Here is a 57,671-nt window from a genome sequence, read left to right as displayed (position 1 = left end):
ATAAAAAAGCGCTTGGCTCATCAGAGCGAAGCGCTTATTGTTTCGTCGCGTAATATGCGCTTATAAAACAGACTGTGCGTCTTTCATAATTTTATTTAATAGCGCTTCAGATTGTTTGTCTTGCTGTAGTCGATCTTCATCGCTTCTTTGATTGGTGTGTATTTTTTCATACAAATTTAAGCAGCACAGTACTAAGATACTTTCTTGACTGAGGCTTGGCGCATCTCGTTTGAGATCTAGTGCATGGTTATTGATATACGAGACAGCTGAGAGCAGCTCTTCTTGTTCGTGTACTGGGCAATATATAGGATAGGTGACACCCGCAATTGCAATATCAACCTTTTTGATTTGTGGTTCAGGGATAGTGGTTTTCACAGTAGCACTCGACGTATTTGAACCAGTTGCAGCGACTGGTTGTGGTTTAGAAGGAATATTCTGCTGTTGGCCATTTTGTGGCTTTTTTTCTATAGAGTTTTTGTGGTCATCGGTCATGATAAATCCTACAATGTCTGGTCAGTAAAATGAGTAATATAAGATATTACCGTTTTGATTTTGTCGGTTTCATTAGCAAGTAGTGGTGATCGGTCATCGTTTATTGCTATCACTGATCAGCCTTCTACTTGATCGATGTGGGTTAAGCGTTTTAATACAACTTGTGTACGCTCTGCTGCCAATTGATTCTTTTTCTGCAGCTCACTGTTTTGCTGTTTAATATCGCTATATTGCTGCTTTAATTCATTATTTTGTTGCTGTAACTGGCTGTTTTGTTGTTGCAATTGGCTGACCTGTTTTTGCAATTTATCTTGTTCTTCGCCTATCATATGATGCGCTTCAGCCAAGCTTTGGTAGCGCTTGTCGAGATCGTTCAATTGTTTTTTGGCACTATCGCGTTCGCTATGACTAGTATTGAGCTTGGTCGTTAATGCTGCAAGCTCTTGAGGGTCGCTAACAGGATGCTGTTTGAGGCTGCTAAGTTCAGCACTGACAAGCTGATACTGTTTTTTTATGTCGAGTATCATTTTTTCTAATATTCTAAGTTGATCATACATAGTCAGTTTTTATCCTTAACAAGTAAGCGTGAATGAATTTTGTTCTCTGCGTTTAATAATGCCATAGGTGACCGCATAATATCTATATCAACAAAGTAATTACCTATATTAGACGTTGTTTGTTTATTTTTATTAGCCATGGTTTGATTGATAATATCAAGCGATGTCTCACACCTATTTTATCCGTCTGTTTTTATTTTTTAAGCAATATTTTTTAAGCAATAATCAATCACTAGGACCTCTATTATGAATGACAATATATCTGGCTGGAATACATGGCTGACTGCTTTTGATGACTGGACTGACGTCTCCATCAGCGAAGTGCATGGCTTGATGACAGGGCTGATGACTGCCTGTAATGCGCCTGATGAGCAAGTATGGGCTAAGGTCTTTGAGGAGCTCAGTTTTGCGCCTTTACCTGACGAGGCATTGACACTATTAACAGAAGAAGCGGAAGACACGGTTTTTCAGCTTAAAGACAAAGACGATGCTTATTCTTATACGCCATTAGTGCCAGATGATGAACATGATTTGTACGAGCGCGTGATGGCATTGAAACAGTGGGCAAATGGTTTTATGACCGGTTTTGGGATTACCGACTGTGGTCTCAGTGGTGACGAAAATGAGATGCTGTCTGATTTGGCTAAAATCGGTGGTATTCGCTTAGAAGATGATGAAAAATTTGAAGGTGGCGAAGAGTCTTATCTGCATATTTATGAGTTTGCGCGCATGGTGCCAGTGAGCTTTGCCACCCGCACGCGTAAACCTGTCAAAGATATTGCCCTGATTGCTGGACTGGCTATCGATGCAAAAACCACCAAAGAGCTGCAGGCAGAAGGCAAGTTACCAAAGCCAATGCCGCCAGTCGTTGATGCGATGAATCAAAACCGTCCTTCATAATAAAGACGCTATCGTAAATGCTTTGATATGAGTTGATATTCAACACGTCCTAGTATGAAGTGATAAAAGGAGATGGAGATGATAACTGACAATGATATGATTCATTTACGCCGCTCTATTGAGCTTGCTACTGAAGCTTTAGAGGCGGGCGATGAGCCATTTGGTAGCGTATTGGTCGACGGCGATGGTCATGTGCTGCATGAAGATCGTAACCGAGCCAATTCTGTCGATGCTACTTATCATCCTGAAATTGCCGTTGCTAAATGGGCAGCAGCAAATATGACAGCGGAGGCGCGCGATAACGCTGTGGTTTATACCTCAGGCGAGCATTGTGCCATGTGTTCGGCCGCGCATGCGTGGGCAGGGCTTGGTCGTATCGTTTATGTCAGCTCATCAAAACAGTTGGATGAATGGATGGAGGAGATGGGCGTAAAATCCTCATCACCGATCAATTCATTAAGTATTCAAGAAGTAGCACCAAATGTATTAGTACAAGGTCCGATTACTGAATTAGATGCAGAAGTAAAGGCGCTGCAACAGTGCGCATTTCAAAGACGCTAACGCTTTATATTTTTACTATTCCAGAAATTATAGTAGCGAAAAACGAGTGCGAGTACTACATCTAGTAGGCTTGGAAAATTTAACATCGCTAACCGTATTTCTAAAATCGGTATCATATCGTGATAAGGATATTTCATGACTTCGAACAATAATAATCAGCTCAAAAATATATCTTACCCTGCGCATAGTATCGATTGGCTAACGCGTCTGATTGCTTTCGATACGGTCAGTCGCCATTCAAATTTAGCTTTGATTGAAGATGTGCAAGCGTACTGTGAACAATTAGGTTTGATAGTAGACTTGACTTTTAATGAAGCCAAAAACAAAGCCAATCTATTCGTTACTGTGCCAGCAGGGGCAAACGCTGACGAAGTCAATCACGGTCTGGTGCTGTCTGGTCATACGGATGTGGTGCCAGTTGATGGTCAAGATTGGACGTCAGATCCATTCACTGCGACGATACGTGGCGATAAGCTATATGGACGCGGTGCATGTGATATGAAAGGCTTTATCGCTTGTGCATTGACGTTATTACCACGCGCTGTGCAGTTATCCAATGAAGGTCAGTTGCGTCGCCCGCTGCACTTGGCGCTGTCATTCGATGAAGAAGTGGGCTGCTTGGGTGCGCCATTGATACTGGCAGATTTGAAAGCGCGTGGTATCACCCCTGATTATTGTATCGTTGGTGAGCCAACCAATATGACGATGGTTGTGGCACATAAAGGCATTGCCGTTTATCGTTGCCGCGTCCATGGTAAGTCTGCGCATTCGTCATTGACCGCCCAAGGTGTCAATGCTATCAGCTATGCCAGTCGTTTGATTGGTTATGTCGATGATTTAGCAGAAGAATTGAGCCATCGTGACGATAATGATACGTTGTTTGATGTACCTTATTCGACACTTTCAGTGGGCACGATAAAGGGTGGGACGGCGACCAATATTGTTCCCAATCTATGTGAGTTTACCTTTGACTATCGCAATCTGCCGCATATGACGCAAGACGATATCCTCGCGCCGATTCAGGCGAAGGTTGCAGAGCTTAGCGCACAAATGCAAGCACGCGCTGCCGATACTGGCATTGAGCTGCTGCAAGAAGAAAGCGTACCGGCAATGACCGATAGCGACAGCGCTGAGCTACAAGCGTTGATAGCTGCTTTGACGGGCGATGAAAAACGTCATAAAGTCGCTTATGCCACTGAAGGCGGGCAATTTACTAATGCTGGCATCCCAACGATTATCTGCGGTCCCGGTAGTATTGAGCAGGCGCATAAAGCTGATGAATACGTTAAGCTGAGTGAAATTGAGCGATGTGATGGTTTTTTACAGAAGTTATTAGACAGCTGTGCGATCAATTGATGGATTAAATCAGCAAGTGTTCCTTTCTGTTATCAGCAAGTGACGAGTTAGCAGAAAAGACACCGTCTTTATGGCGGTGTTTATTTTTTAGCAGTTTGGCAGTATTACGATAAATTTTTATAAATAATAAAGTAGGGGTTGGTCGATGTCTTGGCATCTGTTTGCAGTATTCTTTGCAAGTACGTTTTTTATTTCAGCCACCCCAGGTCCCAATATGCTGCTCGCGTTTCAGTATGGCATGAACTATGGCGTAAAGCGCACATTGTGGACGCTGGCAGGACTGAGCCTCGGGTTATTTATATTACTGCTTTCGACCCTACTTGGACTCGATGTGATCAGTCGCCAGTCGCCTTGGTTGTTGACAGTCATTAAAGCAGTGGGTGCGGCTTATTTAATCTATCTGGGTATTAGCTCTTGGCGCGATGCAGGCGATGGCAGCTTGATGAGTGATGCTCGTGAAATGAGCGAAGAAGTCGCGGCTGAATATTCTATTTCTGGCAGTGAAGATACAGCTGGTACACCGCAGCCGCGTTCGCTCTCAAGCGCAGCGGTGAGAATCTCGCCAAGCAATGTGACCTTGTTTCGTACAGGTGTATGGGTATCGCTATCTAACCCCAAAGCCATCTTATTTTTTGCCGCTTTCTTTCCTAAATTTATCAATTTTAGTGCGCCGTTATGGCCACAATATGTTTTATTAACGATAGGGTTGTTCTTAAGTGAAACAATTTGGCAAATCGTTTATACCTTGGGTGGTACAAAACTGGCAAGTTGGCTCGATGTTGGCAATCGTTTAGCGTGGCTCAATCGTGGTTGCGGCGTCATATTTATCATCATTGCAGCCGCTTTATTGGTTGAAGTCATAAATGGTTTTGTGGTTTAAAAAACGAATCTAATGGGTTACGTTTTATCGCCGCTTTCTACGTGAGCTTGACAAAAGTAATTCACCCTGCACACTGAGACAGGTAGCTTAGTTTGATCTATTAGGTATTTTATGATTGGGCAGATGATCGTATGTTAAATATTGAGATAAAAATTTTAAGTGTTAATGAGCTTAACGATTTCAGAACTATCAGACTTTCAGCTCTAGAAAAATCTCCAAGAATGTTTGGATCTACATATGTAGCAGAAGTAGCAAAACCTCCAATTTTTTTTGAAAATTGCTTATCAAGTTCAACTGTATTTGGCGCCTATCATAAAAATAAAATCATAGGTTTAGCCACCTTCACACAAGAGACTGGAATAAAGTTTTCTCATAAAGCGTATCTATCCAGTGTATTCATTGAACCTGAATTCCGAGAAAAAGGCATAGCAAGTCAATTGCTTAGGGAAGTTGTGGAGTATAGTAAAAAATATGTGGAACAAATTTTACTTACTGTAGCTGATGATAATAAGCCTGCTATTAATTTCTATAAAAATTTTGGTTTTCAAACTTATGGAATAGAACCAATGGCATTGAAAGATAATGAGGAATATATTGATGAGATCTTAATGAAGTGTTTTGTGTTATAGCACTTTTACTGTGTTCAAAAGTCAATATCTCAATATCTCTTTACAGCAATCATTTAGAAAGTTAAGTATCGTTTGCACTCTCTTTGAGAGCTTGATAAAACTAACCCACTTTATGAATTAAAAAGCCGTTCGCTATTATAGTAAACGGCTTTTTTATTTTTACTCAAGCTTGTAACTTAACGGTTACGCCAATATTTCGATTAGCTCACCTTTTACCATGTGTGGACTGACAAAATCAGTAATACGTACGCTCACGAGTTTACCCAACATCTCCTCCATTTTCTCAACATCATGAGGGAACATGACCGTACGTGTATTATCCGCAGTGCCAATTAAGCAATCAGGATGGCGGTTGGCAACTTGTTCAACCAATACGCGAGTCGTAGTACCGACCATCTCATGCGTTTTCGCAAGCGTTGAGTCAATGATGACTTTTTGAAATTCAGCCAAGCGCTCTTTTTTAGTTTTGAAGCTCACATCATCTGGCAACTCAGCGGCTGGCGTGCCTGGGCGCTTCGAGTAGATAAAGCTGTAAGAGTGATCGAAGTTCAATTCTTTGGCTAGATTTAAAGTATCTTGGAAATCTTGATCCGTCTCGCCAGGGAAGCCAATGATAAAGTCACTCGACAAGTGAATATCAGGGCGAATGGCTTTAAGCTTATTAATCTGATTGATATAAACGTCAATCGTATGGTTGCGTTTCATCGCTGCCAAGATAGCGTTTGAGCCACTTTGTACAGGTAGATGCAAGTGTGACACCAGCTCTGGCAGTTGTGCATAGGCATCAATAATGTCATCAGTGAATTCTAGCGGATGGCTGGTCGTATAACGAATACGCTCGACACCATCGACATGCGAGACATAGTGCAACAGCTCAGCGAAACGGCAAATGCTGCCATCGTCTTTTTCACCGCGATAGCCGTTGACATTTTGGCCCAACAGATTGATTTCACGCACGCCTTGCGCTGCTAAGCTATCAATCTCTGCCAAGACATCATCGAGTGGACGCGACAATTCTTCACCGCGGGTATAAGGCACCACGCAAAATGAGCAATATTTTGAGCAACCTTCCATGATAGAGACAAAGGCTTTAAAGCCTTCTACTCTTGGCTCAGGTAAAAAGTCGAATTTTTCAATACTTGGGAAGGATACGTCAACTGTGCCGATGCGATTTTTTGGTGCGATTTCACGCTGCTCATGTGATTGATCATACAGCTCTGGCAAACGGTGTAATGTCTGCGGGCCAAATACCATATCGACATAAGGCGCGCGTTTTTGAATGTTATCGCCTTCTTGAGAGGCTACGCAACCACCGACACCAATGACGAGATCAGGGCGCTTTTCTTTTAGCTTGCGCCAGCGACCCAATTCTGAAAACACCTTTTCTTGCGCTTTTTCGCGGATAGAGCAAGTATTCATCAGCAATACATCGGCTTCATCAATATCGTGTGTGACTTCCATACCGTGTGAATCACCGAGCACATCCAGCATTTTGCCAGAATCATAGACATTCATCTGACAGCCCTGCGTGGTGACAAAAACTTTCTTAGTCGCTGATTTGACAGGTGCTTGGGCTGAACTTGATTCTTTGAGTGCAGTGACAGCAGGCGCAGTAGCGGTTGTTTCAGCGACAGCAGTGTCATCGATGCGGGGATTAAATACAGTAACACTCATAAGGATAAGTCCATGATTGACTAAAAATATAGCGTGATAGGTGATTAACAGGTGGCGTATTTTATCACAACCCTATGACAATGTGAAAAATTAGCAGGGTCAATTGTTGGTCGTTATGATAAATTATTTATAACAGTATCAATTGTTTACTGCTGCTAATAACGCGTTTGGCAAAAATTATAGCTTGCTATCACTTCTATGTTACACCGTGCTATCGTATTTATTAACAAAAGGTAAAGGTGATGGTTGAAAGTGCAACGAGTATAGTATGATGAATGCGACCATATTAGCGCGATTGATTAAATCGCGATTGATTAAATCGCGATTTACGCCGTTTTGGCATTGTTATTTTAAACATATTATTTAGCCAAATCATTTGGACACATTACAAAGAGAGTCAGTATGACAAAGCCGCAGGTTGCTCATAGCATCAAGGATAGAGAATCTATTAAGCAAAATGAAGATGCAAAACGAATGAAAGCAAGGACGCTACGAGTAAGTGCGTTAAGTTTGGCGACAGCAGTGAGTGCGCTAGGATTGTCACAAGTGGCTTGTGCTGAGCTGACGTGGGGCGAAGAGGACAGTTATCAGCAAGAAGGCAGCTATCAACAAAACAGTGGCTATCAGTCAGACAATGGTGTGAGCTCATTTACAGCAGCGGCAATTGCGGCAGAACGCGGTGATGTCAGTGCCTTATACAATTATGAGCAAGCAATGAGCGGCGGTTTGTTTGCCATGTATCCCACTTATTGGCGGATGAATTTAGATCTTAATTCGCAAAGTTCGGCGGCGGTATCACAGTTTGTGCGTCAATATCCAAATACGGTGATGGCAGAAAAGCTGGTGGCGGATTTTGCTGAGACTAAAGCAGGCTCCAATGATTACGCCTCAGTACGCCAAGTTGCGAATTTGATTACCAATGCGGATGCCAGTGAGCGCTGTGCGGTTGCGCTTGGGTTCAATAATGGCGGCGATACTATGCGGGCTATGGCAGCCAAGTCTGAAGTTTGGTTGACGACCAAAAAGCAGCCAGCCTTGTGTGACCAGCTCGCGATGGAGATGAATAATAACGCGCTGATTAGCAATCAGGATCGCGCGGCGCGGCTCAAGCGTATGCTACGCAAAGGCAAAACGGGTGACATTATGGCATTGTCATCACGTTTAGGAACGCCCATTGCTTATTCAGCATTGAGTGAGATTCAACTGAATCCGTCTACTTTTTTTAGCCGTTTTAGTCGAGAACCTGCCAGTCAAAACAATCAATACCTATATCTATATGCTATGGGACGCGTTGCTGATAAGTCTTACCGTGAAGCTGCATTACAGTTAGATTTTGATGTTAAGCAAGACAATCAGCGTTCAGTTAAATTGTTGAATGCGGAGACTCGTCGCTATGCGTATCGCATCCTTGGGGTGCAACGTATGAATCATAATACGGATGATGGTTTTAATGCTGAGGCGGTTGACTGGTTTCGCAATAGCTTAGACGAAGATTTTAATTTTGAAGAAGCTGAAGATTATGCCATGGCAGCGATTCGCTTTAGCCGCTGGGATGATGTGGTCGAAGCCATCTCAAAAATGGAGGCTGAAACCCAAAAAAGTGATCAGTGGCAATATTGGCTGGCTCGCGCTTATGAGCAATCAAGTGATGCTAACAAGCGTAATACTGCTAAAAAAATGTATCAAAACTTGGCAAAAAATAATGACTATTATGGCTTAATGGCAAAGGACAAAGTGGGTCAGCGTTTTGATGCCAGTCGTTTGGGTGGTAATAACTTACCAAATGTCAGTACCGCTGATCGCGCACGTGTCATGCAAGATGCCAACTTTGCGCGTGCTTTTGCTCTATATAATGCTGACGCCAGCCGTGCCTATGCCAATCGTGAATGGAACTGGGCGGTAAAGCAGGCGCGCGACAAGCGTGATGATAACTTGATTATTGCCGCTGCTCGTCAAGCCTATGATATGGGCTGGCTCGACCGAGCAATTTATGCCGTTGATAATACTGATAGAGTAGACAGCTTAGCGTTATCACATCCGATGCCGCATCAAGATGCAGTCGTACGTTATAGTCAGTCTGCTGGTATCGATCCTGCTTGGGCTTATGGCATCATGCGTCAAGAAAGTCGTTTTGTTGCATCAGCACGCTCAAACGTTGGTGCCAGTGGTTTGATGCAGGTGATGCCTGACACAGCAAAATATATTGCTCGAAATTTAGGTGAGACCTATAGCGCCAGCCGTGCCAATAGTGGCGATACCAATATTCGTTATGGCACGTGGTATATGGGTGATATTTTCGGTAAGCTAAACCGTCAACCTGTGTTGGCAACGGCTGGCTATAATGCGGGTCCGAACAATGCCAAGCGTTGGCAACCAGTATATGGTTCGCTCGCAGCCGACCAGTACGTCGAGTCGATTGCCTTTCCTGAAACCCGTAATTACGTTAAACACGTTATGGAAAACGCCACCATTTATAGCAGTCTATTAGGTCGTAGTCAGCCTATTAGCCAGCGCATGGGCACGATACCTGCCGCGCTCTAAAATGCTAATGTATAAACCAAAAAAACCATTCGTGAGCAATCATTAATGGTTTTTTTATGTCACTTTTTATCGTGCAATCAACGCTAGCTTTGTCTTGACGCGATGCCTAATTCGACGCCCAAACTCGCTGATGATGACATGCTAACGTTGCGATATTTTTGTACTATTGATGCTATCATTAGCTTATGTTTACGTTTCTGCTATAGATTAAAAAAAACGTTTTGCTACCATTGCATCAATTAGTGTCTTTTATACGTGCTTATAATAAGTGCTTATCAATCGACGCACACATTTTTGTTAGCTCTATTCTTAGTTTTATCAGTGTTCATACGTCGAACGCTATGAGCTAAACGATAGCCCATGTTTTTATCATTGCTAGATGCCTTCAGCCCCTATGATCAAAAAATATTTCAATCTGTCCCTGTTATCCAAAGTTCGGCATCAGTCATCTATTCAGCAGATGCAGGTACGCTCGCTATCTACTCTGACGCCAGATTTAAACCAATCAAGCTCGATAACCAATACATCTATGGATAAACTAAATACGACGCTAAGTATCGGTGCATTAGTGATGTTGCAAGGCATTATGATGATGCCAGTACATGCCGCGAGCGCTGTTAAGAGCGGACAGCGTGTGTTGATGATTGAGATGACGCCAGCATTGTGTAGCATACAGCCGACACGTGCCCGCATGCGTCAATGCTTGGAGGGTTATTCGTTGACAGTATCAGGTTTAGATATGGGCTATGGTGAGCGCTGTGGACGCGGTAGTGAGCCACGTCTGACACCGTTACAGTTAAAAGTCGTCAACCGCATTATGCCTGATACGACAGTACGTAGCCAAGCTTGGCAGCGTTATGGGGCGTGTAGTCCGCTTAGTGCCAGTAGTTATTTCCGCCAGATTACCAATTATGCTGGCGCATTAAAGCTGCCTAACGAGCTTAATACGGGTAATAGCTATACGGTTTCTAAATCTCGATTTATCAGTCAAATGACCCAGCTTAATAGTGGTATGTCCTCAAACAGTATTGATTTGATTTGCCAAGCGGGCAGTCGTCGTCAATCAACATTGACGGATATCCATATTTGTTATGAAGGGAGCGAATTTGGCACATGTCATAATGTTGTGAATAATTGTGGCAGTAAGTTCGTCATTTCGGGTGGAAAATAGTTTTTTTAGCCTATTTAAATGCTTATTGTTTGAATTGAGGACACGCCCTAATAATATTCGCTTATCTTAAGTGTTATATCACTGTATGTAACGCTTCTCAATGCTGTTATCAGCTGCCTTTTATCGCTTTCTAGCGCTGTATCCATATAGGTTTACAGTAGGTATAAAAATCCTCCCGTATAAAATGTAACAATATAATCGGTGGTCGGCGTCTTATTGTCTCTAGACGATTTGCTGAACGAAGTGCTACACTAGCTCTCGGTTTATGACTGCTATATTCAGTAGGCAAGTCGCTATTTACAACGATAGTCATCCATTAGAACCATCAATCAGAATCATGAATTATCTAATCTATAATTAGGGAGTATTCAATGTCAATGAAACAGCCTTTACGTGTTGCCGTCACTGGTGCCGCTGGTAATATCAGCTATGCTATGTTATTTCGTATTGCATCTGGCGAGATGCTAGGTAAAGATCAGCCAGTTATTTTGCAATTGCTTGAAATCGCTCCAGCACTTGACGCCCTAAAGGGTGTGGTCATGGAATTGGAAGATTGTGCATTCCCTTTATTAGCAGGTATTGTGCAGACTGATGATGCGACCGTTGCATTCAAAGATGTTGACTATGCTCTGCTAGTCGGTTCACGTCCGCGTGGTCCAGGTATGGAACGTAAAGATTTGCTAGAAGCCAACGCTGCGATTTTCTCAGCACAAGGTAAAGCATTGAATGACGTTGCAAGCCGTGACGTAAAAGTATTGGTAGTGGGTAACCCTGCCAACACCAACGCCCTTATCGCTCAGCGTAATGCACCAGATCTTGATCCACGTAACTTCACTGCGATGACTCGTTTAGATCACAACCGTGCCATGGCACAGTTGGCTGGCAAAACTGACAGCACAGTAAATGACGTGAAAAAAATGATCATCTGGGGCAACCATTCATCAACGCAGTATCCTGATCTGACTGCTGCTACTGTCAACGGTAAGCCTGCATTAGATTTGGTTGATCGCGAATGGTACGAAGCGACTTATATCCCAGAAGTACAACAACGCGGTGCTGCAATCATTAAAGCACGCGGTGCATCATCTGCCGCTTCTGCTGCCAATGCTGCTATTGCACACGTACGTACATGGGCATTGGGTACTGATGAGAACGATTGGGTATCAATGGGCGTTTATTCAAACGGCGAATACGGTATCGCAAAAGGCTTAATCTACTCATTCCCATGCACATGTACTAACGGCGATTGGTCTATCGTAGATGGCGTTGATGTGTCATCAGATTTCTCTAAAGAGAAAATGGCAGCGACTGAGCAAGAGCTTAGCGAAGAACGTGATGCAGTAGCACACCTGCTTCCATAAGCCGCCAATGTCACGATATTATCATGTCATCAGGTCATAAAGCTGTTATATAGAAATTGATCTAAAAAAGCCCTCTACATTAGAGGGCTTTTTTGTGTCTTGTCTGCCTATCAAAATACAATTGATAACGTTAGATACACGTTGATTAACAGCTATTAAAATAAAGCTTGCTACAATAAATGTGTCAATTTAGATAATAAACACAAAGACACTCGTACCATTTAAGGAGAAAAGTATGTTGGGTGAACCAGAATACAATATGAATGAATTGTTTGCACAGTTGGGACTTGATAGCTCAGATGCAGCGATTGATAGTTTTATTGAAAATAATCAGTTGGATAAAGAAGAGAAGTTGATAGAAGCGAGCATTTGGACAGACAATCAACGTGCTTTTCTACAAGAAGAATGGGAAAAAGATGCGGAATGGGTAGAGGTCATCGATGACTTAAACGTACGTATGCATCCAGATGCTTAGAAAAAAGAACTATTAAAAAACGAATTATTAAATAAAAACCCACTAACGTTATAAACGCTGTGGGTTTTTTTATAAATTATAGATATCGAGGGTCGCATTTAAGCTTAATAGCAACCTAAATGGGCTGCTGCTCTCGCCACTCAATTAATGCTTTGACATCATTATGGATGCCTGTTTTTAATGCTTCTAAGCCATCATAATGTCGTTCACCATGTAAATAATGCAAAAATCGAACCTGTAAAGTTAAGCCGTATAAATCGGCATTTAATTCTGGGAAATGAACTTCCAAACGCCAATCATGTTGTTTATCGACAGAGGGTCTGGTGCCAATATTGGCTGTCCCAAAGAGGCTGTTGGAACGTAATCCTGAGATACCTGATTTGCCATCTATAGCAAGTGCCGATAAGCCATCAGCAATCACTTGCCCATCCTCGTCGAGGCTGACGACATCAACAGCAAAGATACCATGCAGGGCAGGTTTTAAACGCTGTAGGTCAACATTCGCAGTAGGGAAGTCCATGGTACGACCTATTTTATCGCCACCAACGACCATTCCTGTAATCGCATAATCGCGACCAAGTAGCGCATTAGCAGCGTCAATATCACCAGCCAATAGTAAGTCTCGAACGCGAGTAGAGCTGATACGTGCCGCTTTACCACTATCATCGATGACGGTATGTAGGTTGGTAACATCTAAGCCATAATTCCGTAAAAACTGACTGTCACCAGTACGGTCATGACCAAATTTGAAGTCATCACCCAACACCAACGCCTTGACATTTAAGCGCAAGGCTAAAATATCCGCAAATGCTTGGGCGGATAGCGAGCGAAACTCTGCATCAAATCCTGCCACAATCAAGGTCTCAACGCCATATTCTGCTAACAAAGCTTGTTTTTCAGCGAGATTGGTGAGGCGAGCAGGCGCGGTGGCTGGCGCAAAAAATTCACGAGGCTGTGGCTCAAATATCATGACAGCAGAACCAAGATTTTGTGCATGCGCAATATCACGGACTTGTTCAAGCATTGCTTGATGACCAAGATGGACACCATCGAAGTTACCGATAGTGAGCACACAGGGCGCTAAATCTACTGGACTAGTATTTGCAGTCAAATTACTTGGCGAGGCAATCAGTTGCTCAAGAAAATAGGTGTTCATAAATTTTCAGCTATGATAGATAAAACCAGATAAAAAACACACCCGTACCAAAATCAATGTGTTTAAAATCAGCCATTATAAAGTAAAATGACCACACTAACATCCTATAGTCTACTGACAATAAAAGTATGGCGCTATCCGCTCTGTCATCTTAAAATACCGTGATGTTTGTCCACATGCTTTTGTAATGACCCTCTGTATAGATGGATCATCTTGCAACAATTATCACCCATAGACTATTAATTAATAATTACGGAGACCTTATGCCCGTTGCTGCCTTGAATGCTGTGCCAGCTGTTTTGTTAGAACACTATCTCACTGATGAGTTTGTCGTGCAGCGTGCAAGTAGAGACGACTTGTCAGAGATTTTGGCGATTTATAATCAGACTATTGCAGGTAAGCAAGCCACTGCCAATCTTACTCCAGTGAGTTGTGAAGAGCGTGCAGATTGGTTTGATGAGCATATAAATAGTCCGACGCGTCCTATTTATGTCGTAAAAGCGATGCATAAGACCACGCAAAATTCAGCAGAAGCAGGGACAGCAACAATCGTTGCATGGGGCAGCTTTAGCGATTTATATGCACGACCGGCTTATCATATCAGCACTGAGATTAGTATCTACTTGCATCAGGATTATCACGGTCAAGGGTTGGGCAGCTTATTGACATGCTGGATGTTGACACAAGCGCCAAGCCTAGGCATTCATAATGTGATCGCGCTTATTTTTGCGCACAATCAGCCAAGCTTAGGATTGTTCCGTAAGCTTGGTTTTGAGCAATGGGGATATATGCCAAAAGTGTGTGATATGCAAGGCTTTATCGCTGATGTCGTGATGCTGGGTAAAGCGGTGACATCGGATGATGCTTCAGATAAGTAAGCTAAAATAGCTTAACCCAAGATCTTCCATTGACCTTCTATCTTCTGTAGCTGATAGCTCAACGGTGCAGGCGCACTTTGTCCTTTTAACATCAGCTCCCCAATGATGGTGGCACGGGTTTTATCATCACTGTATTTAGTATCGGTAATAGTGACGCCATCAACCGTTTGCTGAAAGGCATACTGGGTTTTAGCCAGTTCTTCTTCGAAGTTTGCCATATCTACTTTATAATATTTAGCGGCTTCTTTTACCTCGCCATAATACAAGCTATCTAGTGCTTGCTTGACAGTATCTTCTGGTGTGCCAGCTTCGGTGGGATTGGTTACGAGGCTCTTTTGCTTGGTTGCAGAGGTGACTGGATTGATATCATCACTATCAATAGCCGTTTCATCTTTACTATTGTCAGTCATCTGCTTGCTGTCAACTGTGCTATTCGCATCCACTGCTGACGTTTGATTAGCAGCGCTATTTTCAGCATCAATGCTTTCATCAGCACTTCCTTTAGCGATGGCTGCCGTATCTTCGGCACTATTAGCTGTCTTATCGTTATCGCTACAAGCACTTAAAAGCAGTCCAGTGCTAAGGACACCAGCAGTCAGGATAGTTGGTAAGCGTAGCAAGGTTACTCGTTTGGTTATCATTATTAGCCCTCAGATTTCATTTATTCGTTAATGGTTAATTATGGCAACTATCTGCATCATTCACTATCCATTCTCTTACTAAGCTTGTTTTGGTTTCGTAAGTGAAGCTGCTTAACCATGCTTTAGCTGGCGCGGACGGAAACCAGTGGCTAGTAATACCACGCCATAAACCAGTGCTCCCACGGCACACATGATGAGCAAAGCGGCGATACGTCGCCACTGCGCATCATCGCTAGGGAAGTAAGGCAGCATGACATAAAGTACGCCAATCATAGCGCTGGTCGCAATCGCAAACTGGGTGAATAGTTTCTTCCAATGGCTGCCAAAGCGGAAAATATCACGTTTATGTAAGAAGTAATATAATAAGCCTGCGTTGACAAAGGCCGCGCCCGTGGTCGCTAATGCCAAGCCGCCATGTAGCGGAATCTCTAAGAAATAAAATATACCGATGAAAATGACACTAAAAACCATGTTGGCAAAGACAGAAATGATACCGATTTTTACGGGTGTTCTGGTATCTTGACGGGCAAAAAAAGCAGGGGCAAAGATTTTAATAAGCATAAAGCCTAAAATACCACCAGCCATACTACGTAATGCGAGCGAACTCATCTGCGCATCGCGTAAGGTAAATTCACCGCGCAAAAACAGCGCTTGCATCAGTACATCGGCAAGTATAAACAACGCTGCTGATGCAGGAACACCGACTAAAATGATTAAGCGTGCCGCCCAATCGATGGTCTTTTTAAAGCTAACATCGTCTTTTTGCGCCTCGCTTTTTGATAGGCTTGGCAAAATGACTGTACCGATTGCCACGCCAATCAAGCCTAATGGCAGCTCACTCATACGCTCTGCGGCATACAGCCAAGAAACCGAGCCGCCAATCATCAATGACGCAAAAATGGTATTGAGCAGCAGATTAATCTGAGTGACAGAGACACCAAAGATAGCAGGCAGCATGAGTTTTAAAATACGGCGAACGCCTTCATGCTGAAAGTCGATTTTGGGTGCGACCAGCAGCTTTTGTTGCCATAGCTGCGGTAGCTGCAGTAAGAATTGCAACAATCCTGCGATAGCGACTGCATAGCCTAGCGCCATGATAGGAACATCGAACATAGGAGCAAAAATTAGCGCACCACCAATCATACATAGGTTCAATAACACGGGTGCAAAAGCAGGCGCAGCAAAGCGTCCGTAGCTTTGTAAAATGCCACTGGCAAAGGCGGTCATAGAAATAAATAGCAAATAAGGAAAGGTCAGACGCAGTAATTCAGCGGTAATAGCAAACTTACCTGGTTGATCCGCAAAACCAGGCGCGAATAAAGTCACGACCCACGGTGCCATTAAAATAACAACGACGGTAAGCATCGACAAAATTAACAACAGAGCGCCTGAAGTACGACTGACTAAGATTTGTACCTGCTGCAAACTATATTTTTCTTTGTATTCAGATAGCACAGGGACAAAAGCTTGACTAAAGGCACCTTCTGCAAATAAACGCCGCAAAAAGTTTGGGATTTTGAAGGCGACTAAAAAGGCATCCATCAGACCACCAGCGCCAAAGACGCCTAACAATACGACATCGCGTACCAGACCTAAGATACGAGACAGCATGGTCATACTACTGACCACCATGGTTGAACGAAATAACCGACTTTTTGCCATGAGAACCTATTGTGCTAATTTGTTTAATGAAGGTTGTTTACTAAGTTGCTGCTATCAAAAAGCTGACGGATTATAGCATTTTCATAATCGAGATAAATGGATTGGATGTGGAATATAATGCATACAGTTAACTGTTAATAGAGCTTGTAACAGGACTGACAAAATAATTATCCATATGACTTAACCCTCAAGAATGTTGGCGACCATCTCACGCAATTTTGCCCATTCAAAATAATCACCGGGATCCGTTTTGCGACCAGGGGCAATATCGCTATGACCTGTTAGATGACGACGAGTTTTGGGGTAGGTGGCATAAATGGCACAGACCACTTTTGCAAGTACCTCATATTGTGCGGCGGTGAAGGACACAAAATCAGACCCTTCAAGCTCAATACCGATGCTATAATCATTACATTCAGGGCGACCCAAGTAGCTAGAGCGTCCAGCATGCCACGCGCGCTCATTAAAATTAACAAACTGAGTTATCGCGCCATCACGCTCGATAAATAAGTGAGCCGAAACCTCCGCGCCTTTAATCGTTTGAAAATAGGGATGCGCCGCCCAGTCTAGCTGATTGGTAAATAATGCTTTAACGTAATGGATGCCGTCAGCATCAGACGCTCCGAACTCGTTCGGCGGTAGGCTGATATTATGAATAACAATAGTATCAATACTCATATCTGTTGGTCGCAGATTGCAGTTTGGTGATGCAAGGTATGTGGCTGCAGATAATCTGCCATCGTTAATCGTTATTGGTGTTATGGACATAATATTCTCTTTTATCCTGATATTAATAAGTAGGCATTGACCGCTGGTTGCTAGCCATTTCTATCAATTAATAGCCATTCTGACAGTAACTACCTTGATAACAGTAGTTTTGATAGTAACAACTTTGATAACAGCCACTTTAACTAAGATATTTCAATGATCTAGCTCGTATATGGTTTTTGAGATTATTTCAGTGGACGATCCAATCGGCATTATCAACCAGCCATCAATCACGCTATCGGTGTATGAATAATAACGTGCGAGGTTTACCCCATGTCTCTAAAGCCTAATTTTTTATCTGTAGATTGTACCCTAACTACTATGAGTCAACGAGCGCGTTTACCACTTGCTATTGCAGGATTGCTACTCTCTGCACAAACGCAAGCTTTTTTGCCAACCCCAGCATCATTAGTAACGACAGGGGCATTAGCGCCTACGCCGCAAGCTGCTGCAATCGCTAATAATACGCCAAATAATGACGCTCCAGAAGATACCCAAGGGTTAGAAAAAAGCAACGCTGAGCAATTATTAGCCAAGTGGCGTGAGCAAGCAGCAACACAAAATTTAGCCCAAGATACGACATGGCGACGTTTATTATATTTCTTTGATGATCAAAAGAATTTGATTGGTAAGAAAAAAGACACCAGCATGGTTGATGAGGCTGACTTTTTTTTGAGTGAGCATGGTCGGCAAGACTCGAATGCCGAGCTTGATGCATTACTCGTCGCCCTCGCTAATGAGGTAGCGACAACGAATAACCGTACTGTCAAAAAAAATACTGCCAACAGCTCGGTATTATGTCGTTTTCCCGCGCGTGTACAATGGTTGTCCGATACATTAAACATTGATAAAACGACGCTACAAGTTGACTGTCCCGAATTGAACGAATGGATGCAGAAGATTGCCCCTGAGCAGCTATCTATCATGTTTGCCCAAGAGTATTTAGACAACCCTTTATCGGCCTTTGCTCATACGTTATTACGTATCGACTCAAAAGCGAGCGTGGCTGATCCGAGCCAGATTCATTATGCGGTTGCGCTGAATTATACGGTTGGTGGTAATCCAAAAGACAATTTTGTGGTGTATGCCATCAAATCAATGACCGGCGGTTATGACAATCTCATTGAAATTGACCCTTATCCAGAGAAGCTGGCGAAATATCTGCAAGAAGACGAGCGTGATGCATGGACGTATCAATTGGATTTGACTCCAGCGGAAGTACAGCAGATTATGTTGCACGTTTGGGAAACTAAAGATTTAAAATTGCCGTATTACTTCACCACAGATAACTGTGCGTCTGAGATTTTACGCTTAATTGATGTGGTGCGTCCGCAGCAGCATTTATTGAGTCAGCTGCCTTATGCGGTTATTCCCTCAGATGTCGTGCAGTTGCTTGATGATGAAGGCTTACTTGCCAGCACCAACTATACCCCTGCTGATAGCACTTTACGCCAAGCGCAGTTAAACAAGGTTAAAGAGCAGCGCGAGCAATTCGGCTATCACAACAGCGCAAAACAGACGATCAATGAGATTAAATCTGCCCAACTCAATACGGTTTCAAGCATGTCAGCTGATGGACAGACGTTATTGCAGCCTAATATAGCAGTATCAGATAACAATCCAATAGACAGACATCCGCTGCAACTGGCTCATATGGGACTAGGGCAGCGCGGTGATAATAACTATATCGATTTGGGCTTACGAGCGGGCTATCATGATATTCTCGATCGTCCCTCAGGATTCCCACAGTTTTTTGACTTAGAAGGCGCATCTGCGACTTTGCGCCTGTACGACACCGATAATGACAAAGCCAATCAGCCAAACAGTGTGGTTTTGCAAAATGTGACATTGATTCGTGGGCGCTCATTTAATCCGGTCAATTCTGCCAAAAAAGGCAAAACGTGGGGCGCTAGCATCGAGGCGACGCGTGTGAATGATGGCTCCCAGCAAGACGGTCGCGATCATTTAGTTGGGAGCTTGGGCTATGAATCAGGTTGGTCATGGGCATTTGGTACGCCTCGCACAGGTACAGGCGAGATGCCGCCGCAGCTATGTTATACCTTTTTGTCCGGCACAGCGCAAGCAGGGCGCGGTATCAATAAAGGCTTTCGCGTTGGTGCTGGCGTGAATGCAGGCTGTCGTTATCAGATTAACAATCAGTTACGCGCGCAGGCTGAATTGCAACTGCCATATTGGTATCATGGCAGCAGCGATGAGTCTAATGCCCGTGGTCATTATTGGCAGCCGATATCGACATTAGGGTTACAATATGATATCGATAAAAAACAAGCGTTACGTATCAATGCCAACTACGAATGGCAAGATCGTGTTGATGCCAATGAAGACGTACAGCTGTCGTACAGACGCTATTTTTAACAATTATTACTGAAAAAATGTATAGATTATTGAAAAGATGTATGGTCAGTCATTAGAAATGGCGTTCGAATAAAGGATAAATGATGAGTACGCAAAATTTATTGATTATCGGTCAAGGTGATATTGGTTTGCCAGTCAGCAACCAGCTGGCACAGAACGGCTTGAATGTCACAGGTTTGGCTCGTGGTGAGCGCCATCATTACTCTTTGGATGATAACGCTGAATTTATGCAAGCCGATGCATTGACTCTGACGGCTGAGCAGCTGCAAGATTTTACGGCGATAGCAATTATCGTTACCCCCGATGATTATTCGACCAGTGGCTATCATAATAGCTACTTAGCAATTAGCCAGCATTTGGCAACGCTTGCGGACAAACTCACCAACCTTTTACGCATTGTTTTTATTTCATCAACGGGTGTTTATGGGCAAGATAATGGCGAATGGATTGATGACAATACTGCACCTGTGCCGCCAAAACGCGAAGCATCGCAGGTGATATTGCAATCAGAACAAGTCCTGCAACAAGGCTTTGGTGATAAAGCCATTATCATTCGTCCAAGCGGTATTTATGGACGCGTGCGTCTCATGCGTTTGCGTAAAGCCCGCGAGCCACAAAAGGAAGCAGTGGCAGCCGCGCATTGGAGCAATCGGATTATGGATCGCGATTTGGTCGCTATCATCGCTAACGTACTGACTATCGATGCGCCCAAGCCCCTTTATATTGCTACTGATTATGCGCCAGTCACGACTTTTGAGTTGGGCGTTTGGTTAAGTCAGCAGATAAATGAAACGCCTCCTGCTCTTGACAATGAAAAAGCAGCGGTTACGGGAAAACGCTTGCACAGTAATATTCCATTAGCTTGGTTGGCATATCCTGATTGGCAAGTCGGTTACCGTGATATTTTGCGTCATCAAGAACAATATCAAGAACAACATTAAGAGTAATATGCCAGTTTGATTTAATTAGAATTATTTTTATATTTTATAGCCTATGGAGATTTCATGACCCAGCCTTCTACTTCTGACACTCATTTACCCAGTGCTGATCTTACAGCAGCAGGCGGTACAATTTCAGAAGGCAATGCTGAGCAGTCGTCTATTTTGCCAGATAGTACCCAACCTGCGATTGTACATCCTAATTTTGACCCGAGTCGCTTGGCACTTGATCCTGCCAGACCCTTGAGCGATATTCCAGAGCCTGCTAGGCGCCTAAATGGTCAGTTGCAACGACTTTATGGTCGCTCTGCGCGTTTTTATCAGCCTAAAGAACACAGCTTGTCAAAATGGTCGCTGATTGCTTCAGAAGTATTGGGCGAGCATCTGTCATTGCTGCGGGCAGCAGAGCTTGTCGAGTTTCCAGACAGCTTTTATCACAATCACAGCGCGCAACCATTATTATCATCATTACATGGTATGACTTTGCTCGACATGGCTGATATTCAGCAGGCGCTTCGTGCTTATCCAAAACTGCATCGTTACGGTTTTGCACTGAATGGCTCTTCTGTAAGTACCGATACGAGCGTTAGTAGTAATGCTAAAAACACACAGGCTTCTTTACGTGCATTGACCAAACGGTATAACCCAGATGAGTTGCTCAATAGTGTTTACGCCGAAGATTGGCAGGTGGTGTTGCAGCCGCAGCAATTTGAGACAGGCGAGGGCAGTTTGGCTACTGACATTATGGCATGTAGCGTCGCTGTCCATGCATTGAGGCAGTGCGAGACACGCAAAAGTATCAATCACCGCTACAGCGCCGCGCAAATCTGTCAGCACATACGCAGTTATCTGCTGAGTCAAATCATTTGTGAGCCATCGCAGCGTCATGCCTACCGTCAAATACGCATTTTCACAGGACATGTTATTGTTGCCGCGTATCATTTAGGTTGGGAGATACAAGTGAGCGATGACGGTCAGTGTTATTTTAATCTCTCATCGCGCAGTGGCCTATTGACTCGTTATCCTAACATGCAGGATTACGACATCAATGGTTGGTCAAGCTGATCAATAATGCGTACAATAACGCCAATTTTTTGCTCTTCTTTTTGTCAATAGGAACGCTTCCATGCTTAATGCTTCAATGCCTAATGCGCAACACCCTTCTTTTTCCTCACATCAATTTATCCAACTGGCTTTAGACAATCAAGTTCTCAAATTTGGCGAGTTTGTCCTCAAGTCTGGTCGCATCAGTCCGTATTTTTTTAATGCAGGCTTGCTGGCGTCGGGTGAGATGTTGTCGTTGCTCGCGTGTGGTTATGCTGATGCCTTGGCTGAGCAAATGGCTGCTAGTCATAACGGTACAGATGAGCAGGAGCTGGTGATATTTGGGGCAGCGTATAAAGGTATTCCTTTTGTGGCAGCAACCGCGCAAGCTTTATGGATTCATCATGGTATCAATGCCAAGTGGGGCTATAATCGTAAAGAAGCCAAAACTCATGGCGAAGGTGGCAACTTAGTAGGCGCTGACGTTAGTGGTAAAGCAGTCTGGGTACTCGATGATGTCATTACCGCTGGTACGGCGATGCGCGAAGTGGTTGAGATTTTAGAGCAAGCAGGCGCTAGCGTTGCTGGTATTATCGTTGCACTTGACCGTAAAGAAAAGGGTCAGGCTGAGCATTCTGCTATTCAAGAGTTGGCGTCGACATTAGAGGTACCAGTGCGCGCACTCGTCGATATCGATGATTTAATCAGTTATTTGGCAGATGACCATGGCGTACAAAGCGATCAGCATAAAGATGCAACCCAACTTGCCAAGATGCAACATTATCGCGCGCAGTACGGCGTATAGTTGGGCACAGAGTTCGAAGCTGTTCTATATTAATAATATAAAGTAAGTGAGCCTTATCATGAGCCAAGAAAATCAAAAAAAATCGTTAAACATACTCGTTATTATGGATCCTATCGAGCAGGTTAATTATAAAAAAGACACGACCCTTGCGATGATGTGGTCGGCACAAGACCGTGGGCACAGCCTTGGCTATTGTCAGATTCATGATTTATGGTTGAATCGTGGGCAACTGATGGTTGATACGCAGTCAGTGACCGTCAAGCGTGATGCTAAAGATTTTTATACATTAGGCGATAAAGCGACAGCGCCAATCAGCGACTATGACGTGGTGTTGATGCGTAAAGATCCGCCGTTTGACATGCGTTTTATTTATGCCACTTATATGCTTGATCATGCCAAAGCGGCAGGCGTGCTAGTGGTCAATGATCCACAAGCGATACGTGATTGTAATGAAAAGCTATTTGCCACGTGGTTTAGCGATTATATGAGCCCAACGATTGTGACCAGTAAACAGGCGCATATTCGCAAGTTTATCGCTGAGCAGCAAGACGTCATTGTTAAGCCATTAGATGGTATGGGCGGTACGGGGATTTTCCGTTTGACCGCAGATAGTCCAAATATCGGCGTCACGCTTGAGATTTTAACTGAGCTTGAAACCTTGCCGATTATGGCACAGCGTTATTTACCAGAGATCAAAGAAGGCGATAAGCGCGTGTTGATCGTTGATGGTGAAGTGGTCGATTATAGCTTGGCGCGTATTCCTACCAAAGGCGAGACCCGTGGTAATCTTGCGGCGGGTGGTAGCGGTGTTGCGATGCCGCTCACCGATGTCGAACGTCAAGTGGCAGAAGTCGTGGCACCTATTGTTAAAGAAAAAGGTCTCATGTTCGTCGGGCTCGATTTAATCGGCGGTCGTATTACCGAGATTAATGTCACCAGCCCAACGTGTGTACGTGAGATTGATGATCAATGCGGTACAGATATTGCGACCGATTTTATCATCGCCATTGAGAATAAATTAGCAGTTTGCGCAACACTGTAAGGATAGAGTGATTTATCACTAAGCTATGCGCACAATACTTAAAAAACACTGTGCTAAGATAGATTGATAAACAGCATCTTTTCATAGCAGATAAAAAGGCGATAAAACGTCATTTATAAACGATGCTTTTATGATTTTTCGATAGTATTTATAAAAGCCAAGTCGTGATTGCTCGCGGCTTGGATTTTTGTTATTGACAGTGCATAAAGTGCTATATATCAGCCAACGATTTACACTATACTATGCGAGATTTTATAGGGTCATTATTGGCTGATGATTAAGATGATTAAGATGATTATAGGATAATAAGTCCTTCATATAAATAAAGAAAAGATAGGCAGGCGTTCATGAAAGCACCGCATATATTAATGATGGCCGCCGGTACTGGCGGGCACGTGTTCCCAGCACTGGCAGTGGCTGAGGAATTGACTCAGCGTGGTGCGGTTATTCATTGGCTAGGAACGCCAAATGGTATGGAAAATGGCTTGGTTGCACCGACTGGTTATCCTTTTCATGCGATTGAGATGCAGGGTTTACGCGGTAAAGGAATCGGGCGTTTATTGAAGTTGCCAGTGACTTTATTGTCAGCGACGATGGCAGTTATAAAGGTGATTCGTAGTAATCAAATTGACATAGTTGTCGGTTTTGGTGGTTATGTGACTGCGCCTGGCGGTATCGCCGCACGTCTGACCAATACGCCTCTGATTATCCATGAACAAAATGCCATTGCAGGCATGAGTAATCGCTACCTATCCAAGATTGCAACCAAGGTGCTGCAAGCATTTGAGGATACCTTTGCCAATAGTGTACAGGATGCTAAGCTTGAAACGGTGGGTAACCCAGTACGCAATGCTATCACTGGTGTCTCTGAACCAACGGTGCGTTATGATGTTAATGACAACTCACCGCTCAAATTGTTGGTGGTGGGTGGCTCACTTGGTGCACAAGCCTTAAACGACACTGTGCCAAAAGCGCTGGTATTGCTCAATCAGCCTTTTGAAGTGCGTCACCAATGCGGGCGTAACAATGAGGCTGCCACACAAGCGGCTTACGATGAGCAAGACTTGAGTATGCACAAGTTTGTGGTACAGTCTTTTATCGACGATATGGCCGCCGCTTATAATTGGGCAGATGTTATTGTTTGCCGAGCAGGCGCATTGACGGTTACGGAAATCCAAAACGTCGGTATTGCCGCAATTTTTGTACCGCTGCCGCACGCGGTAGATGACCATCAGACTGCTAATGCCCGCACTTTAACCTCACACGATGCGGCGATTTTGTTACCGCAGTCTGAGTTGACAGCGCAGCGTTTGAGCAATGAGCTTGCTGCACTTAATCGAGAGAAGTGCCTAGCGATGGCCAAAAAAGGCCATGCCCTTGCCAATCGAAGTGCGAGCAAGCAAGTTGCTGATATTATTTGGCAAACGCTGTAGCCTATATTCTTATAACTGACTGTTTTTATTACCAATTATTTTGATACACTAAATTTTATTAGCCTTTGATAAAGAGAAGCCCTATGTCTAACCCTGCGAAAGCTCTACCTAAGCGTTTGATTGAAATACCAGAAATGCGTCGTATTCAGCATTTGCATTTTGTCGGTATTGGTGGCTCGGGGATGTGCGGTATCGCGGAGGTGATGAACAATCAAGGTTATCAAGTAAGTGGTTCTGATATCGCTGAGAGCTTAGTGACCAAACGTTTGGCAAAGATTGGTATTGATATTGCGATCGGTCATGATTCTAAGAACATCGCTAATGCTGATGTCATCGTTGTATCGTCAGCGATTGATCGCAGCAACCCTGAAGTAAAAGCGGCACTAGAAGCGCGTTTGCCAGTGGTACGCCGTGCCGATATGCTGGGCGAGTTGATGCGTTATCGTCACGGTATCGCTGTTGCTGGCGCTCATGGCAAAACCACGACGACCAGTTTGTTGACTACCATGATGGCAGAAGGGCAACTCGATCCTACCTACGTGATCGGCGGTAAGCTGAATGCATCTGGTAAAAATGCTGCGCTGGGTAGCAGTCGTTTCTTGGTGGCAGAAGCCGATGAGTCTGATGCGTCGTTTTTATCGTTACATCCGATGGCCGCGATTGTCACCAATATCGATCAAGACCATATGGAAACGTATGAGAATAGTTTTGATAAATTAAAAGCTGCTTATATTCAGTTTTTACAAAACATGCCATTCTATGGTTTGGCGGTGGTCTGCGGTGACGACCCAGAATTGTATGCCATGATTGATGATATTGGTCGTCCCGTACTGACCTTTGGACTTGAGCCTTTTAACGACGTTCAAGCCATCGACTTAGTGACGGAAGGCACGAAAACTCACTTCACGGTACTGCGCCGTGACCGTGAACCTTTACGTTTGACCCTCAACATTCCTGGTACTCACAACGTTTACAATGCGCTTGCTGCTATCACGATGGCGACTGATGAAGGTGTGGATGACGAAGCGATCAAACGCGCTCTGCAAAAATTTGAAGGCGTTGGTCGCCGTTTTGAGCAGCATGCTTCTGTCAGTCTTAATGATGGTAATGTTTTATTGATTGACGATTATGGTCATCACCCAAAAGAAGTCGATGCCACCATTAAAGCGGCGCGTCAAAGTTTCCCTGAACGTCGTTTGGTAATGATGTTTCAGCCGCACCGTTATAGTCGTACCCGCGATTGCTTTGATGATTTTGTTGAAGTACTCTCCAGCGTTGATGAATTATTATTATTAGACGTATATTCAGCAGGTGAAAGCCCAATTACTGGCGCTGATACCAAATCATTGGCACGTAGTATTCGGTTGCGCGGTGAAGTTGAACCGACGATTATTGACAAGGACAATTTAGCTCCTGTCATGCAGCGTTTATTAAAAGCCAATGACATGCTCATTACTCAAGGTGCAGGTAATGTAGGGCAGATCGCTGTCGACTTGGCTGCCAATAACCTTTACATTAAGTAAGCTAAAAAATTCTAGGAACGATCTTCATGACGACTGATACCAAAGAAAATACCAGCACTCAAAATTCAGATAATTTAGAGAGCAATGATGCCACTCTAAACACGACGACCAGTGATGCAAAAGATGCCAGACAATTTGGTAAAGTGGCGGTTGTCTACGGCGGCAGTAGCAATGAACGCAGCGTGTCGTTAGACAGTGGTGCCGCTGTATTGCAGGCGCTACAAAACCAAGGCGTTGATGCCACTCATTTCGACCCTAAGCATCAAGACATCACAGAGCTACGTGAGTATGACCGCGTGTTTAACGTGTTGCATGGTCGCGGCGGCGAAGATGGTTTGTTGCAAGGTGTGCTGCAATGGTTTGATATTCCGCAGACGGGTTCAGGCATTCTGGCATCAGCGCTGGGTATGGATAAGGTTCGTACCAAGCAATTGTGGCAGGGTTGTGGGTTAGCAACCGCGCCATTTTCATTGTTAACAGCTGAGACTGACTGGCAGCAAGTGGTCAACATGCTAGGTCTACCACTTATTATTAAGCCCGTTCATGAAGGCTCGAGTATTGGAATGACTAAGGTCAACAATCTGGACGAGTTGCCAGCGGCTTATGCAACGGCGGTACAGTGCGGTGATGCAGTTATGGCTGAGCGCTGGATTACCGGTCGCGAGTTCACAATCGTCATTATCGATGATGAAGCCTATCCAGTCATTCGTCTTGAACCTGCTGATATTACCAACTTCTACGATTTTGAAGCCAAATACAATCGTAATGATACCAGTTACTACATTCCCTGTGGTCTGAGCGCTGCTGACGAAAAGCATTTACAAGATCTGAGCCTTGCAGCGTTCCGTGCCGTTGATGCCAAAGGCTGGGGACGCATCGATGCTATGCAAGATGAAGCAGGTCACTTCTGGTTGCTTGAAATCAATACGGTACCAGGCATGACCAGCCATAGCTTGGTTCCGATGGCAGCCAAGGCTCGAGGCATGGACTTTGATGCATTGTGCTGGCATATTTTAGCGCAGACATTAGAGTGACTGGTATAGCAGTCATTGCTTAAACAGTGATTTAGCAATGCTACTTTTTAATATTGCTCATTTTTTGGCATTGTTCATAATGTTATTGATATTTATTGAGACAGTTGTCATTGATAGGCTGTCTTAATAAACCAGTGATAAAACTTATGAATCATTAGGTTTGAATTTTTCTTATAGCCTGAGAATACTACTAGACGAGAACGGGTTAATGTATCACTAGAGCTGCTATACCACAGCGTCATGTAAACTTGTGTAAATTCGTTGTCACTAGTAGGGGTTAAGCTATTGTTTAACCATAAAATACGTTAATATTGTAATTATAGGTCTGTTTTAGTGATATTTCTGTTTTCTATGAATTTAGCCCATAAGTTATTCATAAATTAAGAAAAATGTTACGTTTAAATGAGCATAATGTCATCCTATAAATCGTTTTAGTAAAATATTTTGATAATATGTCAACTTAATAGGCCTCTGCAAAAATATGCAGATTTACATTTATAAATAGCATGATCAGTTTTATGCAAATATAGGGACAAAGGTCGTTATGGCTCAAACTGTCAACGAGGTAACTGACTTGATGAGTGATAAAACCCGTCGCCCAAACTCTAAGTTCCAAGTACCAACTTCGCTCAAATATTTTTTTATGGTATTGGTACTAGGGTTGCTCGTACTGATATTGATAATGGGTGGAAAAGCGTTGCGTGATGCACCGCCAGCTTCTATCCATGTGAATAATCAGGGTTTGACAGTTACCCAGTATCGCGCATTGCAACAGGTTATGAATCAACAAAAGGTAAGCAGCTTTTTTACCTCTGATTTGCAAGCGTTAAGAGATATTACGACGGGTATGGCTTGGGTTGATCAGGTCAGTATTTCTCGTGATTGGCAACGGGGCATAGTCGTTACTGCATTACCTAAGCAAGCGGTTGCTAATTTTGGTACAGAGCGTTTGGTGGATGCAAAAGGTGCGGTTTTTGTCCCTGCTGATAGTAAAGATCTGACGCAAGAACGCTTCGCCACCTTACAAGGTGAGATAACGCAAGCCCCAGTTATCATGCAGCAGATGCAGCAAGTTAACGACTGGTATGCGCCACTTGGTATGCAAGTCGAAGATATTATCCTGTCACCAAGAATGACTTGGCTGATTCGTTTTGACAATGGACTGCGTGTGATTGTTGATAATGAGAATACTGCGCAAAAGCTGCTGAGTTTGAGTCAGCTGCTCGGCAATCAGTTAAGTGAGCGTCGAGGCGAAATACAGTCTGTAGATTTGCGCTATAAAAATGGTTTTACCATTGCTTGGGATATGGCACAGCCAAAAATCGATGAAGCAGAATAACGATAGATAGATAGCACAAGCAAAAACTGGTTAGCATTTTAGTTTGAGCTATTTTGATAGTTTGTAGCACAGAATATACAACATCATAGCGTGTTGATAACGCCTTTTTTAATGATCTAATGGAGACGTCATTTGGTCTCCTGTTTAGCGATAATTTGTCTGGTACCATGAAAAATACTGAAAATCTGGTTGTTGTCCATCTAAGTGCCACGGCAGTCTATGTCGTTATTGGTAACGTTGTCTCTGCAAAAGACATCCGTATTCTGGGCGTGGGACAAGTCAAAAATAGCGATTTTTACCAAGGTCAAATAAAACACCGTGAACGTCTACAAGGTGCTATTAAACAAGCCATTCAAGAAGCAGAAGATACTGCCAATTGCCGCGTGCACAGTGTGTGGTTGACCTTAGCGACCCCGGAATTATCGAGCAAAAATAGTGCAGGCGAGGTACGTGTAGAAGATGAGGCGGTACGTGCCAAAGATATGGTGCAGGCGTTGTCTAATGCCAAGTCACGCGATCTATCATCAGACTATTATCTAATGCATTGCTGTCAGCAGGGTATCTATGTTGATGATCAAGATTTCATGGTGGATGATGCAATCGAAATGATGGCGCATAATATTACTGTGATGTATCACATGATGATGATGCCCGTTGCTAGTCGTCAGAATATCCAAAAATTATTGCAAAGCTGTGATGTTGGTATTGACCACATTGTATTTGATGCAGTGACGAGTGCTGAATATAGTTTGATGAGTGACGAGCGCCAGCAAGGGGTTTGTTTGGTAGATATTGGTGCTAGTACGACTAGTATTTGCGTTTATAAAGAAAACAAGCTCATATTTACCCATTGTATCGCGACAGGCAGCCACGAAGTGACGATGGATATCTCAGCTGATTTTGGTATCTCCATGATTGAAGCTGAAAAGCTGAAAAAAACCCATGGTACTGTCGATGTCAATAGTGTGGATCCTAGCTCATTCTTTATCTTTAAATCACAAGGAACAGGTGACGAGATTAATATTGGTATCTATAATCTAGCCCGCATTATTGAAGCGCGCTATGTGCAGATATTTACGGAAGTTGCTCGTCAATTGCATGAGGCTGATCTCATCGGCTATATCGACAAAGGTATCGTACTCACAGGTGGCGGTACGGCGATTAAAGGTATGATACCCTTTACCAAAAAATTGCTCAAAATGCCCGTAGTATTAACCAACACTCATCCTGCTATTAGTGCTCATAATCATTTTGATAATGATGAGTCATTTAAGCAGCTAAACAGTCAAGTGAATGATCGTGCTTATCAAACGGCATTTGGTACACTATTATATAGTCAAAGCGAGCAGTTTCGCCGTAGTGAAAAAAGCGAGCCTGAAGCGATTCAAAAAAATCGAGTCACTGGTGTTTTTCAAAGTGCAGGGCAGCGTTTTGCTAGTGTACTCAAAAAGATATTATAATCTGTTAGCAAAACATACTTATATTAAGCAGCATAAGAGTATGCAGCTATATAATAGGCAAGAATACGAAAAGTAACACCCTGTACCATACTGGCATATTTTGGCTAGCACAATTATCTAAGCCATTGCCCTGTTTTATTTAAATACAATTATATATAGTAAGTCGATAGCGCGCCATATAAGTGTGTTACCAAGTATCGACCATCACGCTATCTGCAACTGGAGAAACCTTTTTATGTCAAAATACACCATGCCAGATGATAACCAGCCTCAAAATAACGGCCAAGCAAGCTTCACTGTATTCGGTGTTGGTGGTGGTGGCGGTAATGCGGTTGAACATATGGTACAACAAGGGATTAGAGGTGTAACGTTCGTCTGTGCTAATACGGATAAACAAGCGCTTGATCGTTTAACTGCACCGCATAAATTGCAACTTGGCGCAAAAACGAATCGCGGTTTGGGCGCAGGGGCGAACCCAGAAGTTGGGCGGGAAGCAGCAGAGAGCGAAGAAGAAGCCATCCGTGCATTACTCGAACATTCAGACATGGTGTTCATTACTGCTGGTATGGGCGGTGGTACGGGTACGGGTGCAGCGCCTGTGGTTGCTCGTATTGCTAAAGAAATGGAAGTGTTGACAGTTGCCGTCGTCACTACGCCATTTAAGTTTGAAGGTGGCAAACGTATCAAGGCTGCTAAAGCTGGTATTGAGCAATTGACTAATTTCGTTGATTCTATCATTACGATTCCGAATGATAAGTTGATGAGTGTCTACGGCAATATCTCTATGCAAGATGCCTTCAAAAAAGCGGATGATGTGTTATTACATGCGGTTCAAGGTATTGCTGAAACTATCGCTAGTGAAGGTATGATCAATATCGACTTTAACGATATCCGCACTGCTATGACTGCCAAAGGTCATGCGATGATGGGTATCGGCCGTGCTAGCGGCGATGATCGTGCGCGTCAAGCAACTGAGAAAGCCATCAGATCACCATTACTTGATGACTTGCGTTTAGAAAATGCAAAAGGTCTGTTGGTTAACGTGATTTCTTCTGAATCACTCTCATTAGATGAGATGAGCAAAATCAGTGTTATTGTCGAAGAAATTACAGATATTGACGATGCACATATTTTCTATGGTTCGGTGATTGATGAAAAAATGGGTGACGATTTACACGTTACTGTTATTGCAACGGGTTTGACGTTAGATGAAAACGCTGGACAAGAGCCAGAAGTAGTCGAGGCACCAGTTCCTTCTGTCAATAGCACTCAGCCTGTTGACCCTAACGTGCATACCAGTGCTTTAAACAGCCAGAAGCAATCGCAAGCTCAGATGTATCAAGAAACGGCTAGTGCTACTCGCTCAAGCGCGCCTCAAGAGCAGGCGAAAACCAAAACCAATAGCATTCAAGACTATCTAAAACGTCAACAAAATAAATAATATTTTCAGATGTTTGGGAAAAAAAAGCCAGTACTAAGTTGCTGGCTTTTTTGTGCCTATAGAAAATGTCCATATATTAGCAAACTGATTCAGCTATGAGCGCGCTCTATTTATAAGAATCGCCTCTCGATGCGAAAATCATCATTAATAAATAGGCGTATAAAACAATTTATGATTGTAACATTTGGCTGTTATTTCCCTGTGTTAACAGAGGCAGTGTGATCAATGAGACATGAAAACCATCAAAATTTATTGACGATAAGTGTTATCAATCAAGGAGATAAGGAAATTAGCAAGTTTTAACTATGGCGAACTAGGGGCGGGTAATGATACACTATGGCAATTGTAACAAAATATGTGAGAAGACAGCCATGAACCAAAGAACCATAAAAACTGCGATTGCTGTTACAGGTATTGGTCTCCATAGTGGTCAGCCTGTTGACTTAGAGTTTCATCCGCAACCTATTGATACGGGTATTGTTTTCGAGCGTTCTGATATCGAAGGCAGCCAGCCGATTCCAGCTAGTGCTTTTTTAGTACAAGATACTATGATGTCGTCAAACCTAGTGTTTGGTGGCACACGTGTGGGGACCGTCGAGCATTTGCTTAGTGCCATTGCAGGACTTGGCGTGGATAACCTTTTAATTCGTGTATCGGCCTCAGAGATACCGATTATGGATGGTAGTGCCGCTCCTTTTGTAGCGTTACTGCTTGACGCAGGATTCTGCGAGCAAGACGCTTTAAAGAAGTTTATAAAAATCGTCAGACCTGTAAGAGTAAAAGTGGATGATAAATGGGCAGAACTGCGTCCTTATGAAGGGTTTGAGCTAAATTTTGAGATTGATTTTGATCATCCTGCTATTGACAAAGATTTTCAGCATGCCCAGTTGCAGTTTTCGACGCAAAACTTCATTGAGCAATTGAGTTCAGCCCGTACTTTTGGGTTTTTACGAGACATAGAAGCCTTACGTCAGAATAATTTGGCGTTAGGAGGCAGTATGGATAATGCTATTGTTATTGATGAGGCAAATATTCTTAACGAAGAAGGCTTGCGTTTTAATGATGAGTTCGTTCGCCATAAAATTTTGGATGCTTTAGGTGATTTGTATTTGATTGGCTATCCGATTTTGGGTCGCTTTAATGCTTATAAATCTGGTCACGCGTTAAACAATTTATTGGTACGTGAGATACTATCTGACCATAATAATTTTGAAATTGTAACTTTTGATGACAATGTAACGTGCCCAATTCAGTATTTGCCTCTCGAAGGTTTGACTGTTGAAGGATGAATACAGCAATATACACGAAGTATCGAAACATTTACGCAATATTACATAATCCGGCAGTAATTACATTCTAATAATATTCGTTTTTTTGAATGTATTGTTTAGATTATTTTAACAATTCTGCTCTAGAGTAGAGAATATCAAAGCTGTGGATAGTTTTTCAATCATCTGTTGGTGACGTTCATAATGTGAACGGAGCTAGCAGGTGATTTTTTTTGTTTGCGTCATTACAAAATCGCAGCGTTATCAGCTGATTTTTACGGTTTCGTTTACACAACTTTACATAGTAACATTAATAATTTGCCAGACGTAAAAGTGCTTTTTTGAGATTTTCATCAGTGGTGACATGCTCTGCGGCCTGTGATATAGTCCGCTTTGTGTTTTGGCTAAGAGCCTGATTTTCATTGGCTTTACTAGATTTTGACAAAGTTGCTGATACTGCTGATAGTTGTTTAGATGAATGATTATCAGCTGAATTTTTAGCGACGACGACGCGAATTTGCTTGAGTTGTTTAAATGTAATTGACTGCTCTGTTAAGACTTGCAAATAAGCGCTCTGCAAATAGCGAATATGATTGGCAGCAGTCATTGAGCCCACACTGAGTATTAATTGCTCGGAGGTGAGGCCTACGACCCAACAGGTATTAAGAATTTCTTCAGGTAGACAATCTACCAATAGCGCTTTTACCTCATTGGTCGCTTCTATGTATAGCCGTATATTGTCAGCAAGCGTTCGGGGTAGTGCGCTACCAGCAAAAGCTTGATGGTCGATAAGTTGGGCAAGCCGATTTGGCTGTTTTTTTGACATCGTGATGACTCATCTACTAGGTGACAAAATCGATATTCATAATTGACATGCTAAAGGCAATTGATACTGAACGATTTGCGAGACAGTGAACTAAGCGGAATATGGTATTAACAGATAATACTAGCATTAGTCACTACAGAAGAAATAGCGGGCTGTTTTAACAAGGATTTTATCATGTTTTGTAATGATCATCTCCTCTAAACTAATTGATGCTTTGTCACGGATGACGAGCGGTCTTGTATTAACAATAGGTAGTAAATTTATGAAACAAGCTTTATTAATTTTGTCAGTATTGGGAATGGGTATAGCACAGACAAGTGGTGCTGTCGAAACAACCTTTCAACCAAATAATACCTTGAGTCATACCATCACTAACATCTCTGCTTCTGCGAACTACGGTTCTAGCCGCAATATCTATAGCACTAACAGTGGTGCTCATGTATATAGCAATGATGAGATCAGTCAAGCCATTGATAATTTAAGTGCGCATGCCAAGCAAAAAGAATACCAGCTTGCTTCGCTTACCAGCCGTTTGTCTTATGAGCAGCGTCAGCAGCAATCAAGCCGCGCTCCTGATCGCAATTCTGCTCCTGCTATCGCAGCGGCAAGTGCATCGCGAGTAGCGTTATCTAGAAGCTCTGGCTACTGTGCTCGCTATGTACGTAAAGCGCTACAATCAGCAGGTTACGAATTTACGCCTAACCCTTCAGCTTATCAGTATGCCTCTCGCGGCACACTTGCTCAAGCAGGTTTTACCAAGATCAGTAATGATATGCAGCCACAAGTGGGTGACGTCGTTGTCTATAATCGTACGTCAAACCGTCCACATGGTCATATCCAGATCTTTGATGGTAACGATTGGGTATCTGATTTCCGCCAAAACAGCATTAGCCCATACAGTGGCACTTACAGCTATACGACATGGCGTGATTCGCAATATGTCGATGATGCATCAGACCGTGGTATTTACCTCGCGATGGCTGACAAATAGTAGACAGTTAGATATAGTCTAAGTTAAAAGTTTTCTCCAAATCCAGTAATGCCTTTATAGCGTTGCTGGTTTTTTTTGCGCTTTGAGTTGTGATGCTCAATTTAAAAGTAGAGTTAAAGCTCAAATCTCGACCAGTGGCTACGATTGTGAAAATCAGGCGGGGAGGCGTGGTTTGGGGCAAAATATAAAGCAATCTCACCAAACCATAAAATAACGCAAGGATGTATTTGCTCAATCACAGTATTTGCGATGGTGTATTGCTTATTGGATCGTTGGATTACTGGTACATTAAAGCTGCGCTCATAATGATGAGGTTTATTTGCTAGTGATGGATCATTAAATAAAGGATTCTCCACGTACCTTAATGTTGGCGTTACATCGTTTATCCAATTAATAAACGCGCGCGCTTGTCCATCAGCTGCATGTAAGGGGGTTGGTGGTAAGGTGGCAGGATTACGATAGCTTGCAAATTGATATAGCGCGTAACGACCGTCTGGATTGGCATTAATCTCGATATAGGGCGTTGCCTTTTGAGCCTCCGTTAGATTTTCATCATTTATCAGACGACCAGCGATAAAACACTCAAGGCAAGTCTCTTCCCACAAGTAATCATCGAATCTTACTTGCGCTTGCTGCCACACTGACCAGTTTAGCTGCTTTGCTAGCAGTTGGTTGGGCAGGGTGAGTTGATAGGTTAGCTGTAAGTATAGTGATGGCTGTCGAATAATCTGAGCACTCACATTTATACAGATGCGCTGTAACTCATCTACTGTTACACCCAGTTGCTGTGCATCGTTTACTATGGTTTCGGTGGCCACACAGAGATTGAATGATTGATTCATAAGTTAAGACCCGACAATGAAAATATAGAAGTAACTATAAGAAAAATGGTACCGACTAAGCGAGCTAATATTACATGCTAAGTAAATCTAAAACGAGCAGACAACATAAAAGCCGCGAGCAAGATGCATCGCGGCTTTTACATTTATCGTCACCATGTGGCTATGATTTGAGTTGATATGGCATATCATACCATCACATCACTCAAACCAGCTGGTCATCACATATTATTATGCATGACGTGCTAAGTTAGACAATTTTGGGTTGGCGTTTGGATTTTTACGTAGTAACAATGCCATACGACCAATAGAATGAACCAAAGACGCGTTAGCCGCTTTGGCAAGTTCAGCACCGATGACATCGCGTTCTTCTTTTGTGCCAGCAGGCAGTTTTACTTTGATGAGCTCATGATCTGATAGCGCGCGATCAATCTCTTCAGTAATGGTTGGGGTAATACCTTTGTTGCCAATCATGACGATAGGTTTGAGGTCGTGACCAATGCCTCTTAGGCGTTTGATGGTAGCGTTATCGAGTTGCATAGAATTCCTAGGTGTTGGTAAAAATAAAAGACAGTGCTATTAAGAGCAGTTGACGACCATTATAGATAATCTGTGGTCATCTTGCATGAGATCAGCAGGATTTTGCACGATTTTACGTGATGAAAATGTTAAACTGAATGTTTGGGCACATTATAAACGCTACTGTCTGATAAATCAGTGTTTTAACCAATAGAATTTAGTCAGTTTAAGACTGCAAATGTATAAAAATCTTGATTGATAGCATATTCGAATGAATTTAAACCATATCGAAAGTGCTTCATAAATCTTTTAGCTACTTCAGTAATATGTATGAATGTTTTGCAAAGCAATAGGAGCAGGTATTTTGGCCACGCGTATCGAAAATAAAAAACTGTCAAAGAGTAGTAGCGCTTGGATGAAAGAGCATATTGACGATCATTATGTGCAAAAAGCGCAAAAAGATGGCTATCGTGCCCGTGCCGCCTATAAGTTATTAGAAATTAATGAAAAGACCAATATTATTAAAAAAGGCATGACGGTCGTAGATTTGGGCAGTACTCCAGGCAGTTGGTCTCAAGTGGCAGGTCAGCTAGTAGGCGAAAAAGGTATTTTGATTGCCTCTGATATTCTGCCGATGGATACATTGCCTGATGTGACCTTTATTCAAGGCGACTTTCGCGAAGCAGAAGTGTTTGATGCGATCATGGCAGAGGTTGGTGATAGACAGGTCGATGTAGTGCTGTCCGATATGGCACCAAATACGGCAGGAAACAGCGCAATCGATCAGCCACGTATGATGTATTTATGCGAGCTGGCAGTCGACTTCGCGCTTGCAACCTTACCAGAAGGTGGCGCACTTATTATGAAAGTGTTTCAAGGTGAAGGCACACAAGAATTACGCAAGCAGATGCAGCAGGATTTTAGTAAAATCCGTAGTATCAAACCAGGTGCGTCACGACCACGGTCAAAAGAGATGTTTTGGATAGCGATTAAATAATCATAACGTCGTTATGTCACAGCCATTGTAAGCGAGATAATGTGTCACCATAACATAGTCTCATGAGCGCATTGAACCCGCTACAATCGTTAACTGAATAATAGCGAAACCTGCTTGAATTATGCAGGTTAGCACCACATATCATGGTATATTAACTTTGTTTCAAGCATATGTTTTAGGCAAAGTCGTCTGACAATAAGCGCCTGATGTGCTCATCTATGATAGATATATAGGTCATTGATATTTATAAATCGTGAAAACAGTCCCCATGCAGCATTTGAGTTGTATGAGTCTGAATCACAAATTTTGGCTATGAATATATCTACTAAAAAATGAGCGATACGTTTATAGACGTCACGTGTTTAATAAACACACCAATAAGTAAGGGATGGGAATAACTAGTGAGCGACATGGTAAAAAATACCTTATTGTGGCTGGTGGTAATCGGCGTTTTGGTGCTGGTGTTTAGCGGCTTTGATCAATCATCCGAGCCGGATAGCCTTAACTACTCTGAGTTTGTGACCGCCGTGTCAGAAAACCAAGTAGCCAGCGTTGAAATCGATGGCGAGCAAATCACCGGCGAAAAGAAAAATGGTTCATCTTTTGAGACCATTCGACCAGCTGTGTCAGATGACGAGCTCATGCCATTGCTGCGTGAGAACCAAGTCGAAGTCCAAGGGACTGCCCCAAAACGCCAAAGCGTCTTGATGCAATTACTGATAGCCAGTTTCCCAATTCTATTGATTATTGGTCTGTTTTTATTCTTCATGCGTAACATGCAAGGCGGCGCTGGCGGTAAAGGCGGCGGCCCTATGAGCTTTGGTAAGTCAAAAGCTAAAATGCTGACTGAAGACCAAATCAAGGTGAACTTTGAAGATGTGGCTGGTTGTGAAGAGGCCAAAGAAGAAGTGGTTGAAGTGGTCGAGTTTTTACGCGACCCTGATAAATTTACCAAGCTTGGTGCAACGATTCCACGTGGTATCTTAATGGTAGGTCCTCCAGGTACCGGTAAAACATTGTTAGCCAGAGCCATTGCGGGTGAAGCTAAAGTGCCGTTCTTCTCAATCTCAGGTTCTGATTTTGTTGAAATGTTTGTCGGTGTCGGTGCCTCACGTGTACGCGATATGTTCGAACAGGCTAAAAAGAGCGCGCCTTGCATCATCTTTATTGATGAAATTGATGCGGTCGGTCGTCATCGTGGCTCTGGTATGGGTGGCGGTAATGATGAGCGTGAGCAGACACTAAACCAATTATTGGTTGAAATGGATGGTTTTGAAGGCAATGAAGGCGTGATCGTCATTGCAGCGACCAACCGTGCGGATGTGCTTGATAAAGCGTTACTGCGTCCAGGTCGTTTTGACCGTCAGGTACAAGTGGGCTTGCCAGATATTAAAGGCCGTGAACAAATTCTTAAAGTGCATTTGAGAAAGCTGCCGAATACTATCGGTGTGGATGCCAATGCATTGGCTCGCGGTACACCAGGTTTCAGTGGTGCGCAGCTGGCCAACCTTGTCAACGAAGCGGCATTGTTTGCAGCACGTCGCAACAAGACCAGCGTTGATATGAATGATTTTGAAGATGCAAAAGACAAGCTATATATGGGTCCTGAGCGTAAATCAATGGTCATTCGTGAAGAGGAGCGCCGTGCGACCGCTTATCATGAAGCAGGTCACGCCTTAGTCGCTGAGCTACTACCAGGTACCGATCCTGTGCATAAAGTAACGATCATGCCGCGTGGTTTTGCGCTTGGTGTTACTTGGCAGTTGCCAGAGCATGACCAAACCAGTATGTATAAATCAAAAATGCTGAGTGATATTGCTATCTTATTCGGCGGTCGTATCGCTGAAGAAGTCTTTATCAATCAAATGTCGACAGGTGCTTCTAACGACTTCGAACGTGCAACCAAGATGGCTCGCGCCATGGTGACGAAGTACGGTATGTCTGACGCACTTGGTATTATGGTTTATGAAGATGAAGACAGCTCGCAAGGCTATTTTGGCTCTAGCAGTCGTACGATTTCGGAAGCCACACAGCAAAAGGTCGATGAAGAAGTCCGCCGTATGTTAGAGGAGCAATATGATATCGCGCGCGAATTGATTGAAGGCAATCAAGAAAAAATGCATGCGATGGTAGATGCCCTAATGAAGTGGGAAACGATTGACCGTGATCAGTTGCAAGATATCTTAGCAGGTGAAGACCCACGTCCACCTAGAGTTTATCAGCACAACGAAGTCAACTTATCGAAGAATGATATCAAAACAACCAACTCAACACCGCCACCGTTACCAGCGATGTAGTTATTAATTAATTCATATCCAATAGAAAAAGCCCTTTATGATAAAGGGCTTTTTTGTTGTCCATATTTAGTGAAGGGTTTAGTACAGAATAGAGTTTACTGGTATGATAAGCACACCGCATAACAAGCACAGTGCAATAATTAGAATGTTTTAATGAGAGATAATTTGGTTATGTCATTATTTCAGCCTTTACCCAGCTATAAGATATCAAGTCGTGATAAAACACTAGATCTATCGCAGCCTCATATTATGGGTATTCTTAATGTCACACCCGATTCGTTTTCAGACGGTGGACAGTTCAATGCGGTAGATAAGGCTATTGCGCATTGTCAGCAAATGATAAAAGAAGGTGCGACTATTATCGACATTGGCGGTGAGTCTACTCGTCCCAATGCGAATACTGTGGGCACTTCTGAAGAGATGCAACGTGTTGTGCCAGTGGTTCGAGCCATCCGCGGGCATTGCGGGGAGGATATTTGGCTATCCATTGACACCAGCAATCCAGAGGTTATGAAAGCGGCTTTTGACGCTGGTGCTGATATTTGGAATGATGTACGCGCACTCAAATGCGAGGGTGCAGCAGCACTGGCGGCTGAGCTTGATATACCAGTCATGCTCATGCATATGCGCGGCGAGCCAACAACGATGAATAATTTGGCACACTATGATGATATCATTAGTGACGTAAGAGCTGAGCTATTATCACGTATTGATGAAGTAACAAGAATCGGTGTTAAGCGTGAGAAAATTATTGTCGATCCAGGCTTTGGTTTTGCGAAAGATTATGAGCATCATTGCGCACTATTAAGCCAGCTTGGCAGGCTACAAGCGCTTGGTTTACCGATGATGTTTGGCATTTCGCGCAAACGTTTTTTAGCGGAAGTATTGAGCAAGAGTGGCGTCGAAGTCGTTACTACTAACGCGGTAGATCGTGATGTGGTAGGTACGGTGGCTGGTATCTTTGCCCTACAGCAAGGCGCTGGCATTATACGCACCCATAATGTGGCGATGATGCAGCAAGCAGTCGCCTTATGGCGTCAATTATCCGCGCATAATTATCCTTAATCCCAATTTAAAATGATGAGAGTACTTTTATGACCACCCCGATTCAGCCAGAACCAACCAATGAACAGCGCCGCATTATCTATCAAGCACGCCGCGGATTAAAAGAGTTAGACTTTTATATTGATCTTTATGTCAAAGAGATTTACTTAACGGCAGAGCCTGCTGAACAAGAGACGTTTGCAGAAATGCTGACTCATGAAGACCCTGATTTGTTGGATTATTTCACCAATCAAAATCGTCCAGAAAATGAAGAAATATGGGCGCTAGTCAATAAAATTAAGACATGGCGTCATACCAAAGATTTGACTTAAAGACTGATTTAGATATAAAAAATGGTTGTCCAGAGCTGGTATAGCTAGGCCTGAGTAACATAATGGTCTGCCGTTTTTTTTGGTGATAAAATATGACCTTGGCAAATTCGTTGCGTATTGATACGGCTATTCGGCCTGCCAGCTATTTGCGTTTGCTGCTTTATAGTGGGTTGACCGCTGTCATGGTTGTACTGGCATGGCTTGCTTCTTTACTGTTATGGCAATATGTGCTTATTTTAGTCGTTACCGCCGCGGTGATTATTTATTTGACATTATCACGGCCCATACTGCTGCACCTGAGCCAACCACCACTTAGCTATCGTATCGATCAACATTGGCAGCTACTGCTCCGTACGGGTCGCGGTGATGAGCTATGGCAGGCACAATTAATCGCTGTCTCTGGATATCGATGGGCGATAAGCTTTGAATTCAATGTTATAGAGCCTTATCAGCGCTCTTTATCAGTGACCATCTTTCGAGATCAAGTGAGCCCTGAACAATGGCGAGAGTTGAATATTTTGGCTAGATTGTATTGAATACTTATAAATAGTGCTTATTAGTACCATGGTTGAATGTTCAATATGCCTAACATAAACGCCGAAAATACGAGTTAAGGCAGTATTTTCTTATAGCACCCAATGAGCGGTTTTTTCCATGGATTTACGAACGCCTACATGTCATAACAAAACACCTATCTGGATAGCGAAAGAGATTTGTTATATTGCAAGAGAATTGTGAAACGCATAAGTAAATCACGCTGTTGCTTAATATATTAAATTAGCAGCGAAGTTTTTAGCGGTTTATAGATAATAAATAATATGACAAAAAGGAATCGAGAATGAGCTTATTAGGGAATTTGGTTAGTCAGGTGGCCCGCCGTGCGATGGATCCTGAAGATGCGCAGCGTAATCCTGTAAATCAACGCATTGATCCACGTCGTACAGGTGGTCTTGGGGATATATTGGGTAGCGTGCTAGGCGGTGCTAGTCAAACTGGAGGCTACAATCCACGCCAGTATGATCGTCAGCCAGACAATGGTTTTGGCTTAGATGATATTCTCGGTGGGTTAACAGGCGGTGGACTCAATGGTGGCAATCAACGTGGCGGCGTCAATTCTAATGCCGGCGGTCTTGGAGACATATTAGGCAGTGTGCTAGGTGGTCAAGCAATGGGTGGTCAAACGAGAAAATCTGGATTCGGCGGTAAAGGTATGCTAATTGCTGCACTTATGCCAATGGTACTAAGCTGGATCAAACGCAATGGCGGCTTGAGTGGTGCATTATCGAAAATCACAGGTATGGGTTATGAAAACCAAGCGCGTTCTTGGATGAGTAACCAGCAAGACAATGACAACCTTGATCCAAATGATATCAGTCAGTTGTTCGATGAAAATGAGATTCAGCAGGTTGCAGCACATACTGGTGCTAATGACGTAGAAGTCCGTCAAGGTCTTGCTGAATTGCTGCCAGAAGTAATGAATCAGCTGACACCAAGTGGCAATTTGGATAATGAATCTGAAGCCAATGAAGAGATTGATCAAATCATTAATCAACTATCTAGTCGACTAGGTGCGCTAAAATAAATTTATTTTTTAAAGAAAGTCGCAATCGTTAATGCCACAAAGTTAATACTATGAAAAAGAGTACGTTATCCAACGTGCTCTTTTTTATGGCTGTTAGTTTAACCCTACTATTGGTACTCAATTACTGAATATTTACTCTTTATTCTAAATAGATATGTTAAAAATGGTGAATAATAGAAAAATAATTCTATAAATCTTATAAGATGGTCATATGATTCATTGAGTCTTTTGTCGCAGTGGCTACTTTGATGATCCTTTATATAATATGACTGCGTGATGGTATAAGCATTTATAAGGATACTTAATCATGCCATTTAAGCCTATTCAAGCAGCGGTTGCCATTTTGGTCGGCTTGATCATTTGGTTTGTGATACCAGTGCCTACTGGCGTTACCCCTGCAGCATGGCACATGCTGGCGTTATTCATCGCCACTATTGTCGCCATCATCGGCAAAGTATTACCCATTGGTGCCATTGCTATCATTGCAGTCACCCTAGTCGCACTGACAGGCGTGACTAGTGATAGCCCAGCACAAGCCATTAGTGATGCATTATCAAGCTACTCAAGTCCGTTGATTTGGCTAATTGGTATTGCAGTCATGATATCGCGTGGCTTGATAAAAACGGGTTTGGGTCGACGTATTGCCTATTATTTTATTTCTATTTTTGGTAAAAAAACCATCGGCGTGGCTTATTCTTTGACTGCGGCTGAATTGATGATAGCACCTATTACGCCCTCTAATACGGCGCGTGGCGGCGGTATTATTCACCCTATTATGAAGTCTATCGCGCAAAGCTTTCATTCGACGCCAGAAGAAGGCACTCAAAATAAGATTGGTCGGTATTTAGCGATGGTGAACTATCATGCTAACCCGATTACCTCTGGGATGTTTATCACGGCTACTGCGCCCAATCCTTTGGTTGTAGATTTGGTAAATAAAGCCACAGGCGGTGATATTCAGCTGTCATGGACCACTTGGGCAGTGGCGATGTTTGTACCTGGTATGCTATGTCTGCTTGTGATGCCGTTAGTCATTTATATAATTTATCCACCTGATGTTAAAATCACGCCCGATGCAAAAGGTTTTGCCAAGGAAAATCTGGCAGAAATGGGAAAAATAAGTAGCCAAGAAAAAATCATGCTCGGAGTATTTGCTCTGATGCTGTTATTGTGGGCGAATATTCCCGCATTGATGTTAGGTGAGCAATATAGCGTTGATGCTACCACCACAGCATTTATTGGTTTGACGACCTTAATATTGACTGGGGTACTGACTTGGGACGATATTTTAAAAGAGAAGTCAGCATGGGATACCATTATTTGGTTTGGCGCCCTTATTATGATGGCCGCTTATCTTAATAAGCTTGGACTGATAAGCTGGTTCTCTGGCAATATTGAATCGATGATTGGTACGACTGGGCTTGGCTGGATAGGGGCTGTGACTATTTTGACCCTAGTGTACTTATATATTCATTATTTCTTTGCTAGTACCACGGCTCATATTACTGCACTATTTGTAGCATTTTATGCGGTGGGTTTAAGCTTGGGCGCACCGCCGATGTTATATGCGCTGATCTTAGCCGCAGCGGGCAACATCATGATGACGCTTACGCATTATGCAACTGGTACTGCGCCAGTCATTTTTAACTCTGGCTATGTGACGTTAAGAGAGTGGTGGAGTATTGGCGCAATAATGAGCGTGGTCAATTTAGTCATTTGGATCGGTGCTGGTTTGATTTGGTGGAAAGTGCTCGGCTATTATTAATACATCGCTCAAGTCATATTGTCTTATGTACAGCTGGGTGTTTTTAAAAAAAGTGAGGGTGGCTTAAAAGCGCTCATCTAATGTGTCTAATGTATAATTGAGCGCGGCAAAACAGATATCGCTCTGAAAGCCTCGATATTGCAAAAACCGTAGCTGCTTTGCTTTGTCTTTTTGTTCAGTGGGTATGTCATCGCCGTACTTCTTAGTGCGCGCTGTGACCGCCAGTTTGAGCCAATCGATACCATCTACCAGATTATCTGCACTATCATCTACAAACTCCCTAAACTCTTCTGACTCTGCATTTGCCATATCGATTAACTCATCGATATTACTGGGCATGGCAATTTTTTTACGATAAAACTCCTGCTTGATACGTCCGCGTCCCCGACCTTTACGGATATTTTCACGAATGAGCATGAGCGTCGTGCGATAATCACTTTGGTAGCCTTTTTCCTCAAACTCATCGAGTAGCGCATCAATTTTATCTGGGGCTTGCTCTTTATCAATAAGCTTTTGCTTAAGCTCAGCCTTGCCGTACTCACGGCGCGATAAATAATAAAAAGCTAACCAACGTAAACGACTTTCGGCTTTGACCTCATCTATTTCTGCTTGTCGTTGTTCAGGCGTGCGCAAATAGGCTTTGAGAGCAGCAGGTAGGTTATCCATCTGACTGTCGACTGTGCCATGCACAGAAGTGTTGGTAATGTCAGCATCGGTTGTATACTGTGATTCTTTGTTGAATTCATTATCAGTAGCCGCGCTATCGTCTGGTTCACCATGAATATTTTGTTTAACTTCAGCCAGCATCTCTTTGATACTTTGTGCTTCTGGTGGTTGATAAGCAGGCACGTCACTAGGCTCAGGGCTAAAGTTAGCCGCTGGGTGAAAACGTTTTTTACGTTTCTTGGTTTGAGCAGAATTTTTATTGGTAGAAGATTGAGCCTCAACAAATTCTACTGCAAATTCAGCATCGTCAGATAATGAATGGTTTTCACGATAGTAAGTTGAATGCTTACGTGTCTTAGTTGTTTTTTTAAGGTCGCCTTGATAGGAATGCTGAGAAAATTTGGAGGATTCAGAGTGTTTGGAAGATTTGGACGGTTTTTTTGATTTGATAGTAGGACTACTCGCTGAATCGGCATCGGCATCGGATTCAGCGAGTATTTCAGCTAAGGTTTTAATGTTCATAACAATTTAATTTTCATAACAAGTCATGATTATTGATAACGGTTAATCATTGCGCCGTTATTGTACAGGGTCAGAGACCAACGCTTCATTGGCTTTATCTTCGGCTTTGGTCTCTTTCTTTGATCCAAGCTTTTCTTCACGGATTTTAGCTTCGATTTCTTGCGCAATCGCAGGGTTTTCTTTTAAGAACAGCACAGAATTGGCTTTACCTTGACCGATTTTTTCATCGCCATAACTATACCAAGAGCCTGCTTTGCCAACGGCTCCAATTTCAACACCCAAGTCAATCACTTCGGCTAAGTGGTTGGTACCTTCACCATAAGTAATTTCAAACTCTGCTTGGCGGAAAGGCGGTGCCATTTTGTTTTTGATGACTTTGACCCGGGTTTGGTTACCGATGATTTCATCACCGTTTTTGACTGCACCAATACGGCGGATATCCATACGCACTGAGGCGTAGAATTTGAGCGCGTTACCACCAGTCGTGGTCTCAGGGCTACCAAACATCACACCAATTTTCATACGAATTTGGTTGATAAATACCACCATACAGTTAGAGCGTTTGGCGTTACCAGTGATTTTACGTAGGGCTTGGCTCATCAGACGTGCTTGCAGACCCATATGTGAGTCGCCCATCTCGCCTTCAATCTCTGCGCGCGGCGTCAAGGCAGCAACTGAGTCAATGACAATCATATCGATAGCACCAGAGCGCACCAACATGTCGGTTATTTCAAGTGCTTGCTCACCATTATCAGGCTGAGACAGCAATAGCTCGTCAGTGTTTACACCAAGTTTGCGCGCATAAACAGGGTCAAGCGCATGCTCAGCATCAATAAAGGCGCAGGTGCCGCCTTGTTTTTGACATTCTGCAATCGCCTGTAGCGTCATGGTCGTTTTACCTGAGCTTTCTGGGCCATAAATCTCTACGATACGGCCTTTTGGTAGACCACCAATGCCAAGTGCAATGTCCAGACCCAACGAACCTGTTGATACTACATCGACATCCATAATAGCTGAGTCGTCACCTAAATGCATGATGGTATTCTTACCAAACTGCTTTTCGATTTGACCGAGTGCTGCTTTAAGGGCTTTGGCTTTATTGTCGTCCATACTGGATTCCTTGTCTTCAATCATTGGTTAAAACTATAAATTTGGTATGATAAATAAAATGTTTGTAGCTATGAAGGTTAACGGCTCAATAGTGCTGATGGCTATCTAAATAATAGGCAGCGTTCGTTCAATGTCTATCTAGGATGAATGGGCTAGGGTATCGATGGTGTAGACAGTAATATAGGATATCACTCTACTATACAGTAAAATCAAATAACGATAAAAGTAAAATTAAGTTCATAATCAGCGCCAACAGATGTAATTTGTAGGTAACATTATGCTCGTTAAGCCTTAACTGTTTTCTAAAGTGCGGTTGATTAGATAAGGTAATTATAACAAAAACCAAGGAATATATAGAGGATTCAATGATGCTAAACGACACTAACTGTCGCATTGTATATAAGTGATAACTTGTGTAATCTAGTTGCTGAATATATCCTAATTTTGGATAGGATAATGCTGCCCTTTGTCAATAGCATTAAAAGTTGTCCACAACAAATAAAGCGTCTAAATTTAGCTTTTGTGAAACATCAGTGAGGATTAATTTAATTTAAAAATATATTGAAAATAAATTACAGTATTATGAAATATCATTTAACTTACTGATTTAGAAGGTTTTTTAAATTGTATAAAAAATGAACGATTTTACCTCATCCTTTGAGCTATCTAGGGAAATTGTTGTCAAGTGCGTACTTATGCACAGGGTTATCCACAGCTTATGGGGAGAACTCATGAATCCCTTATACTATCAATGTTTGAGTAGGTAGGTAACCTGTGAGTGTGGCGCTGGAATGTATTTTTTACCCCTATATGTAGCGTTATTTATTTAAAAATTCTATGAAAATAGACGATGTTTCACGTATTAAAAAAAATTTATTATTTCTAATAAAAATACTTATAGCTTGTCTATTAAGGGTTGTAGCTGAAAAAAATCAAATAATATTGTCATTAGATAATTTGCAAGCACAAAAAAGCGGCTAAATAATTTAGCCGCTATGCAGAAGTCATCGAAGATAAGTGACCCAAATCTAGTCTTTGATATAGATTAAATCCCAAACGCCATGTCCACTATTTATACCGCGGCGCTCAAATTTGGTCATTGGACGAAAGTCAGGGCGGTCGGTGAAGTTACCTGCGCCTGCTTGATTGGTTAAACCAGTAAAACCGTCTAATACTTCAACCATCCAAAAGGCGTAATGCTCCCAGTCGGTTGCGGTATGGAACCAGCCGCCTTGCTTTAGACTACGAGTCACAATCGCCATGCGTTCAGCACTGACGAAGCGGCGTTTGTGATGGCGCTTTTTTTGCCATGGGTCAGGGAAGTAAAGCTGGATACGATCGATATGGTTTTCTGGTAGTTGCTTGAGCAATTGGATGGCGTCACCGTTGATGATTTTGGCATTGGTTAGCGCTTGCGTACCTGCCATATAGGCGCATTTACCGATACCTGGTTCGTGCACTTCGATACCAACGAAATTGCGGCTAGGTTCTGCTGCCGCCATCTCAATGAACGAATCACCCAGTCCAAAACCGATCTCTAAAGTAAGCGGTGCTTCACTACCGTTAGGGCTATCAGTGAATAGCATTCGTAGATTGTCAATACCATCAAGATTGCCATCACCGAAACTGTTATTAACCAGGTACTCAGAAAATTCTGGCGCGGTTAGTGCCAGTTCGGCATTTTTATTCATGTGCGTACGTCGTTTCATAAAAGTATTGACGATACGTAGATGTTTGCTTTCTTCAGGCTTACTCTCATTACTAATACTTGCTTCAATGTCAATATCAGTATTGCTTTCGGTATTAGTGCTGAGGACTTTTTGCTCATCAGTAGTATTCGTACTATCGATGTTATCATTAATATCAGGATGTTGACTCATAGGATTGACAAGGCTTCATAAAATGGGTGATGTATGCTTATTATAAGTTAAATCTATACAGCTGTGAACGCACAATCCTTTTTTAATATTGTTATCGCTGATCCAACATAAAAGAGTGAAAGCGTTGACCTTGTTTGACGTATCACATATAGACTGGCATTCGGTTACCTTGACTTTCTTTTACATTGAATTAACGGTATTTATCTGTCGTTTTACTGTTCTGCACATCGGTTTTGGCGTTATCATATAAAGTGAGTAATGGATTTAAATTTTTCTTCATCGTTAATAGGGGTCATCTATGCTATTTATCGAGACGGATTCGCCGCCCCCTTTTTATCAAGAACAGCTGACTCCTGCTAAGCGTACACAACTTGATAAATGGTTCATCGGTCACCGTAGCCAGCATTATTATCTGAAACGTTTTGAGCAGTTCGATGCGCAAGGTTATCTGTCGCCAAAATGGCATTGGGCAGCATTTTTTGTGACGTTTCCTTGGCTCCTCTATCGCAAACGCTATATGGATGCGATTGTCTATAGCGTGGCTGGCTGGTCGTTTATCCAGCTCAATGTGGCACTGGTATTGGTTGCGTTTGAATTTTTGGCGATGTCCTTCATCCCTGATGCTTACCAGATGGCGACACGCATAGGTATTGCCGCGATCATTTGGTTATTTTGGTCGTTCATGGTGGCGCGTTGGACGGATGCGTATTATTACCGCATGGCGCGACGTGAGATTGCAGATGCTATCGATGATTATCCGCGTGATGAAGCAGCGCAAAAGGTGCATCTGCGCCGAGAAGGTGGGGTCAGTTTATTTGGGTTAGGATTGGGGTTTGGTATTTTTGCTTTTGCTTTAATTGTCATTAAGATACAGTTTCTGCCAATTATTGCCAAGCCAAAAGCCAATGAAGTGCTGTTCGATGCGTATGATATAGCCAAAACGGCACAAAATCGTGTGGCACTGATTTATCAACAGACAGGGCAATGTCCAATGGATTTGCCTATCGATACAGGCACTCAGCAGATACGAATTGATATCGATAAAGAGGCCGCTGGCGTAGTAGAAACAGATTGTGCAGTCATTGCGACCATACAAAATGTTCAGTTCCCTATCCGCTATCTAAATCAGCAGACACTGGTTTTTTACCATGTGCCAGACAGCGATAGTTGGAACTGTACAAGTTCACTAAATAAGAAACTGGCACCAGCAAGCTGTATGCCCGATTAGGGCATGTTTGATGATTTAACCATGACACTGACTATTTGTGAATCATCAAACACGCTTTAAAATATATAAATATTTAGGTGTTAGAGTCAGTTGCAACATCGTCCTTTTTATCAACGGGTGTTGCTTTACTTTTTAGCGCGTCATAAAAATCTGTTAAGTCCATTTTTCGGGCTTTATCAATGTCTTCATCAAACAAGCTTTCTAGCTCTGCCATCGCTGATTGTGCGGATTCAATCATGCTGGCTTCATCATCGTAGATCGCTTGCTGACGTTCAATCAGGTCATCGTCGTAATCGCGGAAAGTTTGCACCGTCTCGCGCGCTTTTTCTGGTGAGATGCCAAGCAGTTGTAGCGACTCACGCGACATATCCAAGGACGATAGGTAAGTCTCACGCCAAATATGACGCACACCGACCTCACGTAACCGATAATAATGCTGACGGTCACGTGCCCGTGCCAAGACAATCAAGTCTGGATAGTTTTTACGTAAGTATTGAGCCGTGGTGATAGAGCGCTCTAAATCATCAATGGCCAAAATAAACACACGGGCTTTTTTAATACCAGCCGCGCGCAATATCTCAGGGTTTTTTGGGTCGCCGTAATAGACTTGGTTACCAAATTTACGAACGAAATCGACGCGATTCGCTGAGCGTTCGATGGCGGTAAATTCGATGTTATGCATGCGTAGTACACGACCGATAATCTGACCGACGCGCCCAAAGCCAGCAATAATGACTTGATGTTCATGATCGGGAATGGCATCGTATTCGCGGCTGGGTTTGCTTTTGGCAAATAAAGGCTCACCGATTTTCTCAAGTAACAAAAATGCCAGCGGTGTGAGTGCCATGGAGATAGTGACGATAAGGTTCAGGGTATTGGCAAGCTCAGGTCGTAAGACATTTTGAGCAGTAGCGACACTGAATAAAACAAAAGCAAATTCACCACCTTGAGCGAGCGTCACACCCAGTCTGATACTGGTTGGCCAGCGATTGCCTGATATCTTTGCAATGGCGGTAATGACACCAAATTTGATAGCCATCAATGCCATTGCACAGCCAATGATAAACATAGGTTTTGCCAAGATAAGTTTGACATCAGTCAGCATACCGACCGACATAAAAAATAAGCCAAGTAGCAACCCTTTAAATGGCTCAATACTGGCTTCTAGCTCATGACGATACTCAGAATCTGCGAGCAGTACCCCTGTCAAAAAAGCACCCAATGCCATGGATAAACCAATTTGACCCATCAAAATAGACACACCCATCACGATAAATAGCGCAACGGCGGTCAGCAATTCTGATGCACCACTAGACGCTACAAACTTAAAGAAGGGACGAACGACATAACGACTAGCAAAAATCAGTCCAGCAAAAACCGCAAAAACTTTGCCAAAATAAATCAAATCATAACTTTGTTCGCGCACCCCTGATAGGAAAGGAATGACGGCTAACAATGGGATGACCGCAATATCTTGGAATAATAAAATCGTGAACGCTTCACGACCGTGGGTGCTAGAAAGCTGCTGTTTTTCCGTCAGTATTTGTAGTACAAAAGCTGTGGACGACAAGGCAAGGCCAAAACCGACGATAAAAGCAGTATCGAGCTGTAAGCCAAAAATTTGATGTAACAGCCCCATTAATAATGTGCCAGTCAGACCAACTTGCAAACCACCGAGGACAAATATCGAACGCCGCAGTGCCCATAATCGTGAGGGTTGCAGCTCAAGCCCGATAATGAACAGTAGCATGACCACGCCAAACTCAGAGAAGTGCAACAAGCTCTCAGCATCGCCTGCGACGTCCAGACCACTGGGCCCCAATATCAATCCTGTAATGAGATAACCTAAGACCGTCGCAATGCCAAAACGTTTACCAAGGGGTACAAAGAGCAGGGCTGCTCCTAAGAAGATTGTAGCTTGTAACATTAAATTTGGTGAGCCGGTGGCGGCAGCGAACATCTGGAATCCTTAGCAGTCATGATAAAATAAGCGGTACAATATGGGCATGGCAAAAATAAAAAATCTTAGCATACGTTATTTTTTACGATAAATCTTCCACACACCATTATCGGCAAGTGGATTGTTATAAGCATCGTTACGGCGCTTACGCGGGGTCTGGCGACTGTCTACGATTTTGAAATCGGGCAGCGCATGGACGATAAGCCCCGTTCGATAAAAACGCACGCGTTCAGGCTCCAGCATCTCGCCCTTGCTATCACGGCAAAATACATAGGCGCGCAAATCAATAAATTCACGATGCGCCACCAAACGCGCCTCATAATCATTATCAAATACTGCACTCATACGCGCAATTTCATCAGCACTATAGTCACCACACTTATCAGTAAGCGCACCGACCGAACCGAAGCTTTTGGATTCTTTTGCACGAGTCTTGGTCAAATGTAGCCTTTGAACATGATAGATAAATTGCGGTATCTCAAGGCTGGCTGGTAGTGGCAGATGATCGGGCGGTAGATTGGCAGCAGGATAAAACGCCATGGCGCGCTCAAGCAGATTATGCCAACGCTGCTGATAGGCTTGGACTTCGGCGATATTGCCTTCATAAATTGGCATGTCACGAATTTGACGCAAAATATCAGGCGGAAACTGCTCATCTCGAAAGCTAGCAATGTCTTCTTGCAGCGTCGATAACAATGCTTTGGCATGCTTTTTACCCTCTGCTGAGATAGGGTCATCAATGTAGCTTGGAGCAACAAAAGGAGCTGAGCGTCTCGACATGGCAGAAAATAATCCATTAGTGGTAAATTGGGTGCTTCAGCTTTAAGTATACAGAATTTATATGAAAAATATGGCGGCGAGGCTAAATTTCCCATCATTTTTAACATGCCATTACAATGCTAAAAATCGGTGTGATATCAGCTTATTTAAAATAAAGCCTATTTATGTTGGCGCATAATAAGTTATGTTCATGCATGAATGATTCATCCGCTGATAGTAAGTTGCGCGGATTATTTAAGACTTTTAGTAAAATAATTTTAAGGATTTTCGGGGCAGGACTGACGCATGAGATTTTTGGATTTGAATCATATTCTTATCGTTGGGGTTAGGTGTTTGGTCAATAACAACGCTTTGGCTAATTTGGTGCATATAACGTTATGATTGCCACCACTTGATGAAACGTCACCAATCATAGACAACGTTTAAATTGATACTTGAATGAAGAATGGTCTTTCCAATGTTTAATGTCTGACTTTCAAAGTCTGATTCTCAATGTCTCATGCTTAATGATTGTGACCAATATGATTATTACCCTCTGTTTGTTGTTCTGAGATATCGCAGACCAGCGCATCGCTATGTGCCTCAGTTCGCGGATGTGATGCGCTTTCTACCTGAATGGTCGCATGATGGATACCAAGCGTAAGCAAGCTTTGTTCTAAACGGGCAATCAATATGCTGGATTCATGAATACTCATCTCGCCATCGACAACGACGTGACAAGACAAGGCATTTAGACCACTGGTAATACTCCAAACATGCAAATCATGGACTTCTTGTACTTGCGGATGGGTAAGCAGTTTTTTTTCGACATCCACTAAGGATATGCCTTCTGGCGTGCCTTCCATCAAAATATGTACGGAATCACGCACAACGCGGTAACCACTAAATAATATCAGTATCGCAACAATCACCGAGGCCGCTGCATCCGCCCAAACCCAGCCGAAGCTCATCATCAAAAGCGCAGCAATAATAGCGGCAACCGAACCCATTAAGTCACTCAATACATGCAGGTAAGCACTTTGCATATTAAGGTTAACTGGAGCTTTACTCTCATTTTTTCCTTGAGTGTCTTCGTGACTGTCTTTGTGACTACCAGCATGACTGTGACTATGCGCATCTCCACCGCGACTGCCTCGATGCATCAGCCAAGCGACCAAAATATTGACCAACATACCGATAGTAGCAACGATAAGCATGCCTTGGGTAGCAATTTCAGGCGGTGAATTAAAGCGCTTAATCGCCTCATAAAAAATCATTAGCGCAATAATGACCAGCGTCGCACCATTGACTGTTGCGACTAAAATCTCAAAGCGTTTATAACCAAACGTCTTTTGATGAGTGGCTGCTTTTTCACCAATCTTAAAGGCCATTAACGTCGCGCCAAGTGCGATTGCATCACTGAGCATGTGACCTGCATCAGATAATAGCGCCAAACTGCCAGTCAGCCAGCCACCGATGGCTTCAATAAACATATAGCCTGTGATAATGATAAAGCTAAGCAGCAAGGTGCGCTGATAGCCCTTGGTGTCTCTTGGGGCTGTTGTTTGCTCTAAGTGTTCATCGTGATCGTGAGTGGCTTGATTGTCATGAGTGTAGTTGCTCTCATCATCTTTATGCAGATGGTTAGCCATATTAACAGTATCATTCTGATGAGAATGGTTGCCTTGTTCAGCGTTTGATTTATTTTGACTCATAACAACACTCAGAATGACAGAAGAGGAAATTTGATTGCTTATAAGGCTGGGCTTACTGTACGCGGACTAGCCAGATATAAAGAATTTAGCATATTTAATAAATGCTTGCTGTATCTAGGCAGTATACCATTGGTTACTATTTAGAATAACGTTCTTGAGGGCGTATCCTCAGTTCAATCGATTATCCTCTAAATAGGGACACGGCCTAGTAGCGGACAGAATAATCTGAGTTAAAAAGTGATGGTTAGTAATTGGCGGCTACCAACCAACAGGGTCGATATCCAAAGTGAGTTTAAGGTACTTGGCACTTGGCAAGGTCAATACGGGCTGCCACCATTGGTTTAATACATGGTGTAATTGCTGTCTGTCTTTGCCTAAAAGTAGCAGTTGTACGTGGTAACGGCTATTCTTTTTGCTCATTGGTGCATCGATAGGTCCTAGTACGGCGAGATTATGACCATTTGGCAAAATGGCAATCGCATCTTTAAGGGCTTGGGTCGTGGCGGCAAGGGTTTTGCCTTCACAGCGTATCAAGGCAGCATAACTATGCGGCGGCAAGCCCATCATTTTACGCTCTTGCAATAGCTCGCGAGCAAATGACAGATAACCATCTTTGACCAGTTTTAATAACAGCTCATTGTCAGGTTGCAATGTTTGAATGAGTACGCGCCCGGATTTATCACCACGACCGGCACGCCCTGCGACTTGAATCATCAATTGCGCGGTATGTTCTGGCGAGCGAAAGTCGGCGGATAAGAAACCACGATCGGCGTTTGGCAAGCAGACAAGTGTAACATTGGGGAAATGATGACCTTTGGCGACCATCTGTGTGCCAACCAAAATGGCAGGCTTGCCTTGATTGATACGTTGGTAGATATTCTCCCAACTGTCTTTACGTCTGGTGGTATCGCGATCAATTTGGATAATGGGATATAGCTCTTTGCTGGTTTGCGGATTGGCAAAAATTGCATGCAGGTTTTCGCTGAGCCTCGTCGTACCCATTCCTTTGGCATCCAAATTTTGACTGCCACAATCAGGGCAAACTTTTGGAATATAAGCTTGCCAGTCGCAGTGGTGGCATTTTAAATAGGAGCTACTATAAGCGTTGTGTTGGGATTGGCTATTGTAATGAACGGTTAAATGGGCGTCGCAGCGCGGGCAATCTGCTTGCCAACCGCAAGCTTCGCAGAGCAAAACTGGCGCATAGCCGCGACGGTTTAAAAATATTAATACTTGATCGCCCGCTTCTAGCGTTTGCCGTATTGCCCCAATAAGTGCATCGGTCAGCCCAGTATCATAGCGCGCACCGTCGTCCGTTGTTTGTTGATGAGTACTTTGCAGGCGCGCATCAATCAGCTGCATGGTTGCAAGCTTCGCATTACCGGGACGAGTTTGCAGTTGGCACTCTACCAGCTTACCGTCATCGACCAGTTTTAGATGCTCAAGAGATGGCGTCGCCGTACCCAATACGACAGGGATATTGGCTTGTAGTCCGCGATAAAGTGCCACGTCGGCGGCATGATATCGCAAGGTATCTTGCTGCTTATAAGAACCATCATGCGCTTCATCCACGACAATTAAGCCCAGATCTGCAAAAGGATAGAGCACCGCTGAGCGCGTGCCAATAATGATTTGAGCATGACCCGTACGGCAGTCTTGCCAACCTTGTAAGCGATGGGTGTTATTCATACCTGAATGTAGCAAGACGATTTGAGCGGCAAAGCGACTGGCGAAACGCGCGCGCGTTTGCGGTGTCAATCCAATCTCTGGTACCAAAATCAATACCTGCTTGCCAGCTTCCAATACGGCTTGCATCGCTTGCAGATAGACTTCTGTCTTGCCACTACCAGTGATGCCATTTAATAAAAATCCCGTGTAGCGATTGGCTTCATGAGCCGCAATAATGGCGGTAACGGCGAGTTGTTGCTCGTCATTGAGATCAAGGGGCATTTTCGCTAATTTAACAGGCGCAGGTGCTTGTTTGGTCTGAATATAGCGCTCGATTAAACCTTTGTCTTCGAGCGCCTTTAAAAAACTCCTCTCCATGCCCTCTAGCAATAAAACATCTTCACTCGCGCCGCGCTCGCCATGCAGCTTAAGCATATCAAATTGTTGTTTTTGTTTTTTGGCGTTGGCACGAAAGTCAGCGTCGCTTACCTGCGGCAAAATTCGCCAATGGGTAATCAGTAAATCCAACGGCTTACCTTGACGAACGAGAGTTGGCAGCATGACTGCTAAAACGTCACCAAGCGGGTAGTGGTAATAACGCGCTAGCCAATGTGCCAGATTTAGCATACTGGTCTCTAAAATAGGCTCAGCATCCAAGCATTTATTGATAGGTTTTAGCTTATTAAGTGGCACGCTGCTATTTGCTTCTGGAATATGAGCGATGACGATACCGATTAAAGTTTGACGACCAAAGGATACTTCGACACGGCAGCCAATATGAGGTAAAGAAGGGCTTGATAAGGCGTTGATATCTGCTGGTACGCTATAGTCAAATACCCGATAAAGGGGCACGGGTAGAGCAACTTGTACCAACATAGAATGCGTTCCCAGTTTCAGGTAAATGGTTTATTGGATAAACAGTTTTTAGATAACCTACTCTTACATATCTGGATCGTAATATTGATAAGAATAATAGCAGTAAGCCCAAATAGTGATATTTGGGCTTACTCTGGCATGCGTTTTTAGCAGTTGCTTTTTTGACGTAACGACTTGAGAATTAAGTACGTCTATGTATTAAGCCTTACCATTTACATGATGATATGGCTTAAGTTACTTAATATATAAAATTGACTCAATCTCGACCACACCGCCTTTAGGTAACGCCGCTACTTGGACAGCTGCACGGGCAGGATATGGCTCGCTCAAATTGGCAACGAACACGTCGTTTAGTGCCGCAAAATCATTCAAATCCGTTAATGACACGTTAAATTTAACCACGTCATTTAAGCTGCCACCAGCCGCTTCACAGATGGCTTTGATGTTTTCGAACACTTGCTCAGCCTGTGCTTTAAAACCTTCTTTTAATTCCATGGTATCAGGGTCAAAACCCAGTTGTCCTGAAATATAGACGGTGTTACCGACTTTGACGGCTTGTGAATAAGTACCAACGGCAGCAGGGGCTTTATCAGTTTGAATGGTTTGACGAGTCATATTATATCCTTTTTATCTTTTTCTGGTTTGGTAGGTAAGGGCGCATTATTCATCATTTACATCTCGTTTTTCACC

General features: G+C 43.2%; 49 protein-coding genes. 31 read left to right on the top strand and 18 right to left on the bottom strand.

Going from position 1 to position 57,671, the window contains the following annotated elements:
* Window positions 1-60: 60 nt before the first annotated feature.
* Window positions 61-492 (bottom strand): cell division protein ZapA, encoded by a 432-nt coding sequence (locus tag ACI2JM_RS07450; RefSeq protein WP_372860153.1) that lies wholly within the window; start codon window positions 490-492, stop codon window positions 61-63.
* Window positions 493-608: 116 nt separating this feature from the next.
* On the bottom strand, window positions 609-1,049 hold the full coding sequence (locus ACI2JM_RS07445) for a hypothetical protein (RefSeq protein ID WP_372860154.1): 441 nt from the start codon (window positions 1,047-1,049) through the stop codon (window positions 609-611).
* Between the two features lie 246 nt (window positions 1,050-1,295).
* Between ACI2JM_RS07445 and ACI2JM_RS07440 the strand changes: the two genes are divergently transcribed.
* The 5 genes from ACI2JM_RS07440 to ACI2JM_RS07420 all read left to right on the top strand — a co-directional run bounded on the left by ACI2JM_RS07440 (window position 1,296) and on the right by ACI2JM_RS07420 (window position 5,375).
* Window positions 1,296-1,949, top strand: coding sequence for a UPF0149 family protein (locus ACI2JM_RS07440; protein WP_201560632.1), 654 nt, complete (start codon window positions 1,296-1,298; stop codon window positions 1,947-1,949).
* Window positions 1,950-2,027: 78 nt separating this feature from the next.
* A complete protein-coding gene (locus ACI2JM_RS07435) occupies window positions 2,028-2,510 on the top strand; it encodes a nucleoside deaminase (RefSeq protein WP_404643280.1) in 483 nt (160 codons plus the stop codon).
* Window positions 2,511-2,645: 135 nt separating this feature from the next.
* A complete protein-coding gene (argE, locus tag ACI2JM_RS07430) occupies window positions 2,646-3,866 on the top strand; it encodes an acetylornithine deacetylase (RefSeq protein WP_404643278.1) in 1,221 nt (406 codons plus the stop codon).
* Window positions 3,867-4,011: 145 nt separating this feature from the next.
* A complete protein-coding gene (locus tag ACI2JM_RS07425) occupies window positions 4,012-4,746 on the top strand; it encodes a LysE family translocator (protein ID WP_404643276.1) in 735 nt (244 codons plus the stop codon).
* Window positions 4,747-4,877: 131 nt separating this feature from the next.
* Window positions 4,878-5,375, top strand: a complete 498-nt coding sequence (locus tag ACI2JM_RS07420; RefSeq protein WP_045454080.1) for a GNAT family N-acetyltransferase — start codon at window positions 4,878-4,880, stop codon at window positions 5,373-5,375.
* 183 nt (window positions 5,376-5,558) lie between these two features.
* Here the strand turns inward: ACI2JM_RS07420 and miaB are convergent, their stop codons facing one another.
* Complete coding sequence (gene miaB, locus ACI2JM_RS07415; protein ID WP_404643274.1) at window positions 5,559-7,049, bottom strand: tRNA (N6-isopentenyl adenosine(37)-C2)-methylthiotransferase MiaB; 1,491 nt, start codon at window positions 7,047-7,049, stop codon at window positions 5,559-5,561.
* A 402-nt stretch (window positions 7,050-7,451) separates the two neighbouring features.
* Here miaB and ACI2JM_RS07410 point away from each other — a divergent pair, with 402 nt between their 5' ends.
* The 4 genes from ACI2JM_RS07410 (at window position 7,452) to ACI2JM_RS07395 (ending at window position 12,597) form a co-directional block, all read left to right on the top strand.
* Window positions 7,452-9,590 (top strand): transglycosylase SLT domain-containing protein, encoded by a 2,139-nt coding sequence (locus ACI2JM_RS07410; protein ID WP_404643272.1) that lies wholly within the window; start codon window positions 7,452-7,454, stop codon window positions 9,588-9,590.
* 529 nt (window positions 9,591-10,119) lie between these two features.
* Window positions 10,120-10,761 (top strand): hypothetical protein, encoded by a 642-nt coding sequence (locus tag ACI2JM_RS07405; protein WP_055124727.1) that lies wholly within the window; start codon window positions 10,120-10,122, stop codon window positions 10,759-10,761.
* A gap of 377 nt (window positions 10,762-11,138) precedes the next feature.
* Window positions 11,139-12,122, top strand: a complete 984-nt coding sequence (locus ACI2JM_RS07400) for a malate dehydrogenase (RefSeq protein ID WP_055124854.1) — start codon at window positions 11,139-11,141, stop codon at window positions 12,120-12,122.
* Window positions 12,123-12,357: 235 nt separating this feature from the next.
* On the top strand, window positions 12,358-12,597 hold the full coding sequence (locus tag ACI2JM_RS07395; protein ID WP_045444148.1) for a DUF2789 domain-containing protein: 240 nt from the start codon (window positions 12,358-12,360) through the stop codon (window positions 12,595-12,597).
* A gap of 115 nt (window positions 12,598-12,712) precedes the next feature.
* Here ACI2JM_RS07395 and ribF read toward each other — a convergent pair whose 3' ends face one another.
* Window positions 12,713-13,753, bottom strand: a complete 1,041-nt coding sequence (gene ribF, locus ACI2JM_RS07390; protein WP_404643269.1) for a riboflavin biosynthesis protein RibF — start codon at window positions 13,751-13,753, stop codon at window positions 12,713-12,715.
* 263 nt (window positions 13,754-14,016) lie between these two features.
* Between ribF and ACI2JM_RS07385 the strand changes: the two genes are divergently transcribed.
* Complete coding sequence (locus ACI2JM_RS07385; protein WP_045454088.1) at window positions 14,017-14,631, top strand: GNAT family N-acetyltransferase; 615 nt, start codon at window positions 14,017-14,019, stop codon at window positions 14,629-14,631.
* Window positions 14,632-14,642: 11 nt separating this feature from the next.
* On the opposite strand, the gene ACI2JM_RS07380 is transcribed toward ACI2JM_RS07385, so the two are convergent.
* From ACI2JM_RS07380 to ampD, 3 genes are all read right to left on the bottom strand, one after another.
* Window positions 14,643-15,272, bottom strand: coding sequence for a hypothetical protein (locus ACI2JM_RS07380; RefSeq protein ID WP_404643267.1), 630 nt, complete (start codon window positions 15,270-15,272; stop codon window positions 14,643-14,645).
* A 111-nt stretch (window positions 15,273-15,383) separates the two neighbouring features.
* Window positions 15,384-16,934 carry a murein biosynthesis integral membrane protein MurJ gene (murJ, locus tag ACI2JM_RS07375; RefSeq protein ID WP_404643265.1) on the bottom strand — a complete coding sequence of 517 codons (1,551 nt, stop codon included), beginning with the start codon at window positions 16,932-16,934 and terminating at the stop codon, window positions 15,384-15,386.
* 180 nt (window positions 16,935-17,114) lie between these two features.
* Window positions 17,115-17,702, bottom strand: coding sequence for a 1,6-anhydro-N-acetylmuramyl-L-alanine amidase AmpD (ampD, locus tag ACI2JM_RS07370; protein ID WP_404643263.1), 588 nt, complete (start codon window positions 17,700-17,702; stop codon window positions 17,115-17,117).
* Between the two features lie 273 nt (window positions 17,703-17,975).
* Between ampD and ACI2JM_RS07365 the strand changes: the two genes are divergently transcribed.
* The 12 genes from ACI2JM_RS07365 to lpxC all read left to right on the top strand — a co-directional run bounded on the left by ACI2JM_RS07365 (window position 17,976) and on the right by lpxC (window position 33,426).
* Window positions 17,976-20,078 (top strand): DUF4105 domain-containing protein, encoded by a 2,103-nt coding sequence (locus ACI2JM_RS07365; protein ID WP_404643261.1) that lies wholly within the window; start codon window positions 17,976-17,978, stop codon window positions 20,076-20,078.
* 83 nt (window positions 20,079-20,161) lie between these two features.
* The gene (locus ACI2JM_RS07360) at window positions 20,162-21,019 is read left to right on the top strand and encodes an SDR family oxidoreductase (RefSeq protein WP_404643259.1); all 858 of its coding nucleotides are present in this window, start codon (window positions 20,162-20,164) and stop codon (window positions 21,017-21,019) included.
* A 63-nt stretch (window positions 21,020-21,082) separates the two neighbouring features.
* A complete protein-coding gene (locus ACI2JM_RS07355; RefSeq protein WP_404643257.1) occupies window positions 21,083-22,081 on the top strand; it encodes a hypothetical protein in 999 nt (332 codons plus the stop codon).
* Window positions 22,082-22,142: 61 nt separating this feature from the next.
* Entirely contained in the window at window positions 22,143-22,865 is a 723-nt protein-coding gene (gene pyrE / locus ACI2JM_RS07350) for an orotate phosphoribosyltransferase (RefSeq protein ID WP_404643255.1), read from the top strand.
* Window positions 22,866-22,923: 58 nt separating this feature from the next.
* Window positions 22,924-23,907, top strand: coding sequence for a glutathione synthase (gene gshB / locus ACI2JM_RS07345; protein ID WP_404643253.1), 984 nt, complete (start codon window positions 22,924-22,926; stop codon window positions 23,905-23,907).
* Between the two features lie 347 nt (window positions 23,908-24,254).
* Window positions 24,255-25,340 carry an undecaprenyldiphospho-muramoylpentapeptide beta-N-acetylglucosaminyltransferase gene (gene murG / locus ACI2JM_RS07340; protein WP_404643251.1) on the top strand — a complete coding sequence of 362 codons (1,086 nt, stop codon included), beginning with the start codon at window positions 24,255-24,257 and terminating at the stop codon, window positions 25,338-25,340.
* An 83-nt stretch (window positions 25,341-25,423) separates the two neighbouring features.
* Entirely contained in the window at window positions 25,424-26,863 is a 1,440-nt protein-coding gene (murC, locus tag ACI2JM_RS07335; RefSeq protein WP_404643249.1) for a UDP-N-acetylmuramate--L-alanine ligase, read from the top strand.
* A gap of 26 nt (window positions 26,864-26,889) precedes the next feature.
* Window positions 26,890-27,897 (top strand): D-alanine--D-alanine ligase, encoded by a 1,008-nt coding sequence (locus tag ACI2JM_RS07330; protein ID WP_201554706.1) that lies wholly within the window; start codon window positions 26,890-26,892, stop codon window positions 27,895-27,897.
* A gap of 544 nt (window positions 27,898-28,441) precedes the next feature.
* Window positions 28,442-29,236 carry a cell division protein FtsQ/DivIB gene (locus ACI2JM_RS07325; RefSeq protein ID WP_060491764.1) on the top strand — a complete coding sequence of 265 codons (795 nt, stop codon included), beginning with the start codon at window positions 28,442-28,444 and terminating at the stop codon, window positions 29,234-29,236.
* Between the two features lie 167 nt (window positions 29,237-29,403).
* The gene (gene ftsA / locus ACI2JM_RS07320) at window positions 29,404-30,696 is read left to right on the top strand and encodes a cell division protein FtsA (RefSeq protein WP_404643247.1); all 1,293 of its coding nucleotides are present in this window, start codon (window positions 29,404-29,406) and stop codon (window positions 30,694-30,696) included.
* Window positions 30,697-30,931: 235 nt separating this feature from the next.
* A complete protein-coding gene (gene ftsZ / locus ACI2JM_RS07315) occupies window positions 30,932-32,137 on the top strand; it encodes a cell division protein FtsZ (RefSeq protein WP_045454113.1) in 1,206 nt (401 codons plus the stop codon).
* Window positions 32,138-32,508: 371 nt separating this feature from the next.
* Window positions 32,509-33,426 (top strand): UDP-3-O-acyl-N-acetylglucosamine deacetylase, encoded by a 918-nt coding sequence (gene lpxC, locus ACI2JM_RS07310; RefSeq protein ID WP_055124715.1) that lies wholly within the window; start codon window positions 32,509-32,511, stop codon window positions 33,424-33,426.
* 289 nt (window positions 33,427-33,715) lie between these two features.
* On the opposite strand, the gene ACI2JM_RS07305 is transcribed toward lpxC, so the two are convergent.
* Window positions 33,716-34,231, bottom strand: coding sequence for a hypothetical protein (locus ACI2JM_RS07305; RefSeq protein WP_404643244.1), 516 nt, complete (start codon window positions 34,229-34,231; stop codon window positions 33,716-33,718).
* A gap of 262 nt (window positions 34,232-34,493) precedes the next feature.
* Between ACI2JM_RS07305 and ACI2JM_RS07300 the strand changes: the two genes are divergently transcribed.
* Window positions 34,494-35,222 carry a CHAP domain-containing protein gene (locus ACI2JM_RS07300; protein ID WP_045444182.1) on the top strand — a complete coding sequence of 243 codons (729 nt, stop codon included), beginning with the start codon at window positions 34,494-34,496 and terminating at the stop codon, window positions 35,220-35,222.
* 113 nt (window positions 35,223-35,335) lie between these two features.
* On the opposite strand, the gene ACI2JM_RS07295 is transcribed toward ACI2JM_RS07300, so the two are convergent.
* On the bottom strand, window positions 35,336-36,064 hold the full coding sequence (locus ACI2JM_RS07295) for a hypothetical protein (protein WP_404643242.1): 729 nt from the start codon (window positions 36,062-36,064) through the stop codon (window positions 35,336-35,338).
* Window positions 36,065-36,292: 228 nt separating this feature from the next.
* The gene (locus tag ACI2JM_RS07290) at window positions 36,293-36,601 is read right to left on the bottom strand and encodes a YhbY family RNA-binding protein (RefSeq protein WP_045444184.1); all 309 of its coding nucleotides are present in this window, start codon (window positions 36,599-36,601) and stop codon (window positions 36,293-36,295) included.
* A gap of 343 nt (window positions 36,602-36,944) precedes the next feature.
* Here ACI2JM_RS07290 and ACI2JM_RS07285 point away from each other — a divergent pair, with 343 nt between their 5' ends.
* The 7 genes from ACI2JM_RS07285 (at window position 36,945) to ACI2JM_RS07255 (ending at window position 44,597) form a co-directional block, all read left to right on the top strand.
* Window positions 36,945-37,577: an RlmE family RNA methyltransferase gene (locus tag ACI2JM_RS07285; RefSeq protein WP_404643240.1), complete on the top strand. Its 633-nt coding sequence runs from the start codon at window positions 36,945-36,947 to the stop codon at window positions 37,575-37,577.
* A 401-nt stretch (window positions 37,578-37,978) separates the two neighbouring features.
* Complete coding sequence (gene ftsH / locus ACI2JM_RS07280; RefSeq protein ID WP_055124711.1) at window positions 37,979-39,874, top strand: ATP-dependent zinc metalloprotease FtsH; 1,896 nt, start codon at window positions 37,979-37,981, stop codon at window positions 39,872-39,874.
* A gap of 171 nt (window positions 39,875-40,045) precedes the next feature.
* A complete protein-coding gene (gene folP / locus ACI2JM_RS07275; protein ID WP_404643238.1) occupies window positions 40,046-40,939 on the top strand; it encodes a dihydropteroate synthase in 894 nt (297 codons plus the stop codon).
* A gap of 29 nt (window positions 40,940-40,968) precedes the next feature.
* Window positions 40,969-41,250, top strand: coding sequence for a succinate dehydrogenase assembly factor 2 (locus tag ACI2JM_RS07270; RefSeq protein WP_045444191.1), 282 nt, complete (start codon window positions 40,969-40,971; stop codon window positions 41,248-41,250).
* A 92-nt stretch (window positions 41,251-41,342) separates the two neighbouring features.
* Window positions 41,343-41,786 carry a hypothetical protein gene (locus ACI2JM_RS07265; RefSeq protein ID WP_404643236.1) on the top strand — a complete coding sequence of 148 codons (444 nt, stop codon included), beginning with the start codon at window positions 41,343-41,345 and terminating at the stop codon, window positions 41,784-41,786.
* 302 nt (window positions 41,787-42,088) lie between these two features.
* Window positions 42,089-42,832 (top strand): YidB family protein, encoded by a 744-nt coding sequence (locus ACI2JM_RS07260; protein ID WP_404643234.1) that lies wholly within the window; start codon window positions 42,089-42,091, stop codon window positions 42,830-42,832.
* A gap of 307 nt (window positions 42,833-43,139) precedes the next feature.
* Window positions 43,140-44,597, top strand: a complete 1,458-nt coding sequence (locus ACI2JM_RS07255) for an anion permease (RefSeq protein WP_404643232.1) — start codon at window positions 43,140-43,142, stop codon at window positions 44,595-44,597.
* A 63-nt stretch (window positions 44,598-44,660) separates the two neighbouring features.
* Here ACI2JM_RS07255 and ACI2JM_RS07250 read toward each other — a convergent pair whose 3' ends face one another.
* The 3 genes from ACI2JM_RS07250 to trmB form a co-directional block, all read right to left on the bottom strand.
* Window positions 44,661-45,785, bottom strand: a complete 1,125-nt coding sequence (locus ACI2JM_RS07250) for a regulatory protein RecX (protein WP_404643230.1) — start codon at window positions 45,783-45,785, stop codon at window positions 44,661-44,663.
* A 57-nt stretch (window positions 45,786-45,842) separates the two neighbouring features.
* Window positions 45,843-46,895 (bottom strand): recombinase RecA, encoded by a 1,053-nt coding sequence (gene recA, locus ACI2JM_RS07245; protein ID WP_055124705.1) that lies wholly within the window; start codon window positions 46,893-46,895, stop codon window positions 45,843-45,845.
* 1,028 nt (window positions 46,896-47,923) lie between these two features.
* Window positions 47,924-48,775 carry a tRNA (guanosine(46)-N7)-methyltransferase TrmB gene (gene trmB / locus ACI2JM_RS07240; protein WP_404643227.1) on the bottom strand — a complete coding sequence of 284 codons (852 nt, stop codon included), beginning with the start codon at window positions 48,773-48,775 and terminating at the stop codon, window positions 47,924-47,926.
* 298 nt (window positions 48,776-49,073) lie between these two features.
* On the opposite strand from trmB, the gene ACI2JM_RS07235 reads away from it, so the two are divergent.
* Entirely contained in the window at window positions 49,074-50,003 is a 930-nt protein-coding gene (locus ACI2JM_RS07235) for a pilin (RefSeq protein WP_404643225.1), read from the top strand.
* Window positions 50,004-50,076: 73 nt separating this feature from the next.
* On the opposite strand, the gene ACI2JM_RS07230 is transcribed toward ACI2JM_RS07235, so the two are convergent.
* From ACI2JM_RS07230 to ACI2JM_RS07210, 5 genes are all read right to left on the bottom strand, one after another.
* Window positions 50,077-51,963, bottom strand: a complete 1,887-nt coding sequence (locus ACI2JM_RS07230; protein ID WP_193008574.1) for a monovalent cation:proton antiporter-2 (CPA2) family protein — start codon at window positions 51,961-51,963, stop codon at window positions 50,077-50,079.
* Between the two features lie 75 nt (window positions 51,964-52,038).
* On the bottom strand, window positions 52,039-52,743 hold the full coding sequence (locus ACI2JM_RS07225; RefSeq protein ID WP_404643223.1) for a hypothetical protein: 705 nt from the start codon (window positions 52,741-52,743) through the stop codon (window positions 52,039-52,041).
* A gap of 503 nt (window positions 52,744-53,246) precedes the next feature.
* Complete coding sequence (locus tag ACI2JM_RS07220) at window positions 53,247-54,374, bottom strand: cation diffusion facilitator family transporter (RefSeq protein WP_404643455.1); 1,128 nt, start codon at window positions 54,372-54,374, stop codon at window positions 53,247-53,249.
* 321 nt (window positions 54,375-54,695) lie between these two features.
* The gene (locus ACI2JM_RS07215) at window positions 54,696-56,981 is read right to left on the bottom strand and encodes a primosomal protein N' (protein WP_404643221.1); all 2,286 of its coding nucleotides are present in this window, start codon (window positions 56,979-56,981) and stop codon (window positions 54,696-54,698) included.
* A 234-nt stretch (window positions 56,982-57,215) separates the two neighbouring features.
* The gene (locus tag ACI2JM_RS07210) at window positions 57,216-57,596 is read right to left on the bottom strand and encodes a RidA family protein (protein ID WP_198329460.1); all 381 of its coding nucleotides are present in this window, start codon (window positions 57,594-57,596) and stop codon (window positions 57,216-57,218) included.
* Window positions 57,597-57,671: the final 75 nt, after the last annotated feature.

The sequence above is a fragment of the Psychrobacter sp. NPDC064578 genome, from assembly GCF_044901245.1.
Lineage (GTDB): Bacteria > Pseudomonadota > Gammaproteobacteria > Pseudomonadales > Moraxellaceae > Psychrobacter > Psychrobacter cibarius_C.
Note: the sequence above shows the minus strand (reverse complement) of the source record. Positions and strands in the feature narration are given on the sequence as shown.

Excerpts from the sequence above, each read along its gene's own strand:
- ACI2JM_RS07450 (WP_372860153.1), bottom strand. The coding sequence starts at position 492 with ATGACCGATGACCACAAAAACTCTATAGAAAAAAAGCCACAAAATGGC.
- ACI2JM_RS07445 (WP_372860154.1), bottom strand. The coding sequence starts at position 1,049 with ATGTATGATCAACTTAGAATATTAGAAAAAATGATACTCGACATAAAA.
- ACI2JM_RS07440 (WP_201560632.1), top strand. The coding sequence starts at position 1,296 with ATGAATGACAATATATCTGGCTGGAATACATGGCTGACTGCTTTTGAT.
- ACI2JM_RS07435 (WP_404643280.1), top strand. The coding sequence starts at position 2,028 with ATGATAACTGACAATGATATGATTCATTTACGCCGCTCTATTGAGCTT.
- argE (WP_404643278.1), top strand. The coding sequence starts at position 2,646 with ATGACTTCGAACAATAATAATCAGCTCAAAAATATATCTTACCCTGCG.
- ACI2JM_RS07425 (WP_404643276.1), top strand. The coding sequence starts at position 4,012 with ATGTCTTGGCATCTGTTTGCAGTATTCTTTGCAAGTACGTTTTTTATT.
- ACI2JM_RS07420 (WP_045454080.1), top strand. The coding sequence starts at position 4,878 with ATGTTAAATATTGAGATAAAAATTTTAAGTGTTAATGAGCTTAACGAT.
- miaB (WP_404643274.1), bottom strand. The coding sequence starts at position 7,049 with ATGAGTGTTACTGTATTTAATCCCCGCATCGATGACACTGCTGTCGCT.
- ACI2JM_RS07410 (WP_404643272.1), top strand. The coding sequence starts at position 7,452 with ATGACAAAGCCGCAGGTTGCTCATAGCATCAAGGATAGAGAATCTATT.
- ACI2JM_RS07405 (WP_055124727.1), top strand. The coding sequence starts at position 10,120 with ATGGATAAACTAAATACGACGCTAAGTATCGGTGCATTAGTGATGTTG.
- ACI2JM_RS07400 (WP_055124854.1), top strand. The coding sequence starts at position 11,139 with ATGAAACAGCCTTTACGTGTTGCCGTCACTGGTGCCGCTGGTAATATC.
- ACI2JM_RS07395 (WP_045444148.1), top strand. The coding sequence starts at position 12,358 with ATGTTGGGTGAACCAGAATACAATATGAATGAATTGTTTGCACAGTTG.
- ribF (WP_404643269.1), bottom strand. The coding sequence starts at position 13,753 with ATGAACACCTATTTTCTTGAGCAACTGATTGCCTCGCCAAGTAATTTG.
- ACI2JM_RS07385 (WP_045454088.1), top strand. The coding sequence starts at position 14,017 with ATGCCCGTTGCTGCCTTGAATGCTGTGCCAGCTGTTTTGTTAGAACAC.
- ACI2JM_RS07380 (WP_404643267.1), bottom strand. The coding sequence starts at position 15,272 with ATGATAACCAAACGAGTAACCTTGCTACGCTTACCAACTATCCTGACT.
- murJ (WP_404643265.1), bottom strand. The coding sequence starts at position 16,934 with ATGGCAAAAAGTCGGTTATTTCGTTCAACCATGGTGGTCAGTAGTATG.
- ampD (WP_404643263.1), bottom strand. The coding sequence starts at position 17,702 with ATGTCCATAACACCAATAACGATTAACGATGGCAGATTATCTGCAGCC.
- ACI2JM_RS07365 (WP_404643261.1), top strand. The coding sequence starts at position 17,976 with ATGTCTCTAAAGCCTAATTTTTTATCTGTAGATTGTACCCTAACTACT.
- ACI2JM_RS07360 (WP_404643259.1), top strand. The coding sequence starts at position 20,162 with ATGAGTACGCAAAATTTATTGATTATCGGTCAAGGTGATATTGGTTTG.
- ACI2JM_RS07355 (WP_404643257.1), top strand. The coding sequence starts at position 21,083 with ATGACCCAGCCTTCTACTTCTGACACTCATTTACCCAGTGCTGATCTT.
- pyrE (WP_404643255.1), top strand. The coding sequence starts at position 22,143 with ATGCTTAATGCTTCAATGCCTAATGCGCAACACCCTTCTTTTTCCTCA.
- gshB (WP_404643253.1), top strand. The coding sequence starts at position 22,924 with ATGAGCCAAGAAAATCAAAAAAAATCGTTAAACATACTCGTTATTATG.
- murG (WP_404643251.1), top strand. The coding sequence starts at position 24,255 with ATGAAAGCACCGCATATATTAATGATGGCCGCCGGTACTGGCGGGCAC.
- murC (WP_404643249.1), top strand. The coding sequence starts at position 25,424 with ATGTCTAACCCTGCGAAAGCTCTACCTAAGCGTTTGATTGAAATACCA.
- ACI2JM_RS07330 (WP_201554706.1), top strand. The coding sequence starts at position 26,890 with ATGACGACTGATACCAAAGAAAATACCAGCACTCAAAATTCAGATAAT.
- ACI2JM_RS07325 (WP_060491764.1), top strand. The coding sequence starts at position 28,442 with ATGGCTCAAACTGTCAACGAGGTAACTGACTTGATGAGTGATAAAACC.
- ftsA (WP_404643247.1), top strand. The coding sequence starts at position 29,404 with ATGAAAAATACTGAAAATCTGGTTGTTGTCCATCTAAGTGCCACGGCA.
- ftsZ (WP_045454113.1), top strand. The coding sequence starts at position 30,932 with ATGTCAAAATACACCATGCCAGATGATAACCAGCCTCAAAATAACGGC.
- lpxC (WP_055124715.1), top strand. The coding sequence starts at position 32,509 with ATGAACCAAAGAACCATAAAAACTGCGATTGCTGTTACAGGTATTGGT.
- ACI2JM_RS07305 (WP_404643244.1), bottom strand. The coding sequence starts at position 34,231 with ATGTCAAAAAAACAGCCAAATCGGCTTGCCCAACTTATCGACCATCAA.
- ACI2JM_RS07300 (WP_045444182.1), top strand. The coding sequence starts at position 34,494 with ATGAAACAAGCTTTATTAATTTTGTCAGTATTGGGAATGGGTATAGCA.
- ACI2JM_RS07295 (WP_404643242.1), bottom strand. The coding sequence starts at position 36,064 with ATGAATCAATCATTCAATCTCTGTGTGGCCACCGAAACCATAGTAAAC.
- ACI2JM_RS07290 (WP_045444184.1), bottom strand. The coding sequence starts at position 36,601 with ATGCAACTCGATAACGCTACCATCAAACGCCTAAGAGGCATTGGTCAC.
- folP (WP_404643238.1), top strand. The coding sequence starts at position 40,046 with ATGTCATTATTTCAGCCTTTACCCAGCTATAAGATATCAAGTCGTGAT.
- ACI2JM_RS07270 (WP_045444191.1), top strand. The coding sequence starts at position 40,969 with ATGACCACCCCGATTCAGCCAGAACCAACCAATGAACAGCGCCGCATT.
- ACI2JM_RS07265 (WP_404643236.1), top strand. The coding sequence starts at position 41,343 with ATGACCTTGGCAAATTCGTTGCGTATTGATACGGCTATTCGGCCTGCC.
- ACI2JM_RS07260 (WP_404643234.1), top strand. The coding sequence starts at position 42,089 with ATGAGCTTATTAGGGAATTTGGTTAGTCAGGTGGCCCGCCGTGCGATG.
- ACI2JM_RS07255 (WP_404643232.1), top strand. The coding sequence starts at position 43,140 with ATGCCATTTAAGCCTATTCAAGCAGCGGTTGCCATTTTGGTCGGCTTG.
- ACI2JM_RS07250 (WP_404643230.1), bottom strand. The coding sequence starts at position 45,785 with ATGAACATTAAAACCTTAGCTGAAATACTCGCTGAATCCGATGCCGAT.
- recA (WP_055124705.1), bottom strand. The coding sequence starts at position 46,895 with ATGGACGACAATAAAGCCAAAGCCCTTAAAGCAGCACTCGGTCAAATC.
- trmB (WP_404643227.1), bottom strand. The coding sequence starts at position 48,775 with ATGAGTCAACATCCTGATATTAATGATAACATCGATAGTACGAATACT.
- ACI2JM_RS07235 (WP_404643225.1), top strand. The coding sequence starts at position 49,074 with ATGCTATTTATCGAGACGGATTCGCCGCCCCCTTTTTATCAAGAACAG.
- ACI2JM_RS07230 (WP_193008574.1), bottom strand. The coding sequence starts at position 51,963 with ATGTTCGCTGCCGCCACCGGCTCACCAAATTTAATGTTACAAGCTACA.
- ACI2JM_RS07225 (WP_404643223.1), bottom strand. The coding sequence starts at position 52,743 with ATGTCGAGACGCTCAGCTCCTTTTGTTGCTCCAAGCTACATTGATGAC.
- ACI2JM_RS07220 (WP_404643455.1), bottom strand. The coding sequence starts at position 54,374 with ATGGCTAACCATCTGCATAAAGATGATGAGAGCAACTACACTCATGAC.
- ACI2JM_RS07215 (WP_404643221.1), bottom strand. The coding sequence starts at position 56,981 with ATGTTGGTACAAGTTGCTCTACCCGTGCCCCTTTATCGGGTATTTGAC.
- ACI2JM_RS07210 (WP_198329460.1), bottom strand. The coding sequence starts at position 57,596 with ATGACTCGTCAAACCATTCAAACTGATAAAGCCCCTGCTGCCGTTGGT.